Genomic DNA, 57,671 nt, shown 5'->3' on the forward strand with positions numbered 1-57,671 from the left:
CGCTGGATGACGCAGGTCAGGCCACCGGCGCCCAACGTCAACGCGTGGCCGCCCGTGAGCCCCGCCGAGTTCACCGCGATGAACGGCACCTGGTACGCGTTCGGCGCCCCCGGTGGCCTGACCTGCGTCATCCAGCGCGGCGGCGCCTACGGCTGCAGCGGCCCGATCCCCGCGGCCCCCAGCGGCGCGAACCTGGTCAGCGGCGGTATCGGCGGTGTGCCGACGTTCGCCACCGCGGCGGCGCCGTTCACCAACGTGGTGGAGACGGTGAAACCGCTGCCGGCCAACACCCGCATCAGCTTCCAAACGGTCAGCTGCGGCACCGACGGCACGATGACCACGTGCGTGGACGCGCACAACGGCGCGGGCTTCGTCATCAGCCCCACCGCCAGCTTCGTGCTGCAGCCCAGCAACCCGCTGCTGCTGCCCCGGGAGGGCCGCAACCCCTACTTCAACTGACGTCTAGAAGCCCGAGCCGAACACCTCGTGGCCGGGCTTCTCGGCCACCAGACCGCGGTAGGCCTGCTCGACCGTCGACCCGTGGTTGATCACGCCGTCGACCTCGCGGGCGATCGGCATGTTCAGGTCGTACTGCTGGGCGAACTCCATGATGACCTTGGAGGCCTTGACGCCCTCGGCGACCTGGTTCATCCCCGCGATGATCTCGTCGATCGGCTTGCCGGCCCCGAGTTGCTCGCCGACGTGCCGGTTGCGGCTGCGCTGGCTGGTGCACGTGACGATCAGATCGCCCATCCCGGCCAGACCGGCGAAGGTGTCGCGGTGCCCACCCATGGCCTCGCCGAGTTTCGACATCTCCCGCACCGCACGGGCGATCACCATGGCCCGGGTGTTCTCCCCGATGCCGAGTGAGTACCCCATGCCGACCGCGATCGCGTAGACGTTCTTCAACGCCCCCGCCATCTCGACACCCACCACGTCGTCGGTGGTGTAGGTGCGAAAACGCTTGGTGCGGAACAACTCCGCCAGCTGCGCCGCGAGGTGCGGATCCGGCATCGCCAGCACCGCCGCCGCGGCGTACCCGTCGGCGACCTCGCGGGCGATGTTGGGCCCGGCCAGGATTCCCGCCGGGTGCCCCGGCAGCACCTCGTCGACGATCTCGCTCATCCGCTTGTTGGTGCCCTGCTCGAGTCCCTTGACCAGCGACACCACCGGCACCCACGGCCGCAGTTCGGCGGCCAGTTCCTCGAGCACCCCGCGGAACCCGTGCGAGGGCACGCCCATGACGACGACGTCGGCGCTGTTGGCGGCCTCGGCGAAGTCGGTGGTCGCGCGCAGCGTCTCGCTGAGCACGCAGTCCTCACCGAGGTAACGCGCGTTGCGGTGGTTGGCGTTGATGTCCTTGGCGGTGTCCTCGGAGCGCACCCACTGCATCGTCGGCGCGCGCCGGGAACAGATCGATGCGACGGTGGTGCCCCAGGACCCACCCCCGAGGACGACGACTTTGGGCTGTCGTTGCGCGTGTGCCATGGCGATCAGCGTAGGACGGTGCCGCCGCTCGGGAGGCCGATTCGATTGGTGCAGCAACCGTGTCCCGGGCGGGGCGATAATGAGGACTCGTCGGCTCAGGGGGTGTGGTGACGGTTTCGCTGTCGGTGGTGGAGACCTCCCACCCGGACGGCCTCACCGACGCCGCCGGCCGGGTCCGCGAGAGCATCGCCCACCTCGACACGCTGATGGCTCGACAGCGCCTCGCCCTGGCGGACCTGCGCGCGAACTGGCAGGGCAAGGCCGCGGCGGCGGCGACCGCCAGGGCCGAAACGAACCTCGACCGGCAGGAGGAGCTGGCGGCCCGGCTGCAGGCGGTGCAGTCGGCGCTGCAGACGGGTGGGGCGCAGCTGTCGTCGACCGGGCGGGCACTGCTGATGCTGGTGACCAGTCTGCGCGCGACCGGCTGGCAGGTCGCCGACGACGGCACCTGCAGCCCGCCGCCGTATCTGCCCCCGGTCTTCACCGGGCTGGCGCCGGCGTGGACGGCCGTCATCGGAAATCTGCTCGCCCAGTACGACGAGGCCGACCGGTCGACGGCCGCGGCCGTCGCCGCGGCGCTCGATGGCCCGCTGCCGCAGGCGCCGCCAGCCACGCTCGACGATCCGCGGCAGCTGCCGGGAAAGGACACCGCACCCGACGACGTCAACAGGTGGTGGGACGCGCTCAGTCAGGCCGAGAGGGATGCCCTGATCGCCGCCCATCCGCCGGAGTTGGGCAACCTCAGCGGTATTCCCGCCGGTGTCCGGGACCGGGTGAACCGGGCGGTGATGACCGATGACCTGAACCGCGTCCGAGACGTGGCCGCGCGCAACGGGGTTGGCGAGGACGACGTGCTGGCCGATCCGGCCCGCTACGGGCTGACCCAGACCGACGCCACCCGGTTCCACAACGCCCGGCGCACCGGCGAGGGGCTGGCGCATCAACGCGGGCCCAACCCCAAGAACCCGCGGCCGGTGATGCTGTGGGGCTATCAGCCGCTCGCCGACAACGGTCAGGGCCGGGCGGCGATCGCGATCGGCGACCCGGACACCGCGGAGAACACGGCGGTCATCGTGCCGGGCACCGGCAGCAGCGTGCGCGACGGTTGGCTGGCCGACGGCCGCAACGATGCGATCACCCTCTACGACCAGGCCAGGCTGGCCGATCCCGACGATCCGACCGCGGTGATCATGTGGATGGGCTACGACGCGCCCGACGGGTTCACCGACACCCGGATCGCCACCCCCGGCCTGGCGCGGGCGGGCGGTGATCTGCTGGCGGCCGACGTGAACGGGCTGGCGGCCACGCACACCGGTCCGTCGCACGTGACGGTGATCGGCCACTCCTACGGGTCGACGACGGTGGCCGACGCGTTCGCGGGCAGCGGGATGCGCGCCGACGACGCGGTGCTCATCGGCAGTCCGGGCACGGATCTGGCGAAGAGCGCCGCGGACTTCCACCTCGACGGCGGCAAGGTCTACGTGGGCGCCGCGTCCACCGACCCGGTCAGCTGGATCGGCACACCCGGGGACCTCCCGGCCGACGTCCTCAACCGCACCCTGGGATATCCGGTCGGGCCGGACGCCGGGCTCGGCACCGATCCGGCGGGCGACGAGTTCGGCTCGGTGCGTTTCCGCGCCGAAGTGGCCGGCGAGGACGGTCTGGACGTGCATGATCATTCCCATTACTACGACCGAGGCAGCGAATCGATGCGGGCCATCACCGACATCGCCAGCGGCAACAGCCACCGGCTCGCGGAGCAGGATCTGCTCGCCGAGGGACGGCGGCAGCCGCACCTCACCACCCCCGATCACCTCGACCTACCGTTCGGCGGGCGTATTCCGTTGCCGCACATCGACACCGACATTCCGGGCAGTCCCGCGTTCATCGACCCGGAAGCCGGCCGACCAGGGAGCTCTGTGACCACCGACCATGACTACAAACCGACCGGGTGAGCTGAGGCGGGCGGCGTTGGCCGTCACGCTGCTGGTGTGCACGATCGCGTCAGGAGGTTGCTCGATGTCCGAATCCCGGGGCGGCGCCGGAGAGGTCGTCAACCCGATGTCCGACGAACAGGCTGAGGCCCAGGTCGTCGACGCCGGCCGTCAGCTGCGCACCGTCGCCGGTCTGCAGGACGTGGGCGGCGGCTTCTCGTTCGAATCGTGCAACGACCAGGGTGAGCCGCCCTACCGCGGTCTGGTCGAGATGAGCGCGCAGCTGCCCGCGGGCACCGCCACCGACACCTACGCGCGGCAGGTCGCCGACGCCATGGTGGCGGCGGGCTGGACCGACGGGCCGCCGCCCGGAAAGAAGCCCTACGGCACGGTGATCCACCGGGACGGGGTGACGGTCGTGATGGGACCGGGCAACGTCGAGGGACTGCTGGCGTTCACGATCCAGGGGGAGTGCCGCAACACCACCGATCACCGCGACGACGGCAAGACCGTCGGCCGCGACATCACCGCGGCGTTGCTCAGCGGTAGTTGACGAACTGCAGGGCCACCTCGAGATCGGCCTGCTTGAGCAGGGCGATGACGGTCTGCAGGTCGTCGCGCTTCTTGCTGCTCACGCGGATCTCGTCGCCCTGGATCTGGGCCTTGACGCCCTTGGGGCCTTCGTCGCGGATGATCTTGGTGATCTTCTTGGCCTGCTCGCTGGTGATGCCTTCTTTGATGGTGCCGTTGACCTTGTAGGTCTTACCGCTGGGCTGCGGGTCGCCGGCGTCGAAGGCCTTCATCGAGATGTCGCGTCGGACGAGCTTCTCCTTGAAGACGTCGACGGCGGCCTTCACGCGTTCCTCGGTGGAGCTGACGATCTCGATCGCCTCCTCGCCCTTCCAGGCGATGGTGGTGTCGGTGCCCCGGAAGTCGAAGCGGGTGCTCAACTCCTTGGCTGCCTGGTTCAGCGCGTTGTCGACCTCCTGACGATCGACCTTGCTCACGACGTCGAAGCTGGAATCCGCCATGGACTCGCTCCCTCCTGGCTTGTTCGGGCGTTTTCGTCTTCGGCCCATCCTCGTTGTACCCTGCTAGTCGCACCAAATCCGAGAGGACGGTGCGACCACCCGGCAGGTTGCCCGAGCGGCCAATGGGAGCGGACTGTAAATCCGTCGGCTTACGCCTACGCAGGTTCGAATCCTGCACCTGCCACGCTGTGATCAGGCCCCCTTTCGAGGGGGCCTGATTGCGTGGTTGGGGCGAGCGTGAGCTTGTGACCGAGGTTCGGGCGAAATATCGCGCAGGAGCTCACGTTCGGCATTCACAAGCTTGTCTACCTGCCGCCCCGACGGCAGGTAGACAAGCGATTGTGACGTCGCATCCCCCGGGCGACGCACGTGGACTCGGCGGCTCGTGCGCGCCCCCACGCGAATCGCCCCGAGTCCTTGTCAAATAAACCAAGTGCCCAGCCCGTCAGGAATCGGGGTTTTCCCTACGTTGCTCATATGAGTGCAGGATCCGCGTCCCGACCTTGCTGCTCAACCGTTGTGGGGCCAGCCCGGCCTGCTCACATGTGCGCGAGACGAGGCTCGGTTCACAGCCGTCGAACACGCCGTAGAGCACCTCGTCGGAGGGCACGGCGACCGTCAGGACGAGGTGGATGTCGGTGCCCTCGGCGCGCATCCGCGCCGCCACCGACTCGATGCGTGCGACGAAGGCGTCGATCAACTCTTCGGAGAGGTCCGGCAGATACCACTCGGCCAGACATCCCGACGTCTGAGCGTCGACTGTGAGCATGCCCACACGTTAGATCGCATCGGCTGCCGACGAATTGGGGAATTCCCTATCCTTTCCCACCCCTTGCGGCGGCGCCGATGAGCGGTACGCCCGTGCAAGATCAGCGATTTAGTTGCAAACGCGAGAACATGGTCCTACGCACCGGAAGGTGTTTTCGATCGGTACATCTTTCGCGGACCGAAATAGCTGTGGTCCACCTCGGCGGCTAACCGCGGTACGTGAGGTCGCCCGACGAGAATTCGCTATCGGTTTCAAGTACAAGCGGTTGACATGCTTCGTTGCCCGTCATCGAAACCGGTCGTGAGATAGCTAACTTGCTCTTTCAACGTTCAGTAGCTCGGCAGCGTGCACCGCTGCGAAAATAACTGTCGATCGGCGTAGCCAGGTCTGCGCATACCGGCGTCGGCGGGGCCTGGGCAAACAAAACAAACCCGACTTACGGAAAGGACAAATTTCCCCTGAGCTCGGTGCGATAGTGATCTCCGCGCGCCCTGTGGAGGCGTTCGCACGGGGATTCGAGGGGGCGCTCGAGCAATGACAGCTAACGACCGCAAGGTGACATCCACCTACGCCGCATACATCGGACGCGTCGGCGCGCTGGCGATCGCGCTCGGCGTCGGTGGAGCCGTGGCAACGACACCGGGGGTTGCCTGGGCTGACGATTCCCCGTCGTCGACGGCCGGACCAGCCGACGCCTCGACCGGGGCGCAGACGGCCCCCACCACCGGCGACGGCGCCGTCGCGGACGAGCCTGCGTCGGACGTCACCGACGACGCCGAAGAAGCCGAAGAAGCCGAGGAAACCGAGGACGCCGAGGACACCGAGGAACTCGACGCGGACCTCGACGAGGAATTCGACGACCTCGACGGCACCGAGAACCCCGACGGACTCGAGCAACCGCCCGCCGATCCGGTCGACGAGCCCGAGGTTTCCGAACCGGTCATCGAGACACCGACCGACACCGGTTTCCCCGCGCAGGGATCCGACGAACCGCCCGCAGGCGGCGAGGCCGCCCAGCCCGTCGACGCGGCCGACCCTGTCGACGCCGCGCCACCGGAGCCCGAGACCACGGGCCTCGACGCGGGCGCGGCGAGCATCGCGTCGACGAACAGCCGTTCCGCGCAGACGCTCTCGCTGACCGACGACTCGGCGCTGATGACCTCTGCGCGCACCCAGCTCGCGGGTCTGCCGCCGCTGCGGCTGAATCTGCCGACCCCCGAACAGTTCATCGCGAGCATCCCCGCGCCCGTGGTGACCTGCCTCTGCGGCGTCATCAACACGGTGACCAACTTCTTCGACACCGTGCTCAAACCGATGCTCGGCGGCGTGACCGGAGGAGCGGGAGCAGCGGGCCCGGGTCCCGCGGCACCCGGACCGTCACCGGCGCTGTGGGCGGTCGCCGCCTGGGTCCGGCGACAGGCCACCCAGGCGATCGACGGCTTCATCGCGTCCCCGCTGGGCACCCCGATCCGGATGGTGATGACGGCCGTGGACGACTTCGGCGACTCCCCGCAGGGCCGCGCACTGGGTGCCGCGGTCACCCAGTTCCTCGGGCAGTGCGGCCCGAGTGCGGACCTGCCTGCCGAACTGGACCGCACGGTGCTGGTCTCCGGTCTCACCGAGCCGACCGATTTCAAGATCCTCAACAAGCATCACGAGAGTGGGGTCGACCGGATCTTCATCGCCGAGAAGGGCGGTTCGATCAAGGTCTACAACCCGGACACGCGCACGGTCAGCACGCTGACGGTGATCTCCACGACCACCGGCGGCGAGCGGGGCCTGACCGGCATCGAGGTTCATCCCGACTTCTGGCACAAGGACGAATTCGGTTACCGGTCGATCTACGTCGCCTACACGGCCGGCGACACGAACAGGGACACTCTGTCGCGTCTGGTGCTGTCCGAGGACATGACGACGGTCGTGAGCTCCGAGATCCTCATCCGGTCGACCGAGAACGCCAACAACTTCCACCACGGCGGCGATCTCGCGTTCGACAACGAGGGCGAGCACCTCTACTGGGTGGTCGGCGACAACACCGAGGGGGTGGTGAACTCCCAGAGCCTGAGCAACATCCACGGCAAGGTTCTGCGGCTCAACCCGGACGGCTCGGTGCCCGAGGACAATCCGTTCGTCGACGGCGACACCACGACGGCGAGCCCAGCCGACTACATCTACGCCTACGGCTTCCGCAACCCCTTCCGGCTGACGTTCACGCCCAACGGGAAGCTGCTCGTCGCCGATGTGGGCGAGGCCAAGTGGGAAGAACTCAACCTCGTGGTGAAGGGCGGCAACTACGGCTGGCCGCAGGCCGAGGGCAACTGCACCGGCTGCGCCTCGATCAACCCCATCTATGCGTACAAGCATTCGGCGCCACCCGCCAACGCGGGCGCGATCACGTCGGTGACGGTCTTCGACGGCGCCGGCTTCCCCGAGGAGTACCGCAACCGGGTGTACATCGCCGATTACAGCCAGGGCTGGATCCGCGTGCTCGACTTCGACGAGCAGTACAGCAGCCTCATCAGCGCGAAGACGTTCTGGGGCAATGCCGGTGCGACGGTCAACCTGGCGCAGGGGGCGGACGACAACCTCTACCAGCTGACGATCTATCCCGGCGAGTTGTCGATGATCTCCCCGTCCGGCGGCAACCGGGCGCCCACCGCCGTCATCGACGCCTCGCCGACCACGACGGCGGAGAAGACGCTGACCGTCAACTTCTCCGGTCTGCGGTCGTACGACCCCGACGACGAGGACAACCTCACCTACCGTTGGGATTTCGGCGACGGCAACACGTCCACCTCGGCGACCCCGGTCAACCAGTTCACGACCACCGGGGCCTACAGCACCTACACGGTCACGCTGACGGTCAGCGACGGCGAGAAGACGAACACGACCACGCAGAAGGTGACGGTGGGCAGCACGCCGCCGGTCGCGCAGATCGTGAGTTTCCCGTCGTCGTACAACGCCGGCGACACCATCACGTTCCGGGGTTCGGGCACCGATGCGCAGGACCGCCCGGACGGTGCGCCGCTGCCGTCCACCGCGTACAAGTGGACGGTCGTGTTCCACCACAACGAGCACACCCACCCGTTCGCCGACAACATCGTCGGGGAGACGGCCACCATCACGATCCCGCGCTCACGCGATCAGATCGACGGCACCTGGTATCGCGTGCATCTCACGGTCACCGACAGCAGCGGTCTGTCGACCTCGACCTACGAGGACATCATGCCGAACCTGGTCGACCTGACCATCGCCGCGAGCGATCCGGGCGCGAGGTTCACGATCGACGGGTTGCCCTACACGGGTTCCTACACCGAACGCGCCGTCGTGGGTGTGGATTACGTCGTCAGTGCCCCCACGACCCAGACGGTCAACGGCAGGCAGCTGACGTTCGACGGGTGGTCCGACGGCGGTACAGCCACGCACACGATCCGGGTTCCGGCAGACGCGACGACCTACACGGCCAATTACGTCACCGCGGGGGCGAACCTGCAGCAGGTGGTGTGATCCGCTCACTCCTCGAGCCGGCGGGCGAGCGCAACGCGACCCCGTACGCCGAGCTTGCGGTAGACGCGACCGAGATTGGCCTCGACGGTCTTGATGCTGATGAACAGCGTTGCGGCGATGTCGCGGTTGCTCATTCCGGCCGCGGCCAGTTCGGCCACGCGCCGCTCTGAGGGCGTCAGGTTCTGATCGCGGGTGGGGCGCACGTTGACCCGCGTCAGTTCCTCGCGCGCGCGCTGCGCCCACAGCACGGTGCCGATGTTCTCAAAGGTCTCCAGTGCGTCCCGCAGTGTCGCGGCGGCCGCCTCCTTGCGTCGCTGCCTGCGTTGCAGCTGTCCGAGAAGCAGTGCGGTGCGCGCCCGTTCGAACGGCATCGGCACGCGCTCGTGGTGGGCCATCGCCTCGGTCACCGCGGCGACCGCCCCGTCGACGTCACCGGCCGCGGCCAGCTGCAGTCCGCGCCCGCGTCCCGCGACGGCCGACATCCACGGCCGGTCGAGGGTTCGGCCGTCGTGGTCGAATCTGTCGATGAGGGGCTGCGCCTCGGCGCCGCGCCCCACCGCCACCAGCGCCTCGATGGCGTCGGGGACGAAGAAGGACGCGAAGATCTCGTTGCCGCGGGTGGCCAGGTAGTCGCCCAGCAGCGGCTCGAGCGTGGTGAGAGCCTGCGCGTAGTTGCCCAGTGACACCTCGATGAAGACCAGGACACCGAGCGGCCACCACGTCATCCGCGCGATCCCGCTGCGGCGCCCCACCTCCAGCGCCGCTTCGGCGTCCGCGCGGGCCGCGCGCACCCGGCCCGCATGGGCGCCGGTGATCGCGCGCATGCCCAGCGCCACCAATCGCGAGTTGTCGCCGCCGAGCTGTTCGGCGCGTTCGACGGCGTCGCCGGCGTAGGTCGCGGCCTCGTCGAGCCGACCGCGCCACAGCTCGATCAGGGTGCCGCTCACCGCCAGCGCCAGCAGGTCACGGTCGGCGCCGCGATCGAGGCTGCGGCGCCGCAGATCCTGCAGTGTGGCGTACGCCTCGTCGAGGCGCCCGGTCCACGAGTCGATCAGGCCGGCCACCGCCCGGGCCCGAAACGGCATCGGCACCTCGGCATCCGGATCCTCGTATTGGAGTGCGCGCTGCATGTCCTCGTGGTCGAGGCCGAATCCGAAGCTGAAGCGGGTGAAGACCCGCACGGTCAGGGCCTGTCCGATCAACTGGCCCAGGCCGGTCTGTTCGGCGATCTCGACCGCGCGCTCGGCATTGCGCAGGGAGACCTCGTGGTCGGTCCAGTTCGTCTGAGCCAGGGCGAGTGTCATCAGGCAGTACACCTGCAGGGTGGGATCGGACTCGCCGTCGGCGAGCGCTTCGTCGATCAGTTCGAGCGCGTGCTGATAATCGTTGCGGTCCATGAGGATTCCGGCCAGCTGCATCGACGCCATGGCCCGCAGCGGTCCGTGTGGCATCCGGGGCAGCGTGGCGGTGAGCAGATCCCCGGCGCGCGCACCGTCGCCCGCGGTGAAGTGGTGCGCCGCGGCCTGCAGGCGGCGCAGATCGGTGTCCCCGCCGAGTCGCATCGCGAATTCGAGCAGTTCTGCCGCCGCGGCCGGGGCGCCCCCGGGGGGGGGGGCGGCGGCCGCCGCATCCAGCGCGGCGAGCGTGTCGTCGTCCTGTCTGGTCGCCGCGAGGGCGAGGTGGCGCGCCTTCTGTTCGGGTTGGGCGGTCACCTCCGCCAGCCGGCGGTGCATGTGACGGCGCCGGGCCGGCCCGGCCTCGGAGTACACGCCGCGCGCGAGCAGGGGATGGGCGAAACGGATTGTGAGACCGTCGATCTCGACGAGGCCCTGGTCCTCGGCGGCCTCGAGGAGCTCCAGCACCTCCTCGGGGGACTTCTCGGTGGCGCTGGCCACGAGGTCGACGGTCGGGGCGGCGACGCACGCGGCGGCGAGCAGGACGTCGCGCACCACCTCGTCGATGCCCTGGATGCGCCGACGCACCACGTCGGCCAGCGACGCGGGCAGCGCGGGTTCGCCGGCGGCGGTCTGTTCCGAGATGGCGCGGGCGAGTTCGAGGGCGTAGAGCGGGTTCCCGCCGGAGGTCTCGGCGATCCGGATCAGCGTGGGGCGCGGGAACGAACGCCCGAGCCGTTCGGAGAGCATCGCGTGCAGCCCACCCAGCGTGAGCGGCGCGATGCGGTGGCGGCGCAGCCGGTCCGGATGGCCCAGTTGCAGCCACTCGGTGTGGTGGGGTGCGGATTCCTCGGAGCGTTCGGTCAGCAGGAGCCCGACGGGGCAGTCCAGCCGTCGCGCCACGTAGCCGATCACTTCCCGGCTGCACACGTCGAGCCACTGCACGTCGTCGACGGCCACGATCAGCGGTGTCTCGCCGCAGAGGAGTTCGAGGGTGCTCAGCACGGCCGCCGCGGCGACCCGGTGGTCGGTGTCGGGGCCGTCCGCATCGCCGCGCAGCATGAGCCGGTCGAGAGCCAGCCGCTGCACCTCGGGGAGGTCCCTGGTGACGTCGAGTTCGACGTTCTCGAGGAGGTCGGCGACCACGGCGTAGGCCAGCGACGTCTCGGCCTGGCCCGCGCGTGCGGACAACACGCGGTAACCCCGTTGACGGGCCTCCTCGACGGCGGTCAGCCAGAGCCGGGTCTTGCCGATCCCGGTCTCGCCCTCCAGGAGCAGTCCGGACGGGCCGTCGGCGACCGCAGCGAGGAACGCCGCGACGGCTTCGCGTCCGGCCGACGCGTCCCGGGGCACGTCCATCGCTTCATAATTGCAAACAGCAAAGCGATCGCGAAACCGACCCTCGGTATGAAACGGCGCAGCCTCAGTGCTCAGGACCCATATCGGCGGCTCGGTTCTTGCAACCGCAAGGTCCGTGCCTGCAAACTATCTGTCGCGTCAGTAATCCGTCGTCGCCGAAGTCAGTTCGCAGCCCGCAGATCGGGGGACAGCGCGGCGTTGATGCGGCGGCAGTTCTCCGCCATCGCCGCGGTCTGCGGCCGGCTCAACGGATCGAGATAGTGCGTCCGGACGGCCTGGCCGTAGACGGCCATCGCCTTGTCGAGCAGCGAACGCCCCTCGTCGGTGATGGTCGCCAGGACGTAGCGGCCGTCCCGGTCGCTGGAGGCGCGATGTGCCAGGTTGCGGGCCTCGAGCCGGTCGACGCGGCGGCTGACCCGGCTCGGTGTGGACACCAGCGTCTGCGCGAGCGTGCCCATCCGCACCGACCCGGTGGCGGACTTGGCGAGTTCGTGCAGGAGCCGGACGTCCTCGAGGGTGAGCCGACACGACTCGTTGAGGTCGTGGTTGAGCTTGGCCTGCAGCCGCAGTGCGGCGTCCAGGTAGTTCTGCCAGGACTTCAGCTCCGCGATGTCCAGACCTGGCATGTCACTCGGGGTGCGCCCCGTCGCTGTCACTTGGAAGGTTCCCCTGGTGCCGGCGCGGCGGTGTCCCCCGTCCGCGCGCTGATCGATACTGGTTTGTCGGTCCGCGACCTGCTGTAACACTTTCTTCCCCCTCCGTGTCCCTGCGGACGACCGGCCGTCCCCCTCGGCAGTTCGTTGCCGCCAAGTGTCGGACGCAGGGATGGGGCGAGGAATCGGGGGTTTCCCTACCCTTCGACCAATTTGCCATAAGTTCGCTTTTCCGGCACGTTTGACGGCGGCGTCGAATGATCAACGACATCTTGGGCAAAGGTGCGGTAATTTCTCCTCGACACACCGACTGGCCGCTGCCGAGGAGTACAACGGTGGACGCGACACCATTCGGGCACTACCAGCTGCAGAAGCTGATCGGCCGGGGCGGCATGGGCGAGGTCTACAAGGCCTATGACACCCGGACCGACCGGGTCGTGGCCCTGAAGGTGTTGCCGCCGCACCTCGCCCAGGACGCGACGTTCCAGCGCCGGTTCCGGCGCGAATCGCAGGCGGCCGCGGGCGTGCAGGACCCGCATGTGGTGCCGATCCACAGTTACGGCGAGATCGACGGCCGGCTGTATCTCGACATGCGGCTGATCGAAGGCCGCAACCTCGGCGCGATCCTGCAGGAGGCCGACAAGCCGCTGCTGCCGTCGTTTGCCGTGAAGGTCGTCGAGCAGGTGGCGACCGCGCTCGACGCCGCGCATGCGGCGGGGCTGATCCACCGGGACGTCAAACCGTCGAACATCCTCATCACCGACCGCGACTTCGTGTACCTGATCGACTTCGGCCTGGCCCGCAGCGCCGGGGAACCGGGGATGACGACGGCGGGCAGCACGCTGGGCACGCTGGCCTACATGGCGCCGGAGCGGTTCAACGGCGGCAGGATCGACCCGCGCTCGGACATCTACGCGCTCACGTGTGTGCTCTACGAATGCCTGACAGGGGTGCGGCCGTACCCCGCGGACAGTCTCGAGGAGCAGATCGCCGGGCACATCGTGCGGCCGGTGCCGAAACCGTCGACGGTGGATCCACGGCTCGCCGCCTTCGACGCGGTGATCGAGCGGGGCATGGCGAAGAAACCCGAGCGGCGCTTCCAGACGGCGGCGGAGATGGCCGCAGCGGCGCGGCGTGCGTTGACCTCGCCGGTGCGCTGGTCGAGCCGGTCCGGCAGGCATTCCGCACGGTCGGCCCGGATCCCGCTGCGTCGCAGGCTGACCAGGCGGGCCGCGACGGTGGCGGTGGCCACGCTGGTGGTGGTGGCGATCTCGGGTGTCGTGACGTGGCAGTGGAGTGGGTGGCCCGAGCGGACCAGGGCCCCGAGGCAGGTCGTGGTCGCCGAGGACACCGCGACGCCGGTGCCCGGTCCGGTGCCGACACCGGGTGAGGTGCCGACGATCGCGGCGACCGTGCCCGCGGACATCCGCGAGTCGGGCCGGTTGGTCGTCGGGGTGAACGTGCCCTACGCGCCGAACGAGTTCCGCGACGCCTACGGCGAGATCGTCGGGTTCGACGTCGACCTGATGAAGGCCGTCGCGCGCACGCTCGGACTGGTGCCGGAGTTCCGCGAGACGGCGTTCGAGAGCGTGATCCCGTCAGTGCAGTCCGGGGCCTTCACGCTGGGCATGTCCTCGATCACCGACACCGTCGAACGCGAGAAGACCGTCGACTTCGTCACGTACCTGGAGGCGGGCACCCTGTGGGCGCAGCGGGCGGGCTCCGCGCAGGTCGACCCGGCGAATGCGTGCGGATTACGGGTGGGTGTGGCCTACAGCGTCATCCAGGAGACCGACGAACTGCCCGCCAAGAGCGAGGCGTGTGTGGCGGCGGGTGAGGAACCGATCGACAAGGTCGTGTTCACCGAACAGGACGACGTCACCGCGGCGCTGCTCGCCGGCGAGGTGGACGCGATGTCGGCCGACTCACCGGTCACCGGCTTCGCGATCAAGACCTCCGGCGGCGCGCTGGAGCCCGCGGGTGAGGTCTTCGACTCTGCGCCCTACGGGTGGCCGGTGGCCAAGGGGTCCGAGCTCGCGGAGTCGCTGCGCCAGGCGCTCGAGCACGTGATGGCCACCGGCGAGTACCGCACGATCGCCACGATGTGGGGCGTCGAGAAGGGCATGATCGCCGATCCGGTGATCAACGGCGCGGTGCGCTGACCCGCGCGCCGACACGCGAAAGCCGTGGCGGCACAGCGTAACCTGTCTTGAGAGACTCAACGTCGTCAAGCGAGCAACAGGGGATGCGCAGGCATGGCCAAGTTGAGAACCGGAAGTGGATTCGCCGACGTGGTGGTGACCGCGGTCGCCTCCACCACGGCCCTGGCGCCCGACGCCGAGGACACCTGGCAGCAGCTGCTGGACGGACAGAGCGGCATCCGCGCGCTGGATTCGTGGTTCGTCGAGCAACTCGACTCGCCGGTGCGCATCGGCGGTCAGCTCCGTGAGGATTTCGACGCCCACCTCAACCGTGTCGAGCTGCGGCGGTTGTCCTACATGCAGAAGATGTCGACGGTGCTGGGCCGCCGTCTGTGGGAGGCCGCGGGCACACCCGACATCGACGTGCGGCGGCTGATGGTGTCGATCGGGCTCGCGCTCGGCTCCACCGAGGAGATCCCGGCGCAGTACGACAACTGGCGGCAGAAGGGGCTGCGCGCGGTGTCGCCGCTGGCCGTGCAGATGTACATGCCCAACGCCCCGGCCGCCGCGGTCGGGCTGGACCGGCAGGCCAAGGGCGGCATCATCTCCCCGGTGATGGCCGACGCCTCGGGGGCGGCCGCGATCGCCCAGGCGTGGCGCCAGATCGTCCTCGGCGAGGTGGAGATGGCCATCTGCGGGGGCGTGGAGACGCAGATCGAGGCGGTCCCGGTGGGGGCGTTCACCCGGATGGGTGTGCTGTCGACGAACAACGACGATCCGGTCGGCGCCTGCCGACCGTTCGACAAGGACCGGGACGGCATGGTGTTCGGCGAGGGCGGGGCGCTTCTGCTCATCGAGACCGAGGAGAACGCCAAGGCCCGCGGCGCGACGATCCTCGGGCGGATCATGGGCGCGGCGATGACCTCCGACGGCTACGACATCGTCGAACCCGATCCCAGCGGGGTGCCCGCCGGGGACGCGATCCGGCATGCGGTCGATCTGGCCGGCCTGGCGCCGTCGGACGTCGACCTGGTCAACGCCCACGCGACCGGCACCGCGTTCGGTGACGTGGCCGAGGGGCGTGCCATCCGGCACGCGCTGGGCGAGCATCGGCCCGCGGTCTACGCCGCCAAGGCGGCGCTGGGCCACTCGCTGGGGGCGGCAGGGGCCGTCGAGGCGGTGCTCACGGTGCAGGCGTTGCGTGACGGGGTCGTGCCGCCGACGCTCAACGCGCGCCACCTCGACGCCGACATCGACCTCGACGTCGTCACCGGCGAACCCCGTCGTGGGGAGTATCGGTACGCGGTCAGCAATTCGTTCGGCCTCGGCGGGCACAACATCGCGCTGGTCTTCGGCGCTTACTGACCCCGAACCGCCCGCCATAAGCCCACTTTGGGCTTAACGTCGGCCCGGTGTCGTTGATCTCCACCGCCCTGCTCCCGCTCCGGATCGCACGCCGGGTCGCGGAGGCCGTCAGGAACGCGGTGGCTCCCGCGTCGCCGCGCCCACCCGACCTCGTCGTGATCGACGGTATGCCCGAGGGGGTCCCGCCTGCGGCGCTGCAGCGGGAACCGGTCCTGCCGGTGCCCTCGGGGTGGCCGTTCGGCGAGGAGTTCCCCCGCACCTGCGGGACGGGCCGCTTCGCCGGTGGCGCGCTGTTCTGGACCGACTTCCTCTACGACGACCACGGCGCCTCCGGTATCCCCGTCAGCGTGCCCACCGGCGGTGCGCCGCCGCGCGGCACCTACGTCTATCCCGACGGTGCGGCGGCGCGCAACGGCGCGGACATCTTCCGGGTGGGCATCGGGCTCACCGCCACCGACACCTGGTGGCGGATCGATTGGAACACGTTGCTGGACAGTTCGATTCCGATCGGCCTGTTCACATTCGACACCGATCGCGGGACCGCTTCCGACACTGACCGCTCCGCGGTCGCGAGCAACGAGTGGCCGGCCAACGCCGGTGTCCGCTCCACCGGCATCGACCTGGCCCTGCTGATCTCCGGCGCCGGCGCCTGGCTCATCGACCTGACCACCGGCACACGCACCGCGGTCGAGCACCGCGTCGACACGGAATCGCGGTCGTTCCTGGCGACGGTGCCCCGGGCGCTGGTCGCACCGACCGGAACGTGGACGGTGCGGCTGGCCGCCGGGCTGGCCGACGAGGCGGGTGACGGTTTCGCGGAGGTGCCGTTCGTCCGCGGCGCCGCCCCCGGACAACCCAACGTCTACAACCTCGCCTTCCGCACCCGAGAGCAGGAGAAGGTGCACCTGAACTTCTGGTCGGACCAGGCCCAGGCCGACGCCCTCGACGACGGTGACGTCTCGCAGTTCGCGCTGGCGGTGCCGTGGGATCACCTCGCCGACCGGCGCACCGACCCGGAACCGGTGGTGACCGGCACGTCCACCCGCTGGTATGTGTCCTCGGCCGAGCTGGGTCAGGGTGTGGGACCGGGCAACATCCTCGACACCGCGCCGCAATTCCTCGGCCGGGTGCAGCCGTACTCGGTGTGTGTGCCCGCGACGTACGCGCCGGGACGGAAACTGCCGCTGACGTTGCTGCTGCACTCGCTGGCGCTGGGCCAGAACCAGTACGCGGCGTTCGACCCGAAGCTGCTGCACGAGGTGTGCGACGGACGCAACTCGATCGTCGTGACGCCGCTGGCCCGCGGTCCGGCGTGCTGGTATTTCGACGAGGGCGAACTCGACGTGTGGGAGGTGTTCGCCCGGGTCGTCGAACAACTGGGCGCCGATCCGAACCGCACGGTGATCTCGGGGTACTCGATGGGCGGGTACGGCACGTACAAGCTGGGCCTGAGCTATCCGGAGGTGTTCGCCCAGGCGGTCGTGCTCGCCGGGCCGCCGACGTGCGGTGTGCGGCTGGTGCGAGGTGTGGAGGCGCCGGCCGACTTCGACCCGACGTCGCACTGCGCGCGGGAGGGGGACACCTTCAGGTTGCTCGAGAACGCGCGGTGGCTGCCGTTCGTCATCGCCCACGGCGGCCTCGACCAGTTCGTGCCGTTCCCGGGCGTGGCGCAGCAGGTGCTCGAGCTCGACGAACTCGGGTACCGGTACCGGTTCGCCGCGTACCCCGTCGAGGACCACGTCGCGTTCCTGCTCAAGGACGACTTCGACGATCCGATCGCGCACATGAAAACCGATCTGCGGCAAGCGGATCCGGGCCACATCACGTTCTCCTGGTATCCGCAGCTGGTGCGCGAGGATCTCGGGATCGGGCCGCATCGGGTGTGGTGGGTGTCGGAACTGCGAGCCGCCGAGGACGTCGAGAAGGTGCGCGGCAGGGTCGCCAAGGTGGACGCCCGGTCCTACGCCCGCCCCGACCGGAGACGCACGATCGACCGCCGCGGCGGCGTGATCCCGGATTTCGACCCGACACCCGGGGTGTTCACCGAGATGACGTGGGAGCTGGGCGACGAGGTCGACCCGATGCCGTGGTTGACGCTGAAGCTCACCGGGGTCGCCGGGTGCGCGGTGGACGTGGTGCGGGCCGGGCTGGCGTCGCTGCCGCACTCGACGATCACGGTGTTCACCGACCATCCGGTGCGGGTCCGGCTGGCGGCCCTGCCCCCGGGGATGACGGTGAAGCTCGGCAGCACGCCGACCGGAGCGGTGGTCGATGTCCCCGCCGGACGCCACCGCATCACGCTGGCCGTGGCCGACAATGGGGATCGGAGGTGACGACATGACCCTTCCGACGACCCGGGCCCGGGCGGCCTTCCCGCCGGGGCCCCGCCTGCCCGCACCGGTGCAGGCGGCACTGCTGATGCGGTACTGGCCGAGCTTCGTCTCGGCCTGCCGACGCCGATACGGTCCGGTCTTCGCGCTGCGGGTGTCGTCGCTCGGCACGATGGTGTACCTCGCCGACCCGGCCGACATCAAGACGGTGTTCGCCGGCGACCCGCGCCGGTACCACGCCGGTGAGGCGAATGCGATGTTGCGCGGGATGCTCGGTGACACATCGGTTCTCGTGATCGACGAGGACGTGCATCGGGACCGGCGGCGGCTGATGATGGCGCCGTTCCACCGTGACGCGGTCGCCCGGCAGGTCGAGGTGATGACCGGGATCGCCGCCGACAACATCGCGCGCTGGCCGGTCGGCGCCCCGTTCGCGGTGGCGCCGAAGATGTCCGAGATCACGCTGGAGGTGATCCTGCGGACGGTGATCGGCGCGAGTGACCCGGCGCGGCTGGCCGCGTTACGCGCGGTCATGCCGAGGCTGCTGACGGTGACGCCCTGGACGACACCGGCGCTGGCCGACCCCGGCCTGCAGCGGCTGCCGCTGTGGCGGTCGCTGAGGAACCGCATCGAGGAGGCGGACCGGCTGTTGTACGCCGAGATCGCCGAGCGCCGTGCCGATCCCGACCTGACGCGACGTACCGACGTGCTGGCGATGCTCGTGCGCAGTGCCCACGAGGGTGGCCGCACGATGAGCGACCGGGAGCTGCGCGATCAGCTGATGACACTGTTGGTGGCGGGCCACGACACCACCGCCACCGGACTGTCGTGGGCCCTGGAGCGATTGACGCGGCATCCCGCGATCCTGGCGGCCGCGGTGCGAGCGGCGGATCGCAGCGCGGCGGGCGACCCGGCCGGCGACGAATATCTCGATTGCGTCGTCAAGGAGGTGCTGCGGGTCCGGCCGGTGGTCTTCGACGTCGGCCGCGTGCTGACCGAACCGACCGAGGTCGCCGGCTACCGGTTACCGGCGGGCGTGATGGTGGCGCCGGGGATAGGGCTCGTCCACGCCGATGCCGGCGTCTACCCGGACCCGGATCGCTTCGACCCCGACCGGATGGTCGGGGCGACGCTCACACCGACGACGTGGCTGCCGTTCGGTGGTGGCAACCGCCGCTGCCTCGGCGCGACCTTCGCGATGGTGGAGATGCGTGTCGTGCTGCGCGAGATCCTGCGCCGAGTCGTCTTGGGCACCACGACCGCACCGGGGGAACGTCAACGGGTCAAGGCCGTGATCATGGTGCCGGCCCGCGGCGCCCGCATCCGCGTCGAGGCGAGGCGAACTACTTGACCAGCGTGAACTGTGCGACGTAGCTGACGTTGCGGTTGAAGAAGTCCGCGCAGCCCAGCAGGTACTTCATGTACCGGTCGTAGACCTCTTCGCTCGTCACGGCGATGGCCTGTTCGCGCTGCGCCTCGAGGCTCTGCGCCCAGGTGGTGAGCGTGCGGACGTAACTGGCGGTGAGGTCGTCGCGTTCGACGACGGAAAAGCCTGCGGCCGTGGAGTATTCGACGACATCCTCGTCGCAGGGCACCGAGCCGCCGGGGAAGATCTCCTTGGCGATGAAACGCATGAACCGCAGATCGGTCATGGTGATCGGGACGCCCAGCTCGGGCCAGCGCTTGAGCGGGTGGCCCATGATCGTCTGCAGCACCATGCGCCCGTCGCCGGGCATGATGCGGTGGCACAGGTCGAAGAACGCCTTGTAGCGGTCCTTGGGGAACGCCTCGAACGCCTCGATGCTGACGATGCGGTCGACGGGCTGTTCGAACTCCTCCCAGCCGCGCAGCATCACCTGGCGCGACCGGGAGGTGTCGATGCCGTCGAGGATCTGCTGACCCAGCGACTGCTGATTCCGGCTCAGGGTGAGGCCGATGACGTTGACGTCGTACTTCTCGACCGCGCGCTTCATCATCGCGCCCCAGCCACAGCCCACGTCGAGCAGCGTCATGCCGGGGTGCAGGTCGAGCTTGCCGAGCGCCAGGTCGATCTTGGCCAGCTGCGCCTCTTCGAGCGTCATGTCGTCACGCTCGAAGTAGGCGGAGCTGTACGTACGCGTCGGGTCCTGCCAGAGCCCGAAGAACTCGTTGGAGATGTCGTAGTGGGCCTGGACGTCCTCGTAGGCCACCTTCATCTTCGTCGAAGTCCCTGTCGAGCCCCCCGACCCGCTGTCCGCCATCTGCGTCGTCCTCCGTTGTCCGTGAAAATCGATCTTGAACCTTATACGCAGATTGCCTAGCTGTGCTAAGCGGGAGCCTTCTCCAGCGTGAACTGTGCGACGTCGGTGTAGCCCTGGCGGAACAGATCGGCACAGCCGTCGAGGTACTTGAGGAACCGCTCGTAGATCACCTCGTTCGTGATCTCGATGGCCTCGTCCTTGTGCGCCTCGAGGTTGCGGGCCCAGGTGTCGAGGGTCTTGACGTAGTGCTCCTGGAGGTGCTGCTCGCGGGTCACGGTGTAGCCGGCCTTGACGGCGTGCTCCTTGACCATCGAGGCCAGCGGCAGACGGCCGCCGGGGTAGATCTCGTCCATGATGAACTTGATGAACCGCACCCGCGACATCGTCAGCGGCAGGCCCTTGGCCTTGATCTCCTCATCCTCCGGGATGATGATCGTGTGCAGCATCTGCACGCCGTCGTCGGGCATCCAGTCGAAGGTCTTCTTGAAGTAGTCGTCGTACTTGTTGAAGCCGAAGTGCTCGAACGCGCCGATCGACACGATCCGGTCGACCCGGCCGGTGAAGTCCTCCCACGGCTGCAGGCGGACCTCCAAGGTGCGGTCGGTCTGCGCGTTGGCGAACCAGTGCTCTTCGATGTGGCGCTTCTGGTTCTCCGAGAGCGTCAGGCCGATGACGTTGACGTCGTACTTCTCGACCGCCCGCATGATCGTGGCGCCCCAGCCGCAGCCGATGTCCAGCAACGTCATCCCGGGCTCGAGGCCGAGCTTGCCCAGTGACAGGTCGATCTTGGCCATCTGGGCCTGTTCCAGCGTGTAGTCGTCCTTCTCGAAGTACGCGCAGCTGTAGACCTGGTTCGGATCCTGCCAGAGCTTGAAGAATTCGTTGGAGATGTCGTAGTGGAACTGGACTTCGCCCTTGTCCGAGCCACGGGTCTGCGAAGCGGACTTCGACAGCCACTTGGACTCTGCCCTGGGGGATGCACTCGATGTATCTGCCACTGTCCGTCCTGGTGAGATCGTTTATTCGGGCCTGAACACTCGGTGCCTGCTGCTCGACACGGTGCCGAGACTACGCCTGCAGTCAGTTGATCAACGCGCTTGTCGCCACTATGTCTGGCACTTCTCAGGAATGCCAATCGTGGGTGGGCCGGGTCGGCTCGCCGCATGCGAGGAGCTAACGGCGGGCTGTCGGCGAGGCGATAAGTTAGTGCGGATTCTCCCTGCGGGTGGGACGTCAGCAATGGTTGGAGCCCGGTCGCACCTCTCTGGGGGCCGCACGCGAGCATCCCCCCGGCGCGCCGGGTCCGGCAGCGCGTCGGTTCAGCTGGTCGGGTGTCAGCGCTTCTTGCCGTGGAAGAGGGCGTCGGTGGACGAGCGCTTGGCGGAGGCCTTGGCGTGCTTGGCGGCGCGCTTCTCCTTGAGGCTCCTACCGGCCTTCTTGGTCATGGTCGATCTGGGTGATTTGTCAGACATCGTCGGCCCTTTGCCTCGGGGGGCCATGGTGGTCCCGACGGACCGATTTTACGCCGCATCATGGTCGGCGGGCCGAAGTCGCGCCAGGTCGGCGCTCGCCGACGGCCGGCGGTCGGTCATGCGGTATGAAGCAAGGCGGACACAGGAAAGGACGCTCATGCGCATCGACGGAATCTCCACTTTGGTGACCGGGGCGTCGTCCGGTCTGGGGCGGGCCACCGCGACGCGGCTGGTCGAAAAGGGCGCCTCTGTTGTGCTCGTCGACCTGCCCAGCTCTGACGGCACCCGCGTCGCCGACGAACTCGGCAGCGCAGCGACCTTCGTTCCGGCCGACGTGACCGACACCGAGGCGCTCGACGCCGCGCTCGATGCGGCAGTCGAACGCGGTCCCCTCCGGGCGGTCGTGCACTGTGCGGGCCGCGGCGGGGACCGCCTGCGGATCCTCGACAAACAGCAGCAGCCGGGCGACCTGGACAGCTTCGCAGAAGTGTTGCGGGTCAATCTGATCGGCACGTACAACGTGGTGCGCCTGGTGGCCGCGCGGATGGCAGGCAACGACCTCCTCGACGGGGACCGGGGAGCCATCGTGATGACGGCATCGGTGGCCGCGTTCGACGGTCAGATCGGCCAGACCGCCTACACCGCCTCCAAGGCCGGGGTGCACGGCATCACGCTGGTGGCGGCCCGCGATCTCGCGTCGTATCAGATCCGCGTCAACACCATCGCGCCGGGAACCTTCGACACCGCGATGCTCGCCCGACTCCGCGACGACATCCGGCAGGGACTCGCCGAGGCGATCCCGCATCCCAAGCGGCTCGGCGACGCGGCCGACTACGCCCACATGGCGGTGAGTCTGATCGAGAGCCAGTACGTCAACGGCGAGACCATCCGTCTGGATGGCGCACTGCGCATGGCCCCGCGCTGACGGTCCCGGCGTAGTTTCCCCGGTGAGCACTGCCGTGCCATGCTCGTGCCATGGTCTCCGTGCCGGAGACGGTGTACGCGCGGGATGGCGACGCCCATCTCGCCTATCAGGTTGTCGGCGGCGACGGGCCCGATCTGCTCTTCGTCCCGACCGCCACGTTCCCGATCGACCTGCTGTGGGATGACCCGACCGTCGCCGGACACCTGCGCCACTTGGCGTCGTTCAGCCGGTTGATCCTCACCGATCTGCTCGGGACCGGGAGTTCGGATGCGGTGCCGATCAAGGACCGGCCGGCGATGCAGTCCTGGGCGGACGGTCTGCTGACGGTGCTCGACGCGGTGGGCAGCGACTCGGCGACGGTGTTCGGGATGTCCGAATCGGGCCTCTCGGCGCTGCTGCTGGCGGCCAGCCACCCGCACCGGGTGCGTTCGCTGGTGCTCACCAACCCGTTCGCGCGGTACCTCCGTGGCCCGGACCAGCCGTTCGGGATGCCGGAGGCGACGTTGGCGCGGTACCTCGAGGCAGCCGAACGGGCGGTGGGCAGCGGTGCGCTGGTCGATCAGCTGGCCCCCAGCTGGTCGGGTGATGCGGCGAAACGTCGGTGGTGGGCGCGCAACGAGCGGCTGGCGGGTGGGCCCGCGCACTTCCGGGCGATCCTGGACCTGTTCCTGCGCACCGACATTCGTCCGGCTCTCGGGAGCATTCAGGCGCCGGCGCTGCTGCTGCACCGGCGTGGCGACCGGCATGTCCGCGGGGAGCACGCAGCAGACATGGCCCGGCGGATCCCGCACGCACGCCGCGTGGAACTCGACGGCGACGACAACGCGTGGTTCGCGGGAGATGCAGACCGTGTCGTCGATGAGATCGAGTCGTTCGTCACCGGCGGCCGGGCGGTCCCGCAGTCCAATCGCGTGCTGTCGACGGTGTTGTTCACCGACATCGTCGGATCGACCGAGCTGGCCGCGGCGCTAGGCGACGGCGAGTGGACGGCGCTGCTCGCCGCGCACGACCGGATCGTCGAACGCGAGGTGGCCGGGGCCCGCGGCGCAGTCGTCAAGTTCACCGGGGACGGGGCGCTGGCGACCTTCGACGGTCCGGCGCGGGCGATCAACTGCGCGAGGGCGATTCGGGAGGGCGTCGCGGATCTGGGCCTGACGATCCGCACCGGACTGCACACCGGTGAGGTGGAGGTGACCGACGGTGACGTCCACGGCATCGCGGTGCACATCGCGGCGCGGATCATGGCACTCGCGGCGCCCGGAGAGGTGCTGGTGTCCGGGGTGGTGCCCCCGCTGGTGCTGGGGTCGCGGTTCGAGTTCGCCGACCGTGGCCGCTACGAGCTCAAGGGCGTGCCGAACCGGTGGCCGGTCTTCGCGGTGCGGGAGTGATCGGCGAATACCGGGGTGTTAGCTGTGCGGCTCACGGGGTAACCCACCGACATGCCGTTAGGGGACGGTACGAAGATCGCTGGGTACACGATCCAGCGGATGCTCGGCTCAGGGGGAATGGGCGAGGTCTACCTCGCCCAGCATCCGAGGCTGCCGCGACAGGACGCGCTCAAGGTGCTCAAGGCCGACATCTCGGCCGACGCCGACTTCCTGGAGCGGTTCCATCGCGAGGCCGACCTCGCCGCCAAGCTCTGGCACCCGCACATCGTCGGTATCCACGACCGCGGGAGGTACCGGGGGCGGTTGTGGATCTCGATGGACTTCGTCGACGGCACGGACGTCGGGCGTCTGCTGCAGCAGAAGTACCCGAACGGGATGCCGGCCGAGGACGCGCTGGAGATCGTCACGGCGGTCGCGAGCGCGCTCGACTACGCGCACAGCCGGGGGCTGCTGCACCGCGACGTGAAACCCGCCAACATCCTGGTTGCCGACGTCGACAACGGTGAACGGCGCATCCTGCTCGGCGACTTCGGGGTGGCCCGCGATCTGGCCGACGACACCAGCGGCGGGCTGACCGCCACGAACATGACGGTCGGCACGGCCGCCTACGCCGCACCCGAGCAATTGATGGGGCTCGACGTCGACGGCCGGACCGACCAGTACTCGCTGGCGGTGACGGCGTATCACATGCTGACCGGCGCACCGCCGTTCCGGAACTCGAAGGCGGCCGTCGTCATCGGCCAGCACCTGAACGCGACGCCGCCGCGTCTCGCCGACACCCATCCGGAGTTGGCGCCGCTCGACGCGGCGATGGCGCGGGCGCTGGCGAAGGATCCCGACGAGCGGTTCGCGACGTGTATGGATTTCGCGCGGGCGCTGGAGGCGCCGGAGAACGGGGAGCCGCCCCCGGCTCTCGGCGAGGCCGAGACGATGGTGCGGTCGGCGGCACCGCCGCCTGCTGCGCCTGCGCAACCGGCCGCGCCGGTCCCACGCCGCCGCGCGGGGGGATGGCTGGCGGCTGCGGCCGTGGTGCTGGTGGCCGTGGCGGCGGTCCTGGGTTACCTCGTCTTCGCTCCCGGCGACGAGAAACCGGCCCCCGAACCGTTCACGCTGGCGGGCACGCTGCGCCTTCCGGACGAGGTGATGAAGACCAGCGGGCTGCCGGGCGGATACACGTGCGCGGGCACGAAGACCTACGGCGACATCGGGCCCAATGCACCGGTCATCGTCGAGGACGAGGCCGGCAAGCTGCTCGCCAAGGGAGCCATTCACGGGAGCGACAGTGAGCGTGAGGGGTGCTCACTGTCGTTCCGGGTTCCCGAGGTGCCGACCGGGGCGAAGTTCTACCGGGTGCAGGTCGCGCATTCCGCGGAAGCGAACTACACCGAGGCCGAGGCGAAGGCAGGCGTCGAGGTCGAGGTCGGACCCGTCGAACCCGAGCCGTCGCCGTCGCCGTCGCAGTCGCCGTCGCAGTCGCCGTCAACGGTGACCAAGACGCTGCCGCCACCACCGCCTGTCACGCCGGATGTGGAGCAGCGCAGCCTCTCTCAGCTGCAGACCATTGCGCGCAACGACCGGCCCTACGTGTCGCTGTATCTCACCGACAGGTGGCTTCCGCAGCTCAGCGCCAAGCGTGTCGGTCTCGAGGCCGAGGGCACGGTGTGGGACAACGAGCAGATCCTCGCGGAGCATCTGGCGATTCGAGAGGAGTACCCGGGCGCGCGGCTCCTGTGGTCGGGTGACTGGTCCACGTACGACAGCCGCAATTTCTGGATCACGATCGTCGGCTGGACCTCGACGGATCCGGGGGAGATCCTCTCGTGGTGCACGTACGAGGGGTACGACCGGGACCACTGCATCGCCAAGATCGTCAGCACCTCGCGCGGCCCGGACGACACGACGAAGACGAACCCTTAGTCCTCGAGCGCGCGGCCGACGATCAGCGGGTCCGGGTCGCAGACCACGTCCGAATCCTTGTCGTCGTAGTCGAACTTCGACAGGAAGAAGCGCATGGCGTTGATGCGGCCGCGTTTCTTGTCGTTGGTCTTCACGACGATCCACGGCGCGTGGTCGGTGTCGGTGCGCAGGAACATCTCCTCCTTGGCGCGGGTGTAGTCGTCCCACCGCCGCACCGCCTCGATGTCCATGTCGGAGAACTTCCAGTGGCGCAGCGGGTCGACGAGCCGGATCGCGAACCGGGTGCGCTGCTCGGCCGGGGACACCGAGAACCAGAACTTCGTCAGGTGCAGGCCCTCGTTGACGAGCATCTCCTCGAAAACCGGTGCCTGGCGCATGAATTCGTCCTGCTGCTCCTCGGTGGCGAAGCCCATCACCTTCTCCACGCCGGCGCGGTTGTACCAGGACCGGTCGAACAGCACCATCTCGCCGGCGGTGGGGAAGTGCGCGACGTAGCGCTGGAAGTACCACTGCGACTTCTCCTGCTCGGTGGGCTTCTCGAGCGCCACCGTGCGGGCGTAGCGGGGGTTCAGATGCTCCATGAAGCGCTGGATGGTGCCGCCCTTGCCTGCGGCGTCGCGTCCCTCGAACAGGATGATGTGGCGGGCGCCGGTGCGCTTGCTCCACCGCTGCAGCTTGAGCAGTTCGATCTGCAGTTTGCGTTTGAGGAACTCGTATTCGGCGCGCGGCATCCGCTCGTCGTACGGGTAGTGCTCGCGCCAGGTCTGGATCGGGTTGCCGTCGCGGTCGAGCAGGACGGGGTCGTCGTCGTCATCGTCGGCCACGGTGTAGCCGTGGTTCGCGGTCGACAGGGCGTCGAGGTCGATCTCGGTCACGCGGACGGCGTCAACCGGATCGCAGCGATGCCGAGTCGGGTTGCGGCCTCGGTGAATTCGTCTTTCGAGGGCACGGTGTCGCCGCGAAACTTGAGGCCCATGGTCTGCTGCGCCTTCTTGGCGCCGTAGTTCTCCGCGACGCGGTGGACGATGTCGGCGACGGTGCCGGCGTCGGTGATGAGTTCGCCGTTCATCCGGCTCGTCCGGCCGTGGTGGGTGACGTCGGCGGGTGCGCCCTCGCGGAAGTTGTACTTCCACTTCGCCTCGAGGATGACGTAGAGGTCACCGTCGAGGTGGTGGGCGCTCACCGGGACCGAGAACCGGCGGCCGGTCTTGCGGCCGGTGAAGCTGACGACCATGAACTGTGTGAGCGCGGAGCCCAGCGGGGTCTTGAGCGCGACGCGCAGCGCGGGGTTGATGACGTTGAGCAGCGCCTGTGGTGGGTGGGCGACGTCGATTGAATCGGCCATGTCTCCACGCTAACGGCGCAGCGGCGTGGCTGCCTCGAATTTGGAGGCCCTCCCTGAGGACTGCCATTCGAGCCACCGTTCCCACCGTCTGAGGTTGGCCTGCTGCCAGCGTCGGTCGATGTGCGGGCTCAGGCGGCGGGCGAGTTCCAGGCCCGCGATGAACGGGGCCCGCGCGAGCAGCAGCGCGATGCCCGGAAGCGCCGACGGCAACCGGTAGCGGCGGCGGTTCCACGGCAGCATGTACAGGCCGAGGTAGCCGGCCTGCACGCGGTAGTGGTACTCGGCGCGGAGGCGTTGCAGGCCCGTGTGCGCCGGGGTCGGCTCGAAGGCCGGGACGAAGGATTCGACGAGTTCGGCGCCGTCATCGCCGCTGTCGTAGCTGCGTGCGGCGTCGGCCATGAACAGTATGCGCCAGGCGTCGGCGACGGTTTCGGGGAAGTAGCCGTCGCAGCGGACGCCGACGAGGTGGCCGCAGTAGCGGTTGAAGTGCAGCACCGCGCGCATCTCGTGCGGTGAGGTGAGGTGGCCGAGCGCGAACAGGCCGAGCGCGGGCGCGACGCTGCCGCCAAGCACGGTGAGCAGCATCGCGGACTGGCTGATCGGCAGGCCCCAGCGCTCGGCGTCCCATTCGGGATGCCGTGTGACGCGGTCGCGGACACTGACGTGCATGATCCGCACATGCAGAGAGATGTTGCGCGCGGCGGAGTTCGGGGTGAGTAGCGCGCCGGGGCGGCTCACCTCGATCCACCAGCGGGAGGTCTCGAGGTAGCGGTGCAGGGCGCGGTCGCCGGCGTAGCCGCCGGACAGCGACAGCGGGACGGCGAGCCACCCCTCGGTGTAGGTGTCGTTGGTGCCGGCGTTGCCGAGGGCGCCGAGCGCGTAGGCCCAGCGGCGCCATACGGCGGCGCCCTGTTCGAGGAGGTCGGGGTCGAGCCAGTCGGGTTGCTGTTCGAACTCGGCGAAGAGGTGGCGCATGGAGTCGGGGGCGTCGGGCACGGTGTCGACGCCGTCGCGTTGGGCTCGCTCGACGAGGTCGCGGGCCTGCCGCGCGCCGAGGTCACCGTGGTAGGTCTCGGCGACGAAGCGTTCGGCGGTCGGGTCGCCCTCGGTGAGGCCCTCGATGAACCGTCGGGCGGTGGCGTCGTCGGGCAGGAGGTCGATGCCGAGCCTGCGGGCGGAGTTCACCACGCGGGCGCGGCGGCCGGTGGGCGGGTAGCGGAACGCGGTCGGCATGGGTCCGTCATAGCGCACCGAAGCCCCGAATCAGCGGAATTGCGGATGGGACACCGGTGCGGTGACCTGTTCGAGGCACCGGGCGAATTCAGCCGAACGTGTGACATCCCGGTTGGGGCGGCTGTGGAAGTATCCGCCGCGTGGGTTTCAATCCGCCGCCCGGATGGCCGGTGCCTCGGGGATGGAGCCCCCCGGCGGACTGGACGCCGGACCCGGCATGGCCGCCCGCACCCGCCGGCTGGCAGTTCTGGACCGACGATCCTGCACCGATTCCGCAGCTGAGAACTGGTGAGAAACAACGACAATCGGAGCCACCGCGGCGCGGATCGAAGGCCGCCGCCGTGGTCACCGTCTGCGTCGTGGCCGTCGCCGCGCTTCTGGGGGCGGGATACATCTTCCTCACTGGTCGGAGTCACGACGACGGGGGCCGCGCCGCGGCGGGGCAACTCCGCAACACATTCCCCGATCGGCCGTCCACCGGCTGGCGGGTCGACTCCGCCACGATCTTCGACGGTGCGGCGTTCGTCCGCCCCGACGCGACGTCCTATCAGTACCAGCGGCCCGGGTTCATCGACCTCGGCGATACGTTGATCACCTCCGCGGTACTGCCGCAGACCGACCGGGGTGCGACGCTCGTCGCGATCGACGCGGAGACCGGGGCAGTCACGTGGACCGCCGACGCGGGGTTTCATCCGGTGTGCGCCACGGCGACCGTCGACGGTCTGCTGCCCTGCCTGGGACAGGAGTCGAACTTCGGCCCACCGGGGTCCGGTGCTCCGCCCTATGTCCACTTTCTCCGGATCTCGGACGGCGCGGTCGCGCACAGGATCGCAGTCTCGGAGGAGACGCGCGCCGTCGAAGTCCACGGCTCCGCCGTGTACACGACGAGCTACGACTACGCCGCCGATATCCGGTCGATGACGCGTGGGACGACGGACACGCTCGACGCGACCTGGCGCCGGAGTTATCCGGTCGGCGACGGCTCACAATCGTGTCCGGGCTCCGGGGACACCACCTACGACGGGGTCGACCACGGCGTGGTGTATTCGGGCAACGACGGTGGCATGGTGGTGGCAGATGCCGCCGACGGGACGCGGTTGCTCCCTGGTGAGGTCACCGAGCTGAAAGTGTTTCCGGGGCAGGGGTTCACGGCCCGCCGCTGTCACGGTGGCGATCCCGACACCGTCGACACGGTCATCGTCGACACGCGGGGCGACGTCCTGCGCGAGGTGACCGGAGCGGTGGCCGACCCGTGGCTGGTCGACGCCGAGGCGGATGTGCCCTACATCGCCGGCCGCACCGCCTACGACTTCGCCACCGGGCGCGAGGTGTGGACTGCGTCCGGCGGGGTGTCGGAGCTACACACCATCGTCGGCGACACCGTGCTCGGCGGCGGCGGCCGCGACGACGGGCCGCTCACCGCGTTCGACATGGCCACCGGCCGGCAGCTGTGGACGAGCCGGGTCGACGTCGGGGACTTCGAGCTGTCCGACGGCCGCCGCGTCATGGCCGCGACCGCCGACGGCCTGGTGGCGATCGATCTGGCCACCGGGGAGGAAGCCTGGTCGATGGCCTGGACCGACGGCCGGATGTCCGTCGGACGTGCCGGTACCGGATTCGCCTACGCCGCAGTCGATGTGATCACGTTCTACCCGCCCACCGGCGGACCGGCAGGCACCCCTGGGCGCGCCGGTGGTGACGAAGCCGCGGACGTGTCAGCCGCCGTGGTCACCAAATGCGGTCGCACGCCGGAGATGCGTCCCGTCGAGTACCGGGCCGAGAACGGCGCGCTCGTCGTCAAGATGGAGGTGAAGGCGCGTTGTCCCGGCGGGGACGTCGTGTCGACGAACCGGTTACGGGTGACCATCAGGGACGAGCGCGGGCTCGTCTGCTCCGCCACGTTCGACTTCTCCCAGGATCCGCTCGTCCTGGGGCCGGAGGGCTCCGGGCCGGTCCTCGTTGAGCTCACCTTCGACAGCGGCACGTACTCACGGCATCCGAACACCCTCGGCGACAACGCCGGTCGGCGATCGGATGGCGGAGCCGTCACGCAAGCAAGGGCTTCGGGTAACGAAGTGGTGGAGTGCGAGGACGAGGGCACCACCGGCGGCGTCGAGAGCGCCCCCGGGCCCACCGCGAACGGTCGTCAACGTTCGGTGAGTTCCGATTCTCGAGGCGGACAGGTTTTCTGCGGCAGCGACGCCGACACCATGGCCGCTCTGAGAGCGCAGGTCGACGCGGACCGGCCATATGTGCAGTCCTCCCTCGCTGATCGGTGGGTGGCCCAGTTGTCGTCCAAGCAGCCGGGTCTGGTCGCACCGGATGTCGACGGCCGGGTGGTGACGTGGACGCCGTGCGAGATCCTGCAGCAGCACCTGCGAATGCGGGGGCAGTATCCCGAAGTGCGCCTGGTCTGGAGTGACGAGTGGCGGACCTTCGATCTGCGCGGCTGGTGGGTGACCATCGCCGGCGTGACGTTTCCCGACGCGCGCGCCGCCAACGGGTGGTGTGATGCGCGGGCGATCCCCGTCGACGAGTGCTACGCGAAAGTGATCAGTAATACCCGGGATTCGCGCGGCACCACGGACTACCGCCGCTGACGGCGCCGATGTCGTCCCAACGGCCGATACCGCGAGCACTTCCGCTGCACCAGAGTGGGTTTGACGTCCATAGGACCCGGCGAAGGGATGCATCATGTCAGTCAAGAGGATTGTCGCGAAGGCAGTCATGATCGCCGCCGTGCCGACCGCGTTCGCGGCCATACCCGCAGCGGCCCAGGTGTGCGATGGTGAAGGCATCTCCGCCGATCTCGGCCAGGCGCTTCAGGTGGTGCGGTGTTCCCCGGGCTGGGCGTACGTGACCACCGGCGATCTCGGTGACGCCTCGTCGCTGGTCCGCCTGACCGGTGACAGCTGGACGCGTTACACGGGTTTCCCCAGCTCGATCTGCCGCGGCCAAGCGGCCGCCGACGGTGTGCCGGCCACCGAACTGTCGAGCTTCCGGCCCTGCTGACACCTGGCCGCCGGTTGCGTTGCTCGCCCCCGGGCTCGGGATCGCCAGATCGCCACGGCCGGAACGTGCGGCAACGGCCCCGAGCGCGCCACGACTGAAGCCGGGGGCGGATCTCACCGGGTCTGACGTCCGTGCGGGTCTCCACGCTCTCACCGTGGGCATAATTGACGCCCTTGGCAAACAATTCGCCATCGTTTACCTGCGACTTTGCTACCACGGCGTGCGAAGTGCGCTGTTGTTGGCTAAGGTCTGCGCCATGCACGGGGGGCGTGCAGACGGCGCTGTCGCCGGTGGTCATGCGGGTCGAGATCCGCGACAGGACCGCCGGTGGCGGTCCGTGGAGGTGCCGGGGGGAGCCTAGATGACTGACCAGTTGACTGCTGAGGGGGTGGCGGTGCAGGTCGCCGACGACGAACGGCGACCGGTCAGCGTCGTCATCATCGACGATCACGACGTCGTCCACGCCGGAGTCCAGGCCTGGTGTGCGGCGGCCCACCCACCGATCCGCTTCGTCGGAAACTTCCTGGACCCCCAGGACTTCGTCGATCGGTACCCGGTCGCGTCACCCGACGTCGACGTGGTGCTGTTCGACCTGCAGATCGACGGCAACAGACCCTCGTTCGACACGTTGCGCGAGCTGTGCGAGTCAGGGCACCGGGTCGTCGTGTACTCCCACATCACCGCCGACGAGATCATCCTCAGCTGCCTGGACTTGGGGGCCATCACCTACCTGGCGAAGTCCGAGGGTCGGGCCCATCTGATCGAGGCCATCCACGCGGCGTCCTCCGACACCCCGTACATGGGGCCGCGGATGGCGCGGGCGCTGCTCAACGACAGCGCCGCCGGGCGGCCCAATCTGTCGGAGCGCGAGAAGGAAGTGCTCGTCGCCTGGTTCCAGACGGAGAGCAAGGAGCTGGTGGGCAAGCGCCTCTACATCGCACCTAGCACGGTGCGCACTCACCTGCAGCGGGCCAGGGCCAAGTACGCCGCAATCGGCAGGCCGGCGCCGACGAAGTCGGCCCTGCTCGCCCGCGCCATCGAAGACGGCATCCTGAGCCTTTCCGATCTCGTCTGAAAAAGCGAGAACGGCAGCGCGAGGAACGTTTTCACTGCGGCCGTTCCGCCTGTCGACCGTTCGAGCGACAGACGCACGCCGTCGTGTTCCGTAACGTTCCGGAATGAGCGAAACCCGGACGATCGGAGCGTCGATGACTGCCCCCTCCGCCGAACACGGCGCGAGCTTCCGGGCGCAGACGTGCATCGAGCCGGACCGCATCGCCCATCTCGTCCGTGACGTCAGCGAAGCGGTGCAGGGCGGGTTCCCGAGGGCGTTCATCAGGTTCGAGGGTGCGGCGCCGGGACGCTTGTCCTTTTCCGTCCGCACGCGATTCACCCAAGCCGAGCTGATGTCGTTCGACGTCGCCATCGCCGAACTCGACGACGGTTTCACCAGTCTGAGCGTCGATATCTGTGATCGGTTGACTCACAACAAGATATTGCCTTGGCTCCCTTTGGCGAACTGGTCGCTGGGTCACGAGATCTACAAGCGGTACGCGCGGGAACTGGCGGGTGCGTTGGCCCGGTTCGATCCCATGAGCACGGCCGTACTGCTCGACAGGGTGGCGCGGCCATGACGTCGACGGCACTCACCTTGGCGCTGATCGGTTTCGGCATCGTGGGCACCACAGTGTGGGGGAACGTCGAATTCTGCCGCCGACGAAACCGCGGGCACACCGGAGATGTTTTCCGACAGGACATGTCGGCATTCAGCCCCACCATCGACGACGTGGATCTGCGGCCCTTCGTTCAGGCCGGCCGCCTGCGAGTGTCGCGCCGCAACCGCTGATCGTGGTCACAGCGTCGCCGCGAGGGGCCGCTCGACGATCAACCACACCGTGTCGTCGGTGACGACGACGTCGCCGCCCTGACCGGTCACCGCCGCCGCCAGAGGGTTCGGATCGGCGACGCCGCGACACACCACACTCAACGTCACCGAGTCACCCGCGGTGCCCAGCACCACGTGGGCGCTCGAGATGTCGGCCGACAGTACGGTGTCCAACGGCACAGCCAGAGCGGCGGCGGCCGCATCGTCCAGCGGCGGCAGAGCGCCACCCGTGTCGACGGTCACATCGACGCCCCGGGCCTCGGCCGCGTCGATCGCCGGACGCAGCCGCCGCAGTATCGGATTGGCGAAGGTCTTCGACTGGTCGAACAATGCTCGCAGCCTGCGCGATTCGGCACGGGCTTCGCGCTGCATGGATTCGGTGACCGGTTCACCGTCGCTCAGCCGCTGAAGCAGCGGGACCACCGCGGCGATCAGGTCGGCATACCGGCGCCGGTTGTCGTCGGCCACGGCGCCGGCCACGCGTTCGGCAACGACCAGCCGGCGGTGCGCCGCGACATCGGCGTGAACATCCGCGGCGGCGTCGCGCATCAGCCCGTCGAACATCAACGCGAACAGCTGCACGCCCAGGATGCTGGCGGTCCCCAAGCCGATGTTGACCAGAGCGTCGGCGGTCGGGTAGCGCCAGATCTCCACGGCGGCCGCCGCCAGCCAGAATCCGGTGAGGATGGTGACCCCGCGTCGGCGGGGCATCGGCAGCACCTGCAGCAGCACACACCAGCCGACGCCGCCCTGCACCCAGTCGGCCTGGGTGCCGATCTTCTCCGGCGCCAGCAGCATCATCTGGGTGACCATGACCCCGGCCAGCGCGGTGAGGTTGAGCCACACCGGAATCCACGGCCGGCCACGCCGCGCGGGAAGCGCGAGCAGGGCGCAGATGCCGGCGACGATGCCCAGTGCGGTCTGCGCGGTCGGATGTCCGGCCAGGGCCACCCCGTAGGGCACGGTTGCGACGAGGTTGGCGACCGCGTAGGCCGTCAGCGCGGTGGCGTAGATCAGCCGGACCCGGTCGATGAGACCGTCGGGATCGGCGACGGGCGGTGTCGGCGGCGCGTCGGGCGGCGGAGACCACGTCAGCACGACGCTGGTGCCCGCCCTCGGCGCGGACCGTATTGACGCCGATCCGCCCGCGCGCGTCATGCGGGCCGACACCGACTCCGCGATGCCGTGCCCGCTGGAGGCGCCGGATGGGTCGAAGCCCACGCCATCGTCGATCACCGACACGGAGGTATCACCGATCACCACGCGTGCCTGGGTCGCGCGGGCGTGGCGGTCGACGTTGTTCAACGCCTCCCTGGCCGCCGCGGTGACCGCGTGCGCCACCTCCCCGTCAATCCAGAGGTGTTCGGGGCCTTCGAGACGGGTGGGCGTGCGGGCGTGGGCGACCACGGTGCGCAACGCCCCGACCACATCCACCCGCGCCGGGATGGCGGGCCAGGGCCCCTGTCGCAGGACGTCGAGGTCGCGGCGCGCCTGCGCAGCCAGACGCTCGGGTGGCAGGTCGGCGCCTTGCCCGACCATCAGCAGCGTCGAGGCTGCGGTGTCGTGCAGCAGCGCGAGTTGCTCGCGTTCGAACGCCCGGACCGCCTCGTCGATCTCGCGCGCCAGCTGGGCGGCCTCCCGGGCCCGACGGGCGCTGTCGACCGTACCGGCGACGTGCAGCAGCATCGCCCGGATCAACGACGCGGTGACCCACTGCAGCGCGAAGTAGTACACCGCCAGCACCGACCACACCTGTTCTGACCCGACGACCTCAGCCGTCCCTGCGGCATACGCCGCGGCGATGCCGACCGTCATCGGCAGGGTGACCGACGCCGGTAGCGACACCGCGAAGCTGACCACCGCGGTGCCTGCGATGGCCTGCGGAGCGCTGTTGGTCAGGTAGAAGCCGGGATCCGATACGAGCAGCGGGATGGCGGCGCAGACAGCCAGCGTGACGCCGAAGTCGATCGCGGTGACGACGTAGGCCTGGGAGCGGGTCACTGCCCGCAGCAGCGACCACAGCAGCACACCGGCCAGCAACCACCGACCGGCCGGGGCGACCCCGGAGGCGGGATCGGCGAGTGCGATCACGGCGACACCCGCGTTCACGCAGTGCCTCATGAGCAGGCCGACGGTCGCAGCGCGTCGCATCAGATGCTGCCGTGACACGTCCTCGACCTCGGAACGGCCGGAGACGGTGGAGAGCCTGATGACCACACCTGCCTTCGACGGGCGGCGACGCGAGCCTGCGGCGCAAGGGGTTTGCCCCGGGCGCCGTGCGTGAGTCTATGGGCGGCGACGCGCGAGTCCAAGGGTGTCGCTGTCGGTCGATCGGAGGAAATTCCACCCGTCGCCGCCGAAGGCCGCGCACGCCGCCGCGCCGCGGTTTACCTTGCCTTGAACGCACCGCCGGTGTGTGCCGGTCGGCATCGTGAACTACTGGGGTGACTAGCCAGCGTGAGTACCGCGCTTCGGGTCGGGAGGGCCGGTCCGGCCCGCCGTCACCTGTCCCGTCGAGTCGGGCTGGTGTGTCTGCTGGTCCGGCACACCACCAGCCTCGTGGTCGCCCTGCTCGCCGCGGTGGCCGACGGTGACGTCGCTGCGCACCCGTCCGGGCGGCTGCTTCTGATCCTGCTCGGGCTGTGGTCTGTCTACCGGCTGGCGACCCGGTCGCAACTGTGGCAGTTCACCGCCGCGGACTTCTGCTGGATCGTCGCGGTGGGCTGCAGCGTCGGGATGATCGTCGGTGACGCCGCCGCATTCGAGACCCACAACGCCGCCCAGACGATCGTCGGCGTCGCGGTGGCGACGTTCGTCATCGAGATCCGGCCCGGTCTCGCGACGCCGATGACTGCGGTGATCGTGTTCACGTACGCGTGGGCGACGGCGCAGGTCGTCGGGTGGGACGATGTGGCCCGGGTGGCCGACATGTACTACCTGGTGGCCGGATGGGCGGCGACGACGGTCATCCGCATGATGTCGTGGCGGATCGCCGGTGCGGTCGACCGGGCCCACGACGAACGGCAGACGGCTGAGATCGCCCGCAGTGTGTCGGCCGCACGCCGCGACTATGACCGTGAACAGCTTGCGCTGCTTCATGATACGGCGGCGGCGACGCTGCTGATGGTAGGCCAGGGTGCCCAGGTCGCCGACGAGCGGCTCGCGGCTCAGGCGCGGCGTGACCTCGAGCTGCTGGAGAACCCGCCCTGGACCTCGCCGGCGGTCGCCGTCGACATCGTCGAGGCGCTGCGCACGGAGACCGCGTTCCTGCAGACGGCGGTGCAGTTCACCGGCCGTCGGCAGCTGTGGCTGCGCGGCGAACTGGCCGGCGCGATCGTGTCGGCGGCGCGCGAGGTGACCAACAACGTCGACCGCCACGCCCAGGCGAACACGATTCGGATCGACGTGGCGGACGACCGGGTCACCATCGCCGACGACGGCATCGGTTTCACGCCCGGAACGGGCCTGTCCGGCCACGGCATTCGCGCGTCCGTCGTGGGCCGGATGAGCCGTGTCGGCGGCAGCGGTTCGGTGCGCTCGACGCCCACCCAGGGCACCGTCGCCGAGTTGTCCTGGCCGGAGCATCGGCCCATCTCGGCGTCGGTCGACGCGGCGACCGGCGCCGACCGCCTCATCGGTCGACTGCGCGCGGCATACACGTTGGCGCTGACGGCCTACGCGATCGTCGGACTCGTCACCGCCGCGCCACCGATCGCGACCTACGAACGATACGGCGACGCCCAGGTGGGGCTCGCCGTGCTCGCCGGACTGTGCGCGCTGTCGTCGGTGCCTGCCGTGTTATACCGGGAGCGTCGCCCCGCGTGGGTCGCGGCGGGCGTCCTGGCGGTCATCGCGTTTCTGCAGCCCGCGCTGCTGACCACCCGCGAGTTGACCACCCACGCCAACTGGGCGCCCGCCGCGGTCGGCTTCTGTTTGTTGCCACTGCTGTTGCGGTGGGACACGCGGCGGGCTGCGGGCACCCTGCTGGCGTACTGGGGCGGACCGGCGGTCATCGCGTTCGTCCGTGATCCGGGCACGCCCATGTTGGTCTTTCTCGGCCTCAGCCTGGCCGGGACGCTGATCCCGCAGATGTTCGCAACGCTGTTCAGCTCGTGGGCCGCCCCGGCGGCCCGCGACGCGCGCGCCGAGCACGACAACCTGCTGCAGGTCGTCACGGCCGAGAAGGTCGCGGCCGCGCTGCAGGCCGACCACCTCAAGCGGTACGCCGACATCATGGCCGGCGTCATCCCGCTGCTGCGCACACTCAGCCGTGGTGTGCCGGTGACGCCGGAGATGCGTCGGCAGGCCAGAGCCGAATCCCGGCGCCTACGAACGCTGTTCGATCGGCTCCGGGCCGATCACGCGCTGCTGTTCGAGATCCGCTCGCTGATCGAGGCCGCCGAGGACCGCGGAGTCGAAGTCACGGTGCATTTCGACGGCGACCTCCCGCCCTACGACCCCTCGGCCGTCGACCGCATCGTGCGCCGGGTCGAGCGGGTGATCGCGCTGGCCACGGTGTCCGCGCGCATCGTCGTCACCGGCGCGGCCGAGGCGGTCACGGTCAGCGTGGTGTGCGAGGTGGCTCCCGACGATGCGGGCCGCGACATCGACGTCGACGGTGCCGAGCTGGTGTGGTCGGGACATACGGTATGGATGACGATTCGGCAGCCGGTCGAAAGCGGCGCTCATAACTAGCCGGTCGCCCGAACAACCGACAGACATGGACCGCGGGCACTTCTACGATTCGGCCATGCGCCCGGATTTACAGCCGGCGGGGCCGGTCGGGTCCGCCGACGCTCCCGTCATCCGTGTTCGCGCGAACACACTGACCGAACGGCGCAGGGCCGAGCCGGTTTCGGTGGAACCGATACTCGAATACCAGCGGCGTTAACCGCGCCAGATCGACGGCGGGGCGGCAGGCCGCGGCTGCTGTGCGGGCGGTGCCGGCCGTGCGGGTGGCCGGGGCCGCGTGGCGACGGGTTGCGGCGGCGGGGCCGGGGTTTCGCGGGGCGGTGCGGCCTGTGGCGCTCGATGCGTCAAGAGCAGCTGCTGGATCAGGTTTTCCGCCTCCAGCATGCGCGGGTACTCCGCCTTGTCGACATCTATCCGCAACGCGCCGCCGCCGCTGTGGGTGACGATCAGCGCGAGACCGCGTGCCATCCACAACTGGAAGGCCGCGAATCCGAGCAGACCGAAGGCGACGAGCAGCAGCAGCGCGCCGAACGGACCCATCCCCATCATGCCGACACTCGACGTCAACATCATGAACCCGGCGAAACCCGCGACAGCGGCGGACAGCACCCGCCGCTGCGACAGTTGGCGGCCGACAGTCGTGCTGGAGACATGCCTGAGCGGGGTGCTCGACTCCGTGTGTCCGACGCGGATCACGAACAGCATGTACTGCGGATGCCGGACGATGACGCGCTCACCCGTGATCACCAGACCGGTCTTGATGTGGCGCAGCAACGGTGACGGTGTGAAATCGCCGGCGAACAGGGCTTCTTCGCCGGGCAGCAGGGCGATGTTCTGATGCTCGGAGGTGCCCGTTGTGCCCGTCGTGCCCGTGCCGAAGTGCTGCTCGGCCTGGCGGAGGTAGTCGGAGTGTCCGTTCGGGTTCATCGGTTTCTGCTCTCTGGACGGTTGGGCGGGATGTTCATGACTACGGGATCGGGCAGTGGCACGGACGTACCACCGAGGTCGATGACGCCGCCGGCCCGCTGGACGATCTGCTGGCCGGTGCCGGCGTCGGTGAGGGTGAACTCCCTTGCCGCGCCGGAGTTGTCGGTGGCGGCGTACTTGACGGCGACCACGGTCTGCGGGCTGAATGCGGGCCACTGCTCGCCGTCGAGCCGGTAGTGGGTCAGCGTGCCGCTGTCCGGCGGGGCCAGCGGGGCGCCGGATGCGCACCGCACCCGGGGAACTCCGAGCGGGTCGATGAGCACGGCGCTGCCTGCCTGCAGCACAGCCTGTTTCGGGTCGGGCGCATCCTCGGCGGGCGTGTGGGTGGTCACCCAGGTGTCGGAGAGCAAGACGACCGCGGTCAACGTGTTGAGGTAGTGCGGGATCTGCTGGGGGGTGATCCCGAGCGCCAATCCCCAGACCCGCGCGGTGTCGGGGTCGGCGTCGAGGTCGTTGGCCAAGGTGACGGCATCGCAAGGAGTCGTCTGGCCGGTCGCGCCGTAGAGACCGGGTTGGCGGCCGGAGACCACCCGCACCCCGCGGTCGGCGCGGACCGGGATCTGCTCGAGCAGTTCGACGGTCTGGGCGGCGGTCTGATCCGAGATCGTGACGGGAGCAACGAGGATCGAGCGGGTGAACGTGTCGACGGTGGGGGTGTTCGCGGCGATCAGCACGGCCTCGCCCGCGGTCCTGTCCGAGTCGTCACCGGCGGAGAACAGCACGACCCCGATCAGCGTGGCGACCACCAGCGCCGTCAGCAGCGCCCCGGACACCGCGAGGATGGCCGTGGTGCGCGGGTCACGCGTGCCCGGCGGATCGGGGTCAGCCCAGTCGGTCTGCGGGTGGGTCACCAGGAGCCGCTGCCCTTGGCGTCGATGTCGACCTGGTCGATGACGTCACCTTGGAAGCTCTTGAGCCCTGCGGCGGATGCGGCCGCTCGGGTGTCGGCCCCACTGCTGACTGCGTCGTCCCACTGTTCGGACAGTTCGCCATATCCTGCGACGTGCTCGCCGATGCCGAAGACGGTGAGCGGGTTCGGCTTCCCCGAGAAGACCTCGACGTTGTCGTTGCCGTCTTGGGCCGAGTTGCTCCACATGCCGGGGTTGACGGCTGACGCCGAGGTCACGACGTCTTGTCCGTACTGCAGGTGGACGGCCGGAATGTTGAGGTCATTGCGGACCGGTGATCCGAACGTCACGATCTGCTGCACGTTGAATTTTCCGGACGCCGCGATGTTCTGCGCGTCGAGTCCGCCCTGGCTGTAGCCGACCAACATGATGTCCGCGTCCTTGGGTATCAACCGCTCCAACGCTTTGACCTGTGCATCGTCCAGGCCGCCGCTGATGGCGTTGACGTTCGCGCCCCAGTTCTGGCTGCCGGCCAGGACGGTGCCGCCGATGTAGACGATGTACTTCTCCTCACCGTCAACCATGACCTTCTGCACCCGGTATCCCGACATGTCAGGGCCGAAGGGGTCCCATCCGTTCGGGGTGTCCTGGAGTTGCTTCCACATCTCGTTCAGTCCGCTGGGGGACTGCGGGTAACAGGCGGTGCCGGTATCGCTTCGTCCACCCGCACCGCCACCCCCGGCTGCGCGGCTGGCGTCCTCCTGCTCATCGGCATTGCGACGCAACACCTCTGCACCGGAACGCAAGGCGCTGATCGCGGCGTTGAGCGCGAACACCGATTGGCCGTTCCACTCCGATCGGAATCGTTCCGAGTCCGGGCCGCGCCAGATCGCCGCGTTGGACACGAAGCCGTTGAGTCCCTTCATCGAACCCTGCAGCCGATCCGCCGCCTGGATGAATTGGGCTGCGGTGGTGCGGAGTTGATCGGGATCGGCACCGGTGACGGTCATTGTTCGCCCTCCTCGGGAAGAGGGTTGCGCGTGCGCTGCCGCTCGGGCCGCGCACGAGCAACCCGAATTCGTGATCGCGCCTAGACGCTGGCCTGCTGTTGCTCGGTGGCGTTGCGGTTGGCGTTCTGCGACGCGTTCTGCAGTGCGGTGACGACCTGGCGCAGCTGCGGCACGTGCTGGCCCTGCCAGTCGGCCTTGAAGCGCTCGGCGTCGGGGCCCATCCACTGCACCGAGTTGACCGCCGACGTCAGCTGCGCGATGACGCCCTCGATGTCGCCCGCTTTCGCGTTGAGCTGCGTCGCCAACTGACGTACCTGATCGATGTCCTGCCCGAAAAGTGCCATGTCTTCCTCCTGTGGTGTCGTTCGTTGTTGTCGTGCTGTGTGGTCAGATCACGGGTTGCGCCACCTGCATCCACACCCCCTTACCGCGCTCGATGAGCACGGCCCGCCCGGGCGGGAAGTCGCTGCGGCGTACCACGCCGATCGAGGTGTTGAACAAGCTGTCGGCCTCGACCCCGCTGGGCCACAGCAGCATTCCGCGTCTGGCCGCCTTGAACGGCTGCGCCAGCAGCCACGCCTGACCCCACCCCGACACCTCGGACTCACCGACGACGAATGCGGCGTCGCCGAGCGTCTTGATCAGGCGCGCCAGTTCGTTCTCCGCGGCTGTGCCGCCGAAGTCGGCGATGCCCTCGATGACGACCATCAGCTCGCCGATACCCCGCGGCGGCGGGCCGAGCGTCAGCTGGTTCACCAGGTCGATGACCGGGTCCTGTCCGGTCGCGGTGCTCGACCAGACACCCAGGCCGGCGATGGTCGACACGGACGGCGCGAGATGCACGATCCGCGCCGAGGGGTGCTGGCGGCGCACCGCCTGGGCCAGTGTGACCAACGCGGTGGAGCGCCCGCTGCCGGGCGGACCGGTCACCATGAACACCCCGGCGGGGCTGATGCCCAGCGGGGTGAGCGATTCGTCGGCCACGCCCATCACCGCCGCACCCGTCGACGTGCTGACCGGTAGCGCGTCGAACTCGATGCGGTCGGAGAGGCGCTCCACCGGTTCGGGCGCGGCGAACCGGTCGCGCCGCATCTGCTCGGCCAGCCGCTCGATCGCCCGTGCCTGCACCGCGACGTTGGCGTCGCCGCCGAACACGGCGACCTGCAGTTCGCGTCCGTCCGAGATGGCCCGGCCCTGCGGTGAGGTGGCGGACAGGATGTCGCCCGCGACGCCCGCGAGTACGTAGTCGTCGTCGGACGCCAGCCGCAGCACCAGGCGCCGTTGGATCGTCGAAGCCAGCGACGACGGAATGGCCGCCGGCCGGTCGGCGGTGATGACGACGTGGATACCCAGCATCCGGCCGTCGGAGGCGAGCTGGCTGAGCATCCCGAAGAACGGGGTGTGCGAGACGTGTTCGTATTGTTCGCGGAATGGGCCGATGGCGTCGACGAGCAGCAGCACCCGGGGCTCGTCGGGGTCGGCCAGCCTGCGGTATTCGGTGAGCGTGGAGGCGTTGACGCGGGCGAACCGGCGGGCTCGACTCTCCAACAACGCGGTGAGGCGGCGCAGGATCCGGCCGATGCGTTCCTCGTCGTCGGCGCCCACCACGGCCGCCACATGGGGCAGCGCCTCGAGCATCTTCAGGCTGCCCGAGGCGAAGTCGAGGCCGTAGACGTGGGCGGGCCCGTCGTGCGGGTTGAGCGCCGCCGAGATCGCCAAGGTGCGCAACGCGGTCGACTTGCCCGCGCCGCCGGTGCCGATGATCGCCATGTTGCCGGCGGCGTCGGGGGAGAACGTCTCGACAGTCTGGGCCTGTTCGGTGGGGACGTCGCACGTACCGAGCACCAGTGCGGGGCCGTCGCACTGCGCGACGAGGTCCTCGAGCGCATAGGTGGACTCCAGCGGAGGTAGCCACGGTCTGCGCGGCACCGGGATTCGCAGGTGCTGCGCCGCGGCGCGCACGGTGCCGACCATGCGCGTGATGTCGGTGGGGCCGTTCGGCCGGGCCGCACCCTTTGCGGCAGTGGGGTCGTGCCATGGCCGGCGGCGGCCGAAGACGAACTCGGCGATCTCGATCGGTGCCTGCTCGGGCTGTTCGCTGGTCCAACCGCCGACGTACGCCGCCTGGAACGTGGTGAGCCGTCCCGGGCCGGTCCGGGCGACCGCCCGGCCGGGGATCTCCGGCGGGAAGGATGCGGCGAGCGGATCGTCGATGACGTCGAGCGAGTCGTCGACGTCGTTGAGGCGCAGTGCGATTCGCAAGTTGGTGTTGGCCCGCAGGTTCTCGCGGATCACCCCGGCGGGGCGCTGAGTCGCGAGCACCAGATGCAGTCCGAGTGAGCGGCCGCGCTGGGCGACGTCGATGACCCCGTCGACGAACTCCGGCACCTCGGAGGCCAGCGCGGCGAACTCGTCGACGATGATGACCAGGCTCGGCGGTGTATCGGGATCGCCGGTCTGTTCGAGGGAGACTAGGTCCTTGGCGCGTTTGACGTTGAGAAGGTGTTCCCGACGGCGGATCTCGGCGCCGAGCGAGGTCAGCGCCCTGCGCACCAGGTGCGGGGTGAGATCGGTGACCAGCCCGACGGTGTGCGGCAGCCCGACGCAGTCGGCGAACGCGGTGCCGCCCTTGTAGTCGACGAGCAGAAAGCTCACCCGGTCAGGGCTGTGCGCGGCGGCCATGCCCATGATCCACGACTGCAGGAACTCGCTCTTGCCGGAACCGGTGGTCCCCCCGACGAGCGCGTGCGGACCGTGTTCGCGGAGGTCGAGGTGCAGTTCGTGGGCGCCGGTGGACCCGACCAACGCTCGTAGACCGGCCGGTTGTCCGGTCGGCGGGCGGGGCCTGCCGTTGCGGTTCAGCACGGATTCGTTGGAGATCCACTGTGCGGCAACGGCCGCCGGGTCAGAGGCCATCCGGGTGCCGGCCATCGACAGGTACGACACCGAGCGCGGCAGGTCGGTCGCGTCCTCGACGGCCGCGCCCACGTCGACCACCGGCGCCAACAGCAGCGCGACCTGCCGGGCGTCGGCCACCTCGATGCTCTCGCAGGCCACCGGGAAGGTGTGCCGGCCGTGACGGACGTGGCCCACGGTGGCGCCTTCGGATTCGTTCTCGACGAGCACGAAGGTGCGGCACGCGGCGGGCAGGCTCTCGACTTGGGTGGCCACCCATACCACGTACACGCCGACCGGCCCGCCCCGTTCGGCCAGCCGGGTCAGCCGGGACCGGTCGATGGGGGCGGTGTCCTCCACGAGCACGATCACCGCCGGGACGACCACGGTGTCGTCGTCGCTGAGCGTGTCGCGCGCGGTGCGTTGTTTGACCAGGTCCTCCAGACGTGACAGCAGCGCTTGACCGCCGTTGGCGCTGTCGGTCAGGTGGTTGCCCGACAGCGGGCTGTGGATCGACCCGGTGTGCGGCATCCATTCCAGCCACTGCCACGACGCCCGGGACTGCGGGGAGCTGAACGCGGTGATGGCGAGGTCGGCGGGGGAGTGCAGTCCGGCGAGCTGTAAGACGATGCCGCGCGCGACACCGTCGACCACACCACGCGGCCCGCAGATGCCGAGCGCACCGGATTCGCGCAGGTCCGCCACGATCGGCACGTCTTCGACGGTGCCGAATCGGGCCGCCAGATCCTTGAGCTGGGCGGTGTGCGTGGCCTCGGCGCTTTCGATGTCCGACAACCGGATTCGGCAGCGCGACGCCGCGTCACCGAGCCCGAGACGCACGGTGAGGAAGCCGGGGTGCTCGGGGCGGTGGGTCCACAGCAGCGGGCCGAGCCGGTGGATCGCCTCGACGACCTGGCTCAGTGCCGGGGCTTCGGCCAGCCGCACGGCACGCTCGACCCGCTGGGTTTCGGTGAGGTCGGCGGCCAGGGCGCGCAGCGCGTCGGCGAACCGCTTCGACTCGTATTCGTGGCGTTTGCGGGCCTGCAGTTTCGTGTCGATGTACATGCCGACCATCAGCAGGGGGCTCAGCGCGATGAACACCACGGCGAGCATGCTGCGGGTCACCGCGAACAGGATGAGACCCATGATCAGTGGCGCGAGCACCGAGATGATCGGGAAGCGGGCCGGTTCGGGGGCCTGGGGCGGTTTGGGTGCGGTGAACTCCTGCTCGTCGAACCGCGCCACCACCCGGGGTGAGCGGTTGAACTCGATGGCCACGCTGTCGGCCTGGGTGGCGCCGGGCCGGACGGTGGGCAGGATCGCCAGTGAGGTGGCGGCCAGCTGCACGACGTCGCCGGCCCCCACGATCGCGCGTTGCACCGGCTGACCGCCGATGCAGACCCCCGACGGCCCCGCCAGGTTGACGATCTCGATGCTCTCCCCGACGGTGATCGCCGCGTGCACGTCGGTGACCCCGTGGTCGGTGAGCGTGACGTCATTGGCCAGGCCCGTACCGACCGACGAATTGCCCTGCAGCAGGGGAAATTCGAGCCCGGCGTCGGGCCCGTCCAGGATGCGGGCGACCGCGGCGGTGCGCCCGCGCCTGCGGCGCTGGGCGATCGTGGCCGACGCGGCGAGGCTGACCGTCGCCCCGGACTGCAGACCCGAATCGGTGAGACTGCGCGTCGGATCCAGAAGTCGCCCGGCCGCGCCGCGGTCGAATGCGGTGTGTTCGACCTTCAGGGTGAGCCCGGCACCGGGCGGCGGTTGACGCTGATCGGGGTCACCGGCGGCCAGCGCCTGGGCCAGTTCGGCCACCGTCGCCGTGGCGTCGGCGGTGACGGCGAGCTGGGCTCTGCTGTCGTCCGGACGGCGGAGGATGATTTTGGCCTGCATCTAACCGTGTCTCCCTGCCGCGGGAACCGGCGACACGACCCGGTTGAGCCCGCGGTCCGGTGCCCGGCGCAGCGTGCGCTGTCGGCGTTGCCCCAACGGGTTCGCGCCAAGCGTCACGTCGAGCACGGTGAGCCCGCTGATCCGGTCGTGCCATGCGGCGCGGGGCGCAGGGCTCAGCAGCACCGGCAGCCCGGCCAGGCCGAGGGTCGCGACGAACGCCAGTCCGCGCACCATCGTGGCACCCACCCCCGCCGGCCGGTGGTCGGCGGATCGGACCAGCCGCAACCCGAGCAGGGCCTTTCCGAAGGTGTTGCCTGTCAGGCCTTGCCAGATCTGCAGCCAGAGCCACACCGCCACGAACGCCACCGGAACCGCGATGTAGACGACTTCCGCCACGCCGAGGACGGCTCCCGCGGTGGACAGCGGCATGGCCGGGCTGATCATGACGGCCAAGTCCAGAAGTGATGCAGCGCAGCGTGTCCCGCCGGTCGCCGGTACCACGGCTTCCGGCCGCGGGGCGGGTTCGGCGACGGGCGCGGTGCGGATCCGTTGGCCTGGGACGACGATGCGACCGCTGAGCGTGTGACCGCATGTTCCGCAGAATCGGGCGTGCGGCGGCAGGCCGGAGCCACACTGCGGGCACGCAGGCGCCGCACCGTCTGGCTGTCCCCGCACAGCTGACTCCGTTCCGCACCGAACTCGACGTACACAGCCGTGATCTGGCCGTGATGGGTGAAACCTGCGCATTCGGCTTGTGGGCAGTGCGCGGTCGTGACGAGATTAGTCTTTGCCGGGCGGATCGGGTGCGAATTGTTGTCGCCCGATCGTACGATTGCTTCCACCTGAGAGTCACATGAGAAACTGCTTTTCGGCAAACCCGAATGACCGGCAGGAGGCACGCGCGGTGGCTGACTCGACGCTGCCGCCCGGCAGGTTCGGCGCGGGGTACGTCTCCGGTGGCGCCGCGCGGGCGCAGCACGCCGGATTCACCGCCCCGGCGTTGCCGCCCGATCCGCCGCTCAATCGGCTGGCGGTCGCCACCTTCGTCACCGCGCTGGTGTTCGGGCTGGCTGCAGCGCTGATCACACTTCCGCTGTCCTATGTGGCGCATCGACAGATCGAGACCTCAGGTCAGGGCGGGGCGGGTCTGGCCCGTGCCGCGATGGTGATCAGTGGGCTGTATCTGGTGATCGGCCTCGTGGTCGTCGGGCTGTACCTCTACCTGCCGCCGGCCCTCGACGGGAGTGGCTAAGTGTTCGCATTCGCAAAGACCCAGGGCGTCCACCGAACGACCGATACCTGGGGTGGCAGTGCGGATGCCAGGATGAGTCGCCACTGTGATAACTGGTTTGCTCACTTCGAAACCAACCAGGCCTTACAGTCTCCCTGCACTGCCGGGGACACAGGCACGGATATTTCGCAGCGTTATAGAGAGATGGGGAACTCGGGATGGACGTGACGCTCGGGGTAGTGCTCGACAAGGCGGAGGCGCGGATCGCGCTACTCGACGCGACCGCCCCGCACGCGGTCATCGACCAGTCCGCGATCGACCTGTCGAACCAGCCCGTCGACACGGTGGTGTCGGCGCTGGCATCGACCGACCGCATGTTGACCGAGTCCGGGCACCGGCTCGTGGGCACCAGTGTGTGCAGCGCGGACCCCGTCACCGCGGCCCGCGTCCGCGACGCCCTGGTCGACGCCGACCTGACCAACGTCACCGTGGTTTCGCGCTCCGATGCGGTCACCGAGGTGACCCGCACTCTGGTCGGCGGACACACCACCGCGACGCTGACCAGCGATGCGGACACCGCTGCGCTGACGATCGTCGACGCGGCCGCCGACACCACCTCCCTGATCGCTGTCGAACCCGTGACAGGAGGTGACCGGGGCGCGGCCTACCGGACGCTGTTGGAGCGATTCGGTGAGGAACCCGGCGGGGCGACGAGCGTGATCGTGCTCGGCGCGCCCGTCGACGACGCGTTGACCGCCGACCTGCAGGCGGCCTCGCCGGTTCCGCTGCAGTTCGTGGACGAGCCGGAGTACGCCATCGCGCGCGGCGCGGCGCTGGCGGGTGCCCGACGCCCGATGAATCCCGTTGCGGGACAGACCCCGATCGATTCCATGGACTGGGACGCCACCATGCTGAGCCCCGAGGCGCAGCAGTTGGCGTACTCGCAGGTCGACGACGCGGAGGACTATCGCATCGCCGGTGCGGCCGTGCCGATGCAGACCCCGATGCGGCCGTTGAGCGCGGTGGATCCGCAGGACTACGAGGTCGAGGAATCCGCGGAGGAGGCGGCCGCTCCGGCGGACCGGCCGCGGGCGCTGCTGCTGGGCAGCACGGTGGCCGCGGTGGTGGTCGTCGGCTTCGCCGCGCTGGCCGTCACCGTCGCGCTCAACATCCGTCCCGATGTGCGGGAGCAGGCCATCCGGCTCACCGACGACGCGGTGGCGGGCAAGTACTTTCCGGTGGCGCCCGGACAGGGCGTCGCCCCCGACGGCCCGGGCTGGACGATGATCGAGGAGGTCCCGCCGCCGGGTGCCGAGCCCGAGGCCCGCACCTTCCGGCCGCAGATGCTCAACGCCTCGCGCGGTACCGGGGACACCGGCGCCGAGGTCATCAAGCTGTACCGGGACGGGACGGTCGGTGTGGTGCCGGACGCCGCGCAGTTCACCGCCGCGATCCAGCCGCAGGGCATCGTGCCGCAGGGCATCGTGCCGCCCGGCGGTGTCCCGGATCCCTCCGGGTACGTGACCCGGTTGATTCCGGACTTCACGCGGTGGAGTCCCTGCCAGGTGCTGGCGCTGGTCGGCAACATGCGGCTGCTGGGCCAAACCGCGATCGACGCGGTCGCGGGCACCACCAGCGCGGGACTGAACGCGGTCAACTCCGTCGCCGGAAACACCGGAAGGTACCCGGATTTGAGCGATCTCGGTCAAGTAGCCGTCGTCCCCGCCACCAAGGGCGAGCTGTTCGCCGTCGCCGACACCCCCGCGGGCACCTCGACGGACATCAATGCGATACCGCCTCAAATCTTCAAGACCGGCGCCGTGGACACTGTGGTCGAGGACGTGTTGCCGGTGGACACAAAGATCGTCGACACGTCGGCCCTGCAGGGGCTCACCCCGGCGGGCAAGGCGGGCGAGGGGACGCCGATGCCGATTTTCGGCGATATCCTGCCGCCTGAGGTCGGCGAATCGCTGCCCGGCACGAAGGGAACGCGTCCGATCATCGCCCCCGGGACCGTGTCCGAAGGTCTGGCGCCGGGTTCGGGGGTGGATCTGCCGGAGAAGGGGATCGACGTCTCGAGCGTGCTCCCGGGCGACAGCCCGCCATCGGGATCGACGCCGCGCCTGGATATCCCCGGTTCCGGACGGTTGCCGGACGGTCCGGTCACGCGGCTGGACCCTGGTGTCACCGCACCCGAGGCGGGTCTGCCCAAGCTCGATGAGGGTTTCCCGAAGCCGGCCGTGGAGCTGCCCAAGCCGGCCGTGGAGTTGCCGAAGCCGGCGGTGGAGTTGCCCAAGCCGGCGGTGGAGTTGCCCAAGCCGGCGGTGCAGTTGCCCAAGCCGGCGGTGGAGTTGCCCAAGCCGGCGGTGGAGTTGCCCAAGCCGGTCGTGGAACTGCCGAAGCCGGTGGTGGACGTGCCCGAGCCCCCGGTAGTGGTCCCGCAGCCCAAGTTCGAGATCCCCGTGCCGGACGTTCCGGAGGTTCCCGCTTACGAACCGCCCGCGCCGCCCGTGCAGCAGCCGTCGCTGCCGTCGTTCGAGCTGCCGAAGCTGGACATCCCGACGTTCGCCCCTGAGGCACCATCCGCACCATCCGTGCCGGACGTGCCGTCGGCGCCCGATCTGCCGTCCTTCGAACTGCCCGAACTGCCTTTCGGCGGTGGGCTGTTCGGATCCGGAAGCAACTAGCGGTATCGGAGATCGGTGATGAGCAACGCAATCGAAGATCGGGCCACAGTGCCACAACATCTGCGTCGGGCCAACGTCATCCGTGACGCGGTCGCCGGTGTGATGGTCACGCTGGCGGTCCTGCTGCCGTGGAACACCGCAACCGGGCTCACCATCGCCGGAACTCCCGGCTGGATCGTGGGTCTGCTGATCGTGGCGGCGCTGACGTCGCTGGCCGCGCTGGTCTTCACCCATGTGGGGCTGAGCGGAATCGCCGCGGCCGACGGTGATCTCATGACGCTGAACCGGTTGCGGAGGACGCTGAATTTCCCGCTGCTGGCCACGGCGTTGGCGTTCCTGGTCTACGCGGTGGTCCAGGCGGTGCGGGCGGGCGGAACCGCCGCGGTCCCGCCGGGGGTGGGCCCGGGCGCGTGGCTCGCGGTCGGTGGTGCGCTGCTCGGCGCGGCGCCGGTGATCGCGGCCGTCGGCGATGACCGCTCGGGCCGCAGGGCTTGCCGGATCATCGGCATCGTCTCGCTGGTTCTCGCGGTCGCGGCGGTCGCGTTCAACCTGTACTGGCGCACCCGGTTCGTGCTCCCGGAGATCGGCAACGCCGAGACCGGCACGCAGAACCTCGTGGTCACCGTCGCCGCGGTGCTCTACGCCGTCGTCGCGCTGCTGCCGGTGGTCATCACCAGCCGTTGGCTCATGTCGACGAACCGGGAGGCCCGGCTGGCCACCGTCCTGCTCGCCGGGTCGGCACTGGTCGCCGGTGTGTTCACCTGGCTGCTGCCTATCGGTCGCGACCTCGACGCCTTCCACGGCATCGCGCAGAACACCTCGACCGCGGGCGTCGGGTTCGAGGGCTACTTGGCGTGGGTGGCCGCAGCCGGTGTGATCGCGACGGTGACCGTGCTGGCCGCGCTGAACCGGAACGCGGTGGACGTCTGGCGCTCGGCCGCGCGAAAGTGCCTGGTGCTCATCGCCGTCTGGTGCGGCGGGTCGGCCGTGCTTCGGATCGTGGATCTCATGATGGCCTCAGCGCTGGACCTGCCCGCCCCGCCGTACTACGCGACCACGTTGATGGCCTTCGATCTGATCGCGGCCGTAGTGGCGGTCTGGCTGTTCCTCAACAGTTCAGGCAAGGTCACGCCGCGGATGGTGTTGACGGTGGGGTACGGCGTCCTGTTCGCGCTGGCGGTGTGTCGGGTCATCGTGGGGGTGGCGTTGGTGCCGCGGGTGCAGCCGCTGAATCCGGACGCGATCACCGATGTGTACGGCAACACGTTGGCTCAGCAGATCACCAGCACCTTCGATGTGGCTTTGTGTGTGCTGGGCGCCGTCCTGGTGGTGATCGCATTCGTGACCAGTGGTGTGAACAGACCAACCCGTTCCACTGCAGTGGCGAAAGCCTCTGCGCCGGAGCCGGAGTCGGCCCCCACGACCACGATCACCACCTACTCGTGGCCGCCGATCGAGCCTGCACCGTCCCCGTCGCCTCCGACGATCGCGTTCGCACGCCCTGCGCCGGAGGCTGCCCCCGCCACGGCCAAAATTTTCCGCCCCGACCCCGCACCCGGCACCGACCGCGTGGCGAAGGTCCTGGCGGAGTCGACGCAACGCTTCGCGGCCGGCACCACCTACGGCGGCGGTGACACCGAACGGCATTGACAATCCGCGTCATTCGGTGCGACGCGTGCGCCCGTCGATGAGAAGATCTCCCGGACGGGTGGTCAGGTCGAGACGGGGGGTCGGCGATGTCTGAGTGGGGCTGGCAGGTCGCGCTGAACGATGCGAACCCCGACCCCCGCGTCGCCTGCGTGGTGCTGGCCGACGTGTCGGGGTCGATGCAGGGCGAGCCGATCGCGGCGCTGGAGCGGGGTTTTGCGGCGTTTACCCGCTATCTGCAGAACGAGGTGCTGGCCAGTAAGCGGGTCGAGGTGGCGGTGGTGACCTTCGGCACGGTGGCCACCGTGTTGGTGCCGATGCAGGAGGCCCGCACGCTTCAGCCCGTCGGGTTCACCGCGTCGGGGACCACGAACATGGCCGCCGGTGTCCACCTCGCGCTCGACATCCTCGAGGACCGCAAGCACGCGTACAAAGCGGCGGGGCTGCAGTACTACCGGCCATGGATTCTCGTGCTCACCGACGGCAAACCCAACCTGGACGGCTTCGACGAGGCGGTCGCGCGGCTCAACGCGGTCGAATCAGCGCGTGGGGTCACGGTTTTCGCCGTCGGCGCCGGACCGCGGGTGGACTATCAGCAGCTCGGGCGGCTGTCGTTGCAGCGCAGCCCCGCGCCGTTGGAGGGACTCAAGTACGAGGAGCTCTTCGAGTGGTTGTCGGCGTCACTGAGCAACGTGTCGAACAGCTCCGAGTTCGCCCGCGACGAGCAGGGCCACGAGGCGATGCAGGGCCGGGTGCCGCTGCCCTCGGCCGCCGGCTGGACCAGCGCGTGAGACCGGGGTGCCCCGACGGGGCACCGCGGTGGGCGGTGTGCGGTGCGTCGGTCACCGGCCAGGAGCACGAGCGCCGCGGACTCGGCTGCGACGACGCCTACAGTTACGGTGTCGCAGGCGATTTCGTGGTGGCGGCGGTCGCTGACGGCGCCGGCGCGGTCACCGGCACATCGGCATGGGGTGCGTACGCCGCCTGCCAGAGCGTGCTCACCGACGGGCTGCAACCGGCGTTCATCGACCGCTTCCGCAGCGGCGACGCCGAGGAGTTGATGCGCCGGCTGTTCGACAACGCGCTGAACCGGGTGGTGCGACAGGCCACCGCGCTGGGGGTGGACCCGATGCGGCTGTCGACGACGCTGTGTGTGGCGGTCGCGGACAGTACGCGGGCGATGTTCGGCCAGATCGGCGACGGGGTCATCGCCGCCGAACTCCCCGACGGCCGGATCGGGTCGTTGCTGATCGAGGAGAAGGACGGCTACGCGAACACCACATCGTTCCTGCAGTCCGACAGAGCTTTTGACGAGTCGTTCCGCACGCTGTCGGTCAACGGGGTGACGGCGTTCGCGCTCAGCACGGACGGGATGAGCTACAAGATCACCGACATCGGGACGGGCGAGGCCTACGAGCCGTTCTTCCGCGACTCCTGGCAGCACGTGCGCGCCGGCGCGCGGGCCGACCAGTTCGCCGCACTGCTGCGTGGGATCACCGACGACCAGACAGGCGACGACAAGACGATGGTGCTGGCCGCGGTGTCGGGGTCGGCGGCCGGCGCGGTGACGGACAGTTCACCCGCGCCGGGCACATCGGACGCCGAGCTCGAGACGGTGCCGCTGGCGCGAGGTGCTCGGCGTCGTGGGTTGTGGCGGCGTCGGCGGTGAGCGAACTTCGTCTCGCGACCGGTGAGCGACTGACGCTGGCGCCGGTGCTCGCCCGCGCCGGTGAGGGCACCGTCTACGGCGTCGCGGAGCGACCCGATCTGGCGGCCAAGGTGTTTCACCCGGACCTCACGGGACTGGCTGCGAAGTTGGACAAAGTCGCGGCGATGGTGGAGTCCCCACCGCCGGGTCGGGTGCAGCCCAACGGATTCGTGGTGCTGACCTGGCCGACGGGACTGCTGCTCGACGGGGACCGGCCGGTCGGGTTCGTCATGCCGCGCGTCGACACCGCGACCGCGGTGGAGATCCACACGCTCAGCAACCCGTCGAACCGGGAGGACCCGCTGCCGGGCGGTCCGCAGTGGACCCGGTATGCGACGTGGGAGCATCTGGTCAGCACGGCGGCCAACCTGTGCCTGGCGGTGCAGGTGGTGCACCGGGTGGACGCGGTGATCGGCGACTTCCAGGAACGCAACATCCTGGTCTCGGACACCACCGAGGTGACGCTGGTGGACTGCGACTCCATGCAGTTCACCGACGGGGCGGGCCGCCGATTCCTGTGCAGTGTCGGCAGACCGGAGTTCACCGCCCCCGAACTCGCCGGCGTCGACCTGCGGCGGTATCCGCGGGAGAAGCCGTCGGATCTCTTCGCGCTCGCCGTCCACATCCATCTGCTGCTGATGGCGGGCAACCACCCGTTCATGCGGGGCACCTGGACCGGGGGCGGGCAGCAGCCCGACGCCCTGACCCTGGCGCGGTCGGGCGCGTGGGCGGGTGGGCCGGGCTCACCGCTGCAGACGCACCCGCTGGCACCGCCGCCCAGCTTCCTGCCCGCCGAGATCCAGCAGCTGTTCACCCGGGCGTTCACCGACGGGGTTCGCGACCCCGCGCACCGGCCGAGCGCGGCCGAATGGCGGGACAACCTGCTGCGGTTGCGGGTGACGACGTGTTCGTCAGGGACGCACCGGGTTCCGGTCGGCACGCGGCGGTGCCCGTGGTGTGCGATCAGCAACGAACGAGCCGCACGCCGGGGCCCGATTACTGGGCCGCGACCAATGGTGCGGGCGGCACCGGCTTCCCCTTTAGCTTCCAGTTTCGGGGTGAGCACGAACATGGTCGTGGCCGGGTTGATCTCGGTGTCCGTGATCGTCGCGATACTCGCGGCGTTCATCGTCTGGGCGATACTCAGCGGGGCGTCGACGTTCGGGGGCTGACACGCTGGGTCAGAGGTGCGAGCGGACGAAGTGCAGCACCTCGTCGGCGGTCGCGAAGCCGCCGAGGTGGCTTTCCTCGGTGCGCAGGATGAGCTCGGCGTCGGGCAACAGTTCGACGGCTTTCTGCGCGTCGGCCAGCGGGACGATGTGGTCGGCGTCGCCATGCCACCACCGCACGGGTGCGGAGACGTCGGCGAGCCGGAAACCCCAGTCGCGCCCGAAGAGTCGGGCGTCGTCGACGATGGCCTGGAAGCGTCCGCGGGCGACCAGGACGATGTCGTCGATGAACATGCCCTCCATCTCGGGGTCGTGCAGCACGCGGCGGTCACCTTCGGGGGTCGTCATGGCGTACGCCGCACACACGTAATGGGCGAGCGGCAGTATCGGGGTCAGCAGTGTCGCCATGACGCCGGCGAGCGGGCGGCGCAACTCGTGGAGCGCGGGCGCGAAACGGCGGGCGAGGTCGACGGCGCCGGTGGCCAGGGCGTCGGGCCCGACGGAGGGCACCACACCGCCGAGCACGGCGACGGCGGCGACGCGGCTCTTGAGAGGTGGGACGGCGGCGCACGCCAGGGCATAGGGGCCGCCGCCGGAGAGGCCGACCACGGCGAGGCGTTCGGCGCCGAGGGCGTCGGCGACGTGGGTGACGTCTCTCGTCCAGTCGGCGATCTGCTCGTAGGGGTGCGGGTCGGACAGGCCGCTGCCGGGACGGCCGAGCAGGACGACGCGCAGTCCGAGTTTCTCGGCGGCGCGGCGGCCGAGGAGCGGGAGCTGGCGGCGTCCGCCGGGGGTGCCGTGGAACCACAGCACCGGGTCGCCGGCGGGGTCGCCGAATTCGGCGTAGCCGAGGCGGCGGCCGTCGGGCAGGTAGAAGCGGCCCTCGGCGCGCGGCTTCTCGACGCGCGGAACGCGGACCGGGTGCCGCATCAGACTGTTCATGGTTGTCACCTCAATGCCTGAATGTAACGGGGCGGAGGTGGGTCGCGGCGTGAAATTAGCGGAGTTCGATGCGGCCGTCTGGGCGCGGAACGACCTCCAAGCGCTCGCCGGCCGTCACTGCTTCAGCCACAGTGGCGCGGCCGACGGTGAGGACCCCGGACCGCGCGCGGTCGGGACCGTTACGTGGATCCCACCGCACCTCCAGTTCGCGCCCGCGTAGGACGAGGCGTACGGACCCGCGGGCCTCAGGAAACGCGGGTTTGGTGGCACTTGGAATCCGGATCCGTCCGGCCGCGAGATCGGGTGCGGTGACGGGCTGAGTGAAGAGCGTTCCCGCCTTGCGCGCCAACGGCACTCCGAGCTCGGCGGCCCGAGTGGCGAGCTTGACGTCAAAGGTGGCGACGGCGGCTGCGTGATGCTCGGCAGTGTAGAGAACGCAGCAGTCGGGCATCTTAAGCCCGGTCGTGGCACGCAATTCCCCCAGCCGTCGAGCGCTGCCGGCGGGTAGGTCCAGAGACTGGACCTCGAGGCGGCTCAAGAGATGGTCGAGGAGGTCCGCTCGCCCAGCCGCTGCCGCGTATATCTCGGCGAGCGTGATGACGGTGGATCCAAACCGCTCGGATGCATGGTCCGCGAGCAAGTCCGTGGCATCGGCGTGATGGGCATCGGTGGATTCGAAGTGGGCGATCAGCACGCCCGCGTCGAGGATGATCACTCGGACCAGTCCTCGCGCAGTTCATGCAGATGGTCGGTGCTGAACACACCTGTCAGCACGCCACCGGTTTCGTTGATGGCTTCACGGCGGGTGCGCGAAGTTTCAATGTCGTTTTGCGCGAGGGTGTTCTGGCCGACCAGGATAAGTTGACGCAGCAGTGCTCCAGGCCTGTCCGCAAGTTCGGGCCAGGTCCGGCGCGCGACGTCGAGAGCGCGGCTGATGTCGTCGGTCTCGGTAATTGCGTGGCGCCGGTGCTCGGTCGGCATGAAGGAAGTGTAACACCGAGTATCGCGGTGTCACACCCACGCCGGAAAATAGCGGAGCCGGGGGTGTCTGAGGTGCCGCAGAATCAGAAACATCATGGAAGCGGGTGCGGAGGGTGGCGATGCTGGTCGATCCGGAGATTCTGCGCGCATTTGCCGGTCAGGTGGATATCGCGGCGGGGGATATCGCCGCGGCGGACGTAGGCGGCAAGACTTCTTCTGCGGGAGATGCGCTGCCCGGGTCGACGACGCAGTGGGCGGTAGAGACAGTGGGGAAGCACTTCAGTCAGATGGCGACCCGTCTGGTGGAGAACGTGACGAAGATGGGGACAGCGGTGCGCGGCGCGGGTGACGCGTTCGTCCGAAGAGCTGATGCCTGTGACGCAGAAGATCAGGCTGACGGCAGAACTCGCCATTCAAAGCGCTTGCGACTCCGGCAGACTTCCGGCTGCGTCGGGAGCAATCGGCACCGAGACAACCGGTGGTGGAATCAGTGATGTCATACCTTTGGCTGATACGCGCACCGGTGCCCATAGGCTCATTTCGGAAGTTCGAACGCCGCCCGCAGGGAAGCTCTGTGCGGTTCTGGGCAGTGCTCAGATCCGTGCGTGAGCGGAGTAGATAGAGATATCGTCGGGGTGTGGCTGCGACTCCCATGAACTGGGCGCTCTCTTCCGGCCCGTGGCAATCGCTGCGTGATCTCCTCAACGCTGGCCCGCTGTCCTGGTCCACCGCGCCGTTTCAGAAGCAAGCCGCGACTGCGATAGCGGAATCCCCGGGCGTATACCTGGTGTGCGCAAAACCCATTGTGGCCATTAGCAATGGTGCGCAACCTAGCCTCCTTAATCTGCTCTATGTCGGACAAGCCAGCGTCAGTATCCGCGAGCGCTTCAACGCTCATCTGAGTTTTAGCGCTTCCCCAAAAATGAAGGCAGCGCGAAGCGCCTTTGGCAATCGGTTGGCATTCTCCTGGACTGTCACATCGCAATACCAGGAGCTTGAACTGGCAATATATAATGCATTTGGACCCCCCATCAACGACACGTCACCTCCAGGAGTTAAAGGCTACTTGGGCGCCCCTCGGCGCACTACATAAATTGACGTTGGCACGTCGAAGGTCAAAGGAAAGGCGTAGTATGAGACTATATCCAGCATTTCGCTTCGCGATGGGCGGCCATGAGTTCTTCGTGACCAAGATGAACGCGTCGGAAATCGCAGAAACCGTCCGATTTGCGTCTGATCTATTCCAGGGAAAGACGCTTTCCGACGCCATTCAGCGCAGCCTTAAAGACAATAGGGCGTCCCAAGACATCGCGTTCTATTGGAAAGAGAACGAAGCTCGGTTTTTCAATTCGATAGTGATCGCGGCTTGGCAAGGCGGCGCAACATTCCAGCCCATCGAGACGCTTGCGTCGGGCGTGGATTTCGTAGATTCATTGCTTGCCAAGAGTCCGCGGATGCACGACTCGTTCGGCATACTTGCGTTCGATGGGAGTGAGCAGTACTACGCTCTCGACGGGCAACATCGCGTCCGTGCAATCCAACTAATGCACAACGAACCAGCTGCGCATCCTCCGCCGGATGGTTTCAAGG

The 57,671-nt window shown here is 69.0% G+C and carries 45 protein-coding genes, 1 tRNA gene and 1 pseudogene (1 of these 47 running past the window's edge); 26 read left to right on the forward strand and 21 right to left on the reverse strand.

Annotated features, from left to right (window positions below; translation table 11 throughout):
• Window positions 1–6: 6 nt before the first annotated feature.
• Window positions 7–459, forward strand: coding sequence for a hypothetical protein (locus AU196_RS17600; RefSeq protein WP_082695789.1), 453 nt, complete (start codon window positions 7–9; stop codon window positions 457–459).
• 3 nt (window positions 460–462) lie between these two features.
• Here AU196_RS17600 and AU196_RS17605 read toward each other — a convergent pair whose 3' ends face one another.
• Window positions 463–1,488 (reverse strand): NAD(P)H-dependent glycerol-3-phosphate dehydrogenase, encoded by a 1,026-nt coding sequence (locus AU196_RS17605; protein ID WP_059096372.1) that lies wholly within the window; start codon window positions 1,486–1,488, stop codon window positions 463–465.
• A gap of 107 nt (window positions 1,489–1,595) precedes the next feature.
• On the opposite strand from AU196_RS17605, the gene AU196_RS17610 reads away from it, so the two are divergent.
• Window positions 1,596–3,443, forward strand: coding sequence for an alpha/beta hydrolase (locus tag AU196_RS17610; protein ID WP_059096632.1), 1,848 nt, complete (start codon window positions 1,596–1,598; stop codon window positions 3,441–3,443).
• A 64-nt stretch (window positions 3,444–3,507) separates the two neighbouring features.
• Entirely contained in the window at window positions 3,508–3,975 is a 468-nt protein-coding gene (locus AU196_RS17615) for a lipoprotein LppJ family protein (protein WP_231737629.1), read from the forward strand.
• Here the strand turns inward: AU196_RS17615 and AU196_RS17620 are convergent.
• Window positions 3,962–4,453 (reverse strand): YajQ family cyclic di-GMP-binding protein, encoded by a 492-nt coding sequence (locus AU196_RS17620; protein ID WP_059096374.1) that lies wholly within the window; start codon window positions 4,451–4,453, stop codon window positions 3,962–3,964. The genes AU196_RS17615 and AU196_RS17620 overlap by 14 nt on opposite strands.
• A 101-nt stretch (window positions 4,454–4,554) precedes the next feature.
• Here AU196_RS17620 and AU196_RS17625 point away from each other — a divergent pair.
• Window positions 4,555–4,637 (forward strand) — tRNA-Tyr (locus tag AU196_RS17625).
• A 261-nt stretch (window positions 4,638–4,898) separates the two neighbouring features.
• On the opposite strand, the gene AU196_RS17630 is transcribed toward AU196_RS17625, so the two are convergent.
• Entirely contained in the window at window positions 4,899–5,222 is a 324-nt protein-coding gene (locus AU196_RS17630; RefSeq protein ID WP_059096633.1) for a hypothetical protein, read from the reverse strand.
• 534 nt (window positions 5,223–5,756) lie between these two features.
• Here AU196_RS17630 and AU196_RS17635 point away from each other — a divergent pair.
• Window positions 5,757–8,729 carry a PQQ-dependent sugar dehydrogenase gene (locus AU196_RS17635; RefSeq protein WP_059096375.1) on the forward strand — a complete coding sequence of 991 codons (2,973 nt, stop codon included), beginning with the start codon at window positions 5,757–5,759 and terminating at the stop codon, window positions 8,727–8,729.
• A 5-nt stretch (window positions 8,730–8,734) separates the two neighbouring features.
• Here AU196_RS17635 and AU196_RS17640 read toward each other — a convergent pair whose 3' ends face one another.
• Both AU196_RS17640 and AU196_RS17645 read right to left on the reverse strand, forming a co-directional pair.
• A complete protein-coding gene (locus tag AU196_RS17640; protein ID WP_059096376.1) occupies window positions 8,735–11,482 on the reverse strand; it encodes a LuxR C-terminal-related transcriptional regulator in 2,748 nt (915 codons plus the stop codon).
• Window positions 11,483–11,643: 161 nt separating this feature from the next.
• Window positions 11,644–12,228 carry a MarR family winged helix-turn-helix transcriptional regulator gene (locus AU196_RS17645; RefSeq protein ID WP_082695755.1) on the reverse strand — a complete coding sequence of 195 codons (585 nt, stop codon included), beginning with the start codon at window positions 12,226–12,228 and terminating at the stop codon, window positions 11,644–11,646.
• Window positions 12,229–12,470: 242 nt separating this feature from the next.
• Here AU196_RS17645 and stpK7 point away from each other — a divergent pair, with 242 nt between their 5' ends.
• The 4 genes from stpK7 to AU196_RS17665 all read left to right on the forward strand — a co-directional run bounded on the left by stpK7 (window position 12,471) and on the right by AU196_RS17665 (window position 19,322).
• The gene (gene stpK7, locus AU196_RS17650; protein ID WP_059096378.1) at window positions 12,471–14,297 is read left to right on the forward strand and encodes a serine/threonine protein kinase StpK7; all 1,827 of its coding nucleotides are present in this window, start codon (window positions 12,471–12,473) and stop codon (window positions 14,295–14,297) included.
• A 93-nt stretch (window positions 14,298–14,390) separates the two neighbouring features.
• A complete protein-coding gene (locus tag AU196_RS17655) occupies window positions 14,391–15,641 on the forward strand; it encodes a KasA/KasB family beta-ketoacyl-ACP synthase (protein ID WP_059096379.1) in 1,251 nt (416 codons plus the stop codon).
• Window positions 15,642–15,688: 47 nt separating this feature from the next.
• Entirely contained in the window at window positions 15,689–17,974 is a 2,286-nt protein-coding gene (locus AU196_RS17660; RefSeq protein ID WP_059096380.1) for a prolyl oligopeptidase family serine peptidase, read from the forward strand.
• Between the two features lie 4 nt (window positions 17,975–17,978).
• A complete protein-coding gene (locus AU196_RS17665) occupies window positions 17,979–19,322 on the forward strand; it encodes a cytochrome P450 (RefSeq protein WP_059096634.1) in 1,344 nt (447 codons plus the stop codon).
• Here the strand turns inward: AU196_RS17665 and AU196_RS17670 are convergent.
• The 3 genes from AU196_RS17670 to AU196_RS25885 all read right to left on the reverse strand — a co-directional run bounded on the left by AU196_RS17670 (window position 19,315) and on the right by AU196_RS25885 (window position 21,683).
• Window positions 19,315–20,211 carry a cyclopropane mycolic acid synthase family methyltransferase gene (locus AU196_RS17670; protein ID WP_059096381.1) on the reverse strand — a complete coding sequence of 299 codons (897 nt, stop codon included), beginning with the start codon at window positions 20,209–20,211 and terminating at the stop codon, window positions 19,315–19,317. The genes AU196_RS17665 and AU196_RS17670 overlap by 8 nt on opposite strands.
• A gap of 65 nt (window positions 20,212–20,276) precedes the next feature.
• Entirely contained in the window at window positions 20,277–21,209 is a 933-nt protein-coding gene (locus AU196_RS17675; protein WP_059096382.1) for a cyclopropane mycolic acid synthase family methyltransferase, read from the reverse strand.
• Between the two features lie 336 nt (window positions 21,210–21,545).
• Window positions 21,546–21,683 (reverse strand): hypothetical protein, encoded by a 138-nt coding sequence (locus AU196_RS25885; protein ID WP_197415827.1) that lies wholly within the window; start codon window positions 21,681–21,683, stop codon window positions 21,546–21,548.
• Between the two features lie 157 nt (window positions 21,684–21,840).
• On the opposite strand from AU196_RS25885, the gene AU196_RS17680 reads away from it, so the two are divergent.
• The 3 genes from AU196_RS17680 to AU196_RS26385 are packed head-to-tail and all read left to right on the forward strand — an operon-like array spanning window position 21,841 to window position 25,913.
• Window positions 21,841–22,608 carry an SDR family NAD(P)-dependent oxidoreductase gene (locus AU196_RS17680; RefSeq protein WP_059096383.1) on the forward strand — a complete coding sequence of 256 codons (768 nt, stop codon included), beginning with the start codon at window positions 21,841–21,843 and terminating at the stop codon, window positions 22,606–22,608.
• 50 nt (window positions 22,609–22,658) lie between these two features.
• Window positions 22,659–23,996 (forward strand): adenylate/guanylate cyclase domain-containing protein, encoded by a 1,338-nt coding sequence (locus AU196_RS17685; protein WP_059096384.1) that lies wholly within the window; start codon window positions 22,659–22,661, stop codon window positions 23,994–23,996.
• A 51-nt stretch (window positions 23,997–24,047) separates the two neighbouring features.
• Window positions 24,048–25,913 (forward strand): serine/threonine-protein kinase, encoded by a 1,866-nt coding sequence (locus AU196_RS26385; RefSeq protein ID WP_059096385.1) that lies wholly within the window; start codon window positions 24,048–24,050, stop codon window positions 25,911–25,913.
• Here the strand turns inward: AU196_RS26385 and ppk2 are convergent.
• From ppk2 to AU196_RS17705, 3 genes are read right to left on the reverse strand one after another with little or no spacing between them, the layout of a single operon-like run.
• Window positions 25,910–26,788, reverse strand: coding sequence for a polyphosphate kinase 2 (ppk2, locus tag AU196_RS17695; protein ID WP_059096386.1), 879 nt, complete (start codon window positions 26,786–26,788; stop codon window positions 25,910–25,912). The two genes, AU196_RS26385 and ppk2, sit on opposite strands and share 4 nt — an antisense overlap.
• Window positions 26,785–27,258, reverse strand: coding sequence for a hypothetical protein (locus AU196_RS17700; protein WP_059096387.1), 474 nt, complete (start codon window positions 27,256–27,258; stop codon window positions 26,785–26,787). Before AU196_RS17700 ends, ppk2 begins: the two co-directional genes overlap by 4 nt.
• 9 nt (window positions 27,259–27,267) lie before the next feature.
• On the reverse strand, window positions 27,268–28,491 hold the full coding sequence (locus tag AU196_RS17705) for an oxygenase MpaB family protein (protein ID WP_059096388.1): 1,224 nt from the start codon (window positions 28,489–28,491) through the stop codon (window positions 27,268–27,270).
• Between the two features lie 359 nt (window positions 28,492–28,850).
• On the opposite strand from AU196_RS17705, the gene AU196_RS17710 reads away from it, so the two are divergent.
• The 5 genes from AU196_RS17710 to AU196_RS17730 all read left to right on the forward strand — a co-directional run bounded on the left by AU196_RS17710 (window position 28,851) and on the right by AU196_RS17730 (window position 33,349).
• Entirely contained in the window at window positions 28,851–31,091 is a 2,241-nt protein-coding gene (locus AU196_RS17710) for an outer membrane protein assembly factor BamB family protein (RefSeq protein WP_157546435.1), read from the forward strand.
• Between the two features lie 94 nt (window positions 31,092–31,185).
• Window positions 31,186–31,503, forward strand: a complete 318-nt coding sequence (locus AU196_RS17715) for a hypothetical protein (RefSeq protein WP_157546438.1) — start codon at window positions 31,186–31,188, stop codon at window positions 31,501–31,503.
• 361 nt (window positions 31,504–31,864) lie between these two features.
• The gene (locus AU196_RS17720; protein WP_059096391.1) at window positions 31,865–32,578 is read left to right on the forward strand and encodes a response regulator; all 714 of its coding nucleotides are present in this window, start codon (window positions 31,865–31,867) and stop codon (window positions 32,576–32,578) included.
• Between the two features lie 133 nt (window positions 32,579–32,711).
• Entirely contained in the window at window positions 32,712–33,137 is a 426-nt protein-coding gene (locus tag AU196_RS17725) for a hypothetical protein (protein ID WP_157546441.1), read from the forward strand.
• The gene (locus AU196_RS17730) at window positions 33,134–33,349 is read left to right on the forward strand and encodes a hypothetical protein (RefSeq protein WP_059096393.1); all 216 of its coding nucleotides are present in this window, start codon (window positions 33,134–33,136) and stop codon (window positions 33,347–33,349) included. The genes AU196_RS17725 and AU196_RS17730 overlap by 4 nt, the downstream gene beginning before the upstream one ends.
• A gap of 6 nt (window positions 33,350–33,355) precedes the next feature.
• Here AU196_RS17730 and AU196_RS17735 read toward each other — a convergent pair whose 3' ends face one another.
• Window positions 33,356–35,605 carry an ATP-binding protein gene (locus tag AU196_RS17735; protein WP_157546444.1) on the reverse strand — a complete coding sequence of 750 codons (2,250 nt, stop codon included), beginning with the start codon at window positions 35,603–35,605 and terminating at the stop codon, window positions 33,356–33,358.
• Window positions 35,606–35,845: 240 nt separating this feature from the next.
• Between AU196_RS17735 and AU196_RS17740 the strand changes: the two genes are divergently transcribed.
• Entirely contained in the window at window positions 35,846–38,083 is a 2,238-nt protein-coding gene (locus tag AU196_RS17740; protein ID WP_157546447.1) for an ATP-binding protein, read from the forward strand.
• A 192-nt stretch (window positions 38,084–38,275) separates the two neighbouring features.
• On the opposite strand, the gene AU196_RS17745 is transcribed toward AU196_RS17740, so the two are convergent.
• From AU196_RS17745 to AU196_RS26290, 6 genes are all read right to left on the reverse strand, one after another.
• Window positions 38,276–39,007 (reverse strand): hypothetical protein, encoded by a 732-nt coding sequence (locus AU196_RS17745; protein ID WP_059096395.1) that lies wholly within the window; start codon window positions 39,005–39,007, stop codon window positions 38,276–38,278.
• Window positions 39,004–39,918 carry a DUF6777 domain-containing protein gene (locus tag AU196_RS17750; RefSeq protein ID WP_059096396.1) on the reverse strand — a complete coding sequence of 305 codons (915 nt, stop codon included), beginning with the start codon at window positions 39,916–39,918 and terminating at the stop codon, window positions 39,004–39,006. Before AU196_RS17750 ends, AU196_RS17745 begins: the two co-directional genes overlap by 4 nt.
• Window positions 39,915–40,925, reverse strand: a complete 1,011-nt coding sequence (locus AU196_RS17755; protein ID WP_059096397.1) for a WXG100 family type VII secretion target — start codon at window positions 40,923–40,925, stop codon at window positions 39,915–39,917. The genes AU196_RS17750 and AU196_RS17755 overlap by 4 nt, the downstream gene beginning before the upstream one ends.
• An 80-nt stretch (window positions 40,926–41,005) precedes the next feature.
• Window positions 41,006–41,269 carry a WXG100 family type VII secretion target gene (locus AU196_RS17760; RefSeq protein WP_011854623.1) on the reverse strand — a complete coding sequence of 88 codons (264 nt, stop codon included), beginning with the start codon at window positions 41,267–41,269 and terminating at the stop codon, window positions 41,006–41,008.
• A gap of 43 nt (window positions 41,270–41,312) precedes the next feature.
• The gene (locus tag AU196_RS17765) at window positions 41,313–45,716 is read right to left on the reverse strand and encodes an FtsK/SpoIIIE domain-containing protein (RefSeq protein ID WP_059096398.1); all 4,404 of its coding nucleotides are present in this window, start codon (window positions 45,714–45,716) and stop codon (window positions 41,313–41,315) included.
• Window positions 45,717–46,463 carry an RDD family protein gene (locus tag AU196_RS26290; RefSeq protein ID WP_286141249.1) on the reverse strand — a complete coding sequence of 249 codons (747 nt, stop codon included), beginning with the start codon at window positions 46,461–46,463 and terminating at the stop codon, window positions 45,717–45,719.
• A 157-nt stretch (window positions 46,464–46,620) separates the two neighbouring features.
• Between AU196_RS26290 and AU196_RS17775 the strand changes: the two genes are divergently transcribed.
• From AU196_RS17775 to AU196_RS17800, 6 genes are all read left to right on the forward strand, one after another.
• Window positions 46,621–46,968, forward strand: a complete 348-nt coding sequence (locus AU196_RS17775) for a DUF4190 domain-containing protein (protein WP_059096400.1) — start codon at window positions 46,621–46,623, stop codon at window positions 46,966–46,968.
• Between the two features lie 197 nt (window positions 46,969–47,165).
• Window positions 47,166–49,634: a DUF7159 family protein gene (locus tag AU196_RS17780; protein WP_059096401.1), complete on the forward strand. Its 2,469-nt coding sequence runs from the start codon at window positions 47,166–47,168 to the stop codon at window positions 49,632–49,634.
• A 48-nt stretch (window positions 49,635–49,682) separates the two neighbouring features.
• Window positions 49,683–51,284, forward strand: a complete 1,602-nt coding sequence (locus AU196_RS17785; RefSeq protein ID WP_231737631.1) for a DUF7937 domain-containing protein — start codon at window positions 49,683–49,685, stop codon at window positions 51,282–51,284.
• Between the two features lie 86 nt (window positions 51,285–51,370).
• Window positions 51,371–52,072 (forward strand): vWA domain-containing protein, encoded by a 702-nt coding sequence (locus AU196_RS17790; protein ID WP_231737632.1) that lies wholly within the window; start codon window positions 51,371–51,373, stop codon window positions 52,070–52,072.
• Window positions 52,069–52,950: a protein phosphatase 2C domain-containing protein gene (locus AU196_RS17795; protein ID WP_059096403.1), complete on the forward strand. Its 882-nt coding sequence runs from the start codon at window positions 52,069–52,071 to the stop codon at window positions 52,948–52,950. The genes AU196_RS17790 and AU196_RS17795 overlap by 4 nt, the downstream gene beginning before the upstream one ends.
• Window positions 52,947–54,161, forward strand: a complete 1,215-nt coding sequence (locus tag AU196_RS17800; protein WP_059096637.1) for a hypothetical protein — start codon at window positions 52,947–52,949, stop codon at window positions 54,159–54,161. The genes AU196_RS17795 and AU196_RS17800 overlap by 4 nt, the downstream gene beginning before the upstream one ends.
• A 9-nt stretch (window positions 54,162–54,170) precedes the next feature.
• On the opposite strand, the gene AU196_RS17805 is transcribed toward AU196_RS17800, so the two are convergent.
• The 3 genes from AU196_RS17805 to AU196_RS17815 are packed head-to-tail and all read right to left on the reverse strand — an operon-like array spanning window position 54,171 to window position 56,081.
• A complete protein-coding gene (locus tag AU196_RS17805; protein WP_059096404.1) occupies window positions 54,171–55,100 on the reverse strand; it encodes an alpha/beta fold hydrolase in 930 nt (309 codons plus the stop codon).
• 55 nt (window positions 55,101–55,155) lie between these two features.
• Window positions 55,156–55,815, reverse strand: coding sequence for a type II toxin-antitoxin system VapC family toxin (locus AU196_RS25210; RefSeq protein ID WP_082695756.1), 660 nt, complete (start codon window positions 55,813–55,815; stop codon window positions 55,156–55,158).
• Window positions 55,812–56,081, reverse strand: coding sequence for a hypothetical protein (locus AU196_RS17815; protein WP_059096405.1), 270 nt, complete (start codon window positions 56,079–56,081; stop codon window positions 55,812–55,814). Before AU196_RS17815 ends, AU196_RS25210 begins: the two co-directional genes overlap by 4 nt.
• 119 nt (window positions 56,082–56,200) lie before the next feature.
• Between AU196_RS17815 and AU196_RS25890 the strand changes: the two are divergent.
• Both AU196_RS25890 and AU196_RS17820 read left to right on the forward strand, forming a co-directional pair.
• Window positions 56,201–56,455, forward strand: a pseudogene (locus tag AU196_RS25890) (hypothetical protein); the annotation flags it as partial.
• 759 nt (window positions 56,456–57,214) lie between these two features.
• Window positions 57,215–57,671 carry the start of a DNA sulfur modification protein DndB gene (locus AU196_RS17820; protein ID WP_286141250.1) on the forward strand. Its footprint extends 956 nt past the window's final position, so the window shows 457 of its 1,413 coding nt (coding positions 1–457); its start codon is at window positions 57,215–57,217; the stop codon falls past the right edge of the window.

It is taken from the genome of Mycobacterium sp. IS-1742 (assembly GCF_001500125.1).
Lineage (GTDB): Bacteria > Actinomycetota > Actinomycetes > Mycobacteriales > Mycobacteriaceae > Mycobacterium.

Coding starts and splice junctions, on each gene's coding strand:
- AU196_RS17600 (WP_082695789.1), top strand. CDS start 7: ATGACGCAGGTCAGGCCACCGGCGCCCAACGTCAACGCGTGGCCGCCC.
- AU196_RS17605 (WP_059096372.1), bottom strand. CDS start 1,488: ATGGCACACGCGCAACGACAGCCCAAAGTCGTCGTCCTCGGGGGTGGG.
- AU196_RS17615 (WP_231737629.1), top strand. CDS start 3,508: ATGTCCGAATCCCGGGGCGGCGCCGGAGAGGTCGTCAACCCGATGTCC.
- AU196_RS17620 (WP_059096374.1), bottom strand. CDS start 4,453: ATGGCGGATTCCAGCTTCGACGTCGTGAGCAAGGTCGATCGTCAGGAG.
- AU196_RS17630 (WP_059096633.1), bottom strand. CDS start 5,222: ATGCTCACAGTCGACGCTCAGACGTCGGGATGTCTGGCCGAGTGGTAT.
- AU196_RS17635 (WP_059096375.1), top strand. CDS start 5,757: ATGACAGCTAACGACCGCAAGGTGACATCCACCTACGCCGCATACATC.
- AU196_RS17640 (WP_059096376.1), bottom strand. CDS start 11,482: ATGGACGTGCCCCGGGACGCGTCGGCCGGACGCGAAGCCGTCGCGGCG.
- AU196_RS17655 (WP_059096379.1), top strand. CDS start 14,391: ATGGCCAAGTTGAGAACCGGAAGTGGATTCGCCGACGTGGTGGTGACC.
- AU196_RS17665 (WP_059096634.1), top strand. CDS start 17,979: ATGACCCTTCCGACGACCCGGGCCCGGGCGGCCTTCCCGCCGGGGCCC.
- AU196_RS17670 (WP_059096381.1), bottom strand. CDS start 20,211: ATGGCGGACAGCGGGTCGGGGGGCTCGACAGGGACTTCGACGAAGATG.
- AU196_RS25885 (WP_197415827.1), bottom strand. CDS start 21,683: ATGTCTGACAAATCACCCAGATCGACCATGACCAAGAAGGCCGGTAGG.
- AU196_RS17680 (WP_059096383.1), top strand. CDS start 21,841: ATGCGCATCGACGGAATCTCCACTTTGGTGACCGGGGCGTCGTCCGGT.
- AU196_RS17685 (WP_059096384.1), top strand. CDS start 22,659: ATGGTCTCCGTGCCGGAGACGGTGTACGCGCGGGATGGCGACGCCCAT.
- AU196_RS26385 (WP_059096385.1), top strand. CDS start 24,048: ATGCCGTTAGGGGACGGTACGAAGATCGCTGGGTACACGATCCAGCGG.
- AU196_RS17700 (WP_059096387.1), bottom strand. CDS start 27,258: ATGGCCGATTCAATCGACGTCGCCCACCCACCACAGGCGCTGCTCAAC.
- AU196_RS17705 (WP_059096388.1), bottom strand. CDS start 28,491: ATGCCGACCGCGTTCCGCTACCCGCCCACCGGCCGCCGCGCCCGCGTG.
- AU196_RS17715 (WP_157546438.1), top strand. CDS start 31,186: ATGTCAGTCAAGAGGATTGTCGCGAAGGCAGTCATGATCGCCGCCGTG.
- AU196_RS17720 (WP_059096391.1), top strand. CDS start 31,865: ATGACTGACCAGTTGACTGCTGAGGGGGTGGCGGTGCAGGTCGCCGAC.
- AU196_RS17725 (WP_157546441.1), top strand. CDS start 32,712: ATGACTGCCCCCTCCGCCGAACACGGCGCGAGCTTCCGGGCGCAGACG.
- AU196_RS17730 (WP_059096393.1), top strand. CDS start 33,134: ATGACGTCGACGGCACTCACCTTGGCGCTGATCGGTTTCGGCATCGTG.
- AU196_RS17745 (WP_059096395.1), bottom strand. CDS start 39,007: ATGAACCCGAACGGACACTCCGACTACCTCCGCCAGGCCGAGCAGCAC.
- AU196_RS17755 (WP_059096397.1), bottom strand. CDS start 40,925: ATGACCGTCACCGGTGCCGATCCCGATCAACTCCGCACCACCGCAGCC.
- AU196_RS17760 (WP_011854623.1), bottom strand. CDS start 41,269: ATGGCACTTTTCGGGCAGGACATCGATCAGGTACGTCAGTTGGCGACG.
- AU196_RS17765 (WP_059096398.1), bottom strand. CDS start 45,716: ATGCAGGCCAAAATCATCCTCCGCCGTCCGGACGACAGCAGAGCCCAG.
- AU196_RS26290 (WP_286141249.1), bottom strand. CDS start 46,463: ATGCGCAGGTTTCACCCATCACGGCCAGATCACGGCTGTGTACGTCGA.
- AU196_RS17780 (WP_059096401.1), top strand. CDS start 47,166: ATGGACGTGACGCTCGGGGTAGTGCTCGACAAGGCGGAGGCGCGGATC.
- AU196_RS17790 (WP_231737632.1), top strand. CDS start 51,371: ATGTCTGAGTGGGGCTGGCAGGTCGCGCTGAACGATGCGAACCCCGAC.
- AU196_RS17805 (WP_059096404.1), bottom strand. CDS start 55,100: ATGAACAGTCTGATGCGGCACCCGGTCCGCGTTCCGCGCGTCGAGAAG.
- AU196_RS17815 (WP_059096405.1), bottom strand. CDS start 56,081: ATGCCGACCGAGCACCGGCGCCACGCAATTACCGAGACCGACGACATC.